This window comes from Bradyrhizobium sp. SRL28 (genome assembly GCF_018596315.1).
GTDB lineage: Bacteria > Pseudomonadota > Alphaproteobacteria > Rhizobiales > Xanthobacteraceae > Bradyrhizobium.
This window is the reverse complement of record NZ_JAHEAG010000013.1, coordinates 22501-79517: the sequence shown is the minus strand read 5'-3', so window position 1 is coordinate 79517 and position 57017 is coordinate 22501. Positions and strand designations below refer to the sequence as shown.

At 61.9% G+C, this 57017-nt stretch carries 51 protein-coding genes and 1 tRNA gene; 31 read left to right on the top strand and 21 right to left on the bottom strand.

Annotated elements, in window-relative coordinates; genetic code table 11:
* Positions 1–263 precede the first annotated feature (263 nt).
* The 7 genes from KIP88_RS23950 to KIP88_RS23920 are packed head-to-tail and all read left to right on the top strand — an operon-like array spanning position 264 to position 10077.
* Positions 264–1691 (top strand): outer membrane beta-barrel protein, encoded by a 1428-nt coding sequence (locus KIP88_RS23950; RefSeq protein ID WP_214490455.1) that lies wholly within the window; start codon positions 264–266, stop codon positions 1689–1691.
* Complete coding sequence (locus KIP88_RS23945; RefSeq protein ID WP_214490454.1) at positions 1672–3984, top strand: AAA family ATPase; 2313 nt, start codon at positions 1672–1674, stop codon at positions 3982–3984. The genes KIP88_RS23950 and KIP88_RS23945 overlap by 20 nt, the downstream gene beginning before the upstream one ends.
* A 2-nt stretch (positions 3985–3986) precedes the next feature.
* The gene (locus KIP88_RS23940; RefSeq protein WP_249790978.1) at positions 3987–5381 is read left to right on the top strand and encodes a VpsF family polysaccharide biosynthesis protein; all 1395 of its coding nucleotides are present in this window, start codon (positions 3987–3989) and stop codon (positions 5379–5381) included.
* A gap of 18 nt (positions 5382–5399) precedes the next feature.
* Positions 5400–6434: a glycosyltransferase gene (locus KIP88_RS23935; RefSeq protein WP_214490453.1), complete on the top strand. Its 1035-nt coding sequence runs from the start codon at positions 5400–5402 to the stop codon at positions 6432–6434.
* A gap of 41 nt (positions 6435–6475) precedes the next feature.
* Positions 6476–7582: an acyltransferase gene (locus KIP88_RS23930; protein ID WP_214490452.1), complete on the top strand. Its 1107-nt coding sequence runs from the start codon at positions 6476–6478 to the stop codon at positions 7580–7582.
* Positions 7579–8634, top strand: coding sequence for an acyltransferase (locus KIP88_RS23925; protein ID WP_249790977.1), 1056 nt, complete (start codon positions 7579–7581; stop codon positions 8632–8634). The genes KIP88_RS23930 and KIP88_RS23925 overlap by 4 nt, the downstream gene beginning before the upstream one ends.
* Before the next feature lie 3 nt (positions 8635–8637).
* Positions 8638–10077, top strand: a complete 1440-nt coding sequence (locus KIP88_RS23920; RefSeq protein WP_214490451.1) for a lipopolysaccharide biosynthesis protein — start codon at positions 8638–8640, stop codon at positions 10075–10077.
* 16 nt (positions 10078–10093) lie between these two features.
* Here KIP88_RS23920 and KIP88_RS23915 read toward each other — a convergent pair whose 3' ends face one another.
* Positions 10094–11194 (bottom strand): endo-1,4-beta-xylanase, encoded by a 1101-nt coding sequence (locus KIP88_RS23915; RefSeq protein ID WP_214490450.1) that lies wholly within the window; start codon positions 11192–11194, stop codon positions 10094–10096.
* A gap of 204 nt (positions 11195–11398) precedes the next feature.
* On the opposite strand from KIP88_RS23915, the gene KIP88_RS23910 reads away from it, so the two are divergent.
* The 4 genes from KIP88_RS23910 to KIP88_RS23895 are packed head-to-tail and all read left to right on the top strand — an operon-like array spanning position 11399 to position 15069.
* Positions 11399–12193, top strand: coding sequence for a WecB/TagA/CpsF family glycosyltransferase (locus KIP88_RS23910; protein ID WP_214490449.1), 795 nt, complete (start codon positions 11399–11401; stop codon positions 12191–12193).
* Positions 12190–13467, top strand: a complete 1278-nt coding sequence (locus KIP88_RS23905; protein WP_214490448.1) for a glycosyltransferase — start codon at positions 12190–12192, stop codon at positions 13465–13467. The genes KIP88_RS23910 and KIP88_RS23905 overlap by 4 nt, the downstream gene beginning before the upstream one ends.
* Positions 13430–14659 carry a glycosyltransferase family 4 protein gene (locus KIP88_RS23900; RefSeq protein WP_249790976.1) on the top strand — a complete coding sequence of 410 codons (1230 nt, stop codon included), beginning with the start codon at positions 13430–13432 and terminating at the stop codon, positions 14657–14659. Before KIP88_RS23905 ends, KIP88_RS23900 begins: the two co-directional genes overlap by 38 nt.
* A complete protein-coding gene (locus tag KIP88_RS23895; RefSeq protein ID WP_214490447.1) occupies positions 14656–15069 on the top strand; it encodes a hypothetical protein in 414 nt (137 codons plus the stop codon). The genes KIP88_RS23900 and KIP88_RS23895 overlap by 4 nt, the downstream gene beginning before the upstream one ends.
* A gap of 23 nt (positions 15070–15092) precedes the next feature.
* Here KIP88_RS23895 and KIP88_RS23890 read toward each other — a convergent pair whose 3' ends face one another.
* Positions 15093–15857: a class I SAM-dependent methyltransferase gene (locus KIP88_RS23890; protein ID WP_214490446.1), complete on the bottom strand. Its 765-nt coding sequence runs from the start codon at positions 15855–15857 to the stop codon at positions 15093–15095.
* A 610-nt stretch (positions 15858–16467) separates the two neighbouring features.
* Here KIP88_RS23890 and KIP88_RS23885 point away from each other — a divergent pair.
* Positions 16468–16818 carry a hypothetical protein gene (locus KIP88_RS23885; protein WP_214490445.1) on the top strand — a complete coding sequence of 117 codons (351 nt, stop codon included), beginning with the start codon at positions 16468–16470 and terminating at the stop codon, positions 16816–16818.
* Between the two features lie 50 nt (positions 16819–16868).
* On the opposite strand, the gene KIP88_RS23880 is transcribed toward KIP88_RS23885, so the two are convergent.
* The gene (locus KIP88_RS23880) at positions 16869–18947 is read right to left on the bottom strand and encodes a bifunctional diguanylate cyclase/phosphodiesterase (RefSeq protein ID WP_214490444.1); all 2079 of its coding nucleotides are present in this window, start codon (positions 18945–18947) and stop codon (positions 16869–16871) included.
* Positions 18948–18988: 41 nt separating this feature from the next.
* On the bottom strand, positions 18989–20656 hold the full coding sequence (locus KIP88_RS23875) for a PAS domain-containing methyl-accepting chemotaxis protein (RefSeq protein ID WP_214490443.1): 1668 nt from the start codon (positions 20654–20656) through the stop codon (positions 18989–18991).
* Between the two features lie 149 nt (positions 20657–20805).
* Between KIP88_RS23875 and KIP88_RS23870 the strand changes: the two genes are divergently transcribed.
* Positions 20806–20979, top strand: coding sequence for a hypothetical protein (locus tag KIP88_RS23870; RefSeq protein ID WP_214490442.1), 174 nt, complete (start codon positions 20806–20808; stop codon positions 20977–20979).
* On the opposite strand, the gene KIP88_RS23865 is transcribed toward KIP88_RS23870, so the two are convergent.
* On the bottom strand, positions 20966–21874 hold the full coding sequence (locus KIP88_RS23865; protein WP_214490441.1) for a PAS domain-containing protein: 909 nt from the start codon (positions 21872–21874) through the stop codon (positions 20966–20968). The two genes, KIP88_RS23870 and KIP88_RS23865, sit on opposite strands and share 14 nt — an antisense overlap.
* Before the next feature lie 276 nt (positions 21875–22150).
* On the opposite strand from KIP88_RS23865, the gene KIP88_RS23860 reads away from it, so the two are divergent.
* Positions 22151–23191, top strand: coding sequence for an AraC family transcriptional regulator (locus KIP88_RS23860; protein ID WP_214490440.1), 1041 nt, complete (start codon positions 22151–22153; stop codon positions 23189–23191).
* Between the two features lie 291 nt (positions 23192–23482).
* Here the strand turns inward: KIP88_RS23860 and KIP88_RS23855 are convergent, their stop codons facing one another.
* The 7 genes from KIP88_RS23855 to KIP88_RS23825 form a co-directional block, all read right to left on the bottom strand.
* Positions 23483–24337 (bottom strand): ABC transporter ATP-binding protein, encoded by an 855-nt coding sequence (locus KIP88_RS23855; RefSeq protein ID WP_214490439.1) that lies wholly within the window; start codon positions 24335–24337, stop codon positions 23483–23485.
* An 84-nt stretch (positions 24338–24421) separates the two neighbouring features.
* Positions 24422–25771 carry an ABC transporter substrate-binding protein gene (locus KIP88_RS23850; RefSeq protein ID WP_214490438.1) on the bottom strand — a complete coding sequence of 450 codons (1350 nt, stop codon included), beginning with the start codon at positions 25769–25771 and terminating at the stop codon, positions 24422–24424.
* A 57-nt stretch (positions 25772–25828) separates the two neighbouring features.
* Positions 25829–26893 carry a branched-chain amino acid ABC transporter permease gene (locus KIP88_RS23845; RefSeq protein WP_214490437.1) on the bottom strand — a complete coding sequence of 355 codons (1065 nt, stop codon included), beginning with the start codon at positions 26891–26893 and terminating at the stop codon, positions 25829–25831.
* Between the two features lie 27 nt (positions 26894–26920).
* Positions 26921–27823, bottom strand: coding sequence for a branched-chain amino acid ABC transporter permease (locus KIP88_RS23840; protein ID WP_214490436.1), 903 nt, complete (start codon positions 27821–27823; stop codon positions 26921–26923).
* 9 nt (positions 27824–27832) lie between these two features.
* A complete protein-coding gene (locus KIP88_RS23835; RefSeq protein ID WP_214490557.1) occupies positions 27833–28633 on the bottom strand; it encodes an ABC transporter ATP-binding protein in 801 nt (266 codons plus the stop codon).
* A gap of 11 nt (positions 28634–28644) precedes the next feature.
* Positions 28645–30519 carry an AMP-binding protein gene (locus KIP88_RS23830; RefSeq protein WP_214490435.1) on the bottom strand — a complete coding sequence of 625 codons (1875 nt, stop codon included), beginning with the start codon at positions 30517–30519 and terminating at the stop codon, positions 28645–28647.
* 1034 nt (positions 30520–31553) lie between these two features.
* A complete protein-coding gene (locus KIP88_RS23825) occupies positions 31554–32141 on the bottom strand; it encodes a TetR/AcrR family transcriptional regulator (protein ID WP_214490434.1) in 588 nt (195 codons plus the stop codon).
* Between the two features lie 167 nt (positions 32142–32308).
* On the opposite strand from KIP88_RS23825, the gene KIP88_RS23820 reads away from it, so the two are divergent.
* Complete coding sequence (locus tag KIP88_RS23820) at positions 32309–32707, top strand: RidA family protein (RefSeq protein WP_214490433.1); 399 nt, start codon at positions 32309–32311, stop codon at positions 32705–32707.
* Between the two features lie 657 nt (positions 32708–33364).
* Here the strand turns inward: KIP88_RS23820 and KIP88_RS23815 are convergent.
* Positions 33365–33441, bottom strand: a tRNA-Met gene (locus tag KIP88_RS23815).
* Positions 33442–33766: 325 nt separating this feature from the next.
* On the opposite strand from KIP88_RS23815, the gene KIP88_RS23810 reads away from it, so the two are divergent.
* The 3 genes from KIP88_RS23810 to KIP88_RS23800 all read left to right on the top strand — a co-directional run bounded on the left by KIP88_RS23810 (position 33767) and on the right by KIP88_RS23800 (position 37378).
* Entirely contained in the window at positions 33767–35374 is a 1608-nt protein-coding gene (locus KIP88_RS23810) for a GMC family oxidoreductase (RefSeq protein WP_214490432.1), read from the top strand.
* Positions 35375–35609: 235 nt separating this feature from the next.
* Positions 35610–36392 (top strand): SDR family oxidoreductase, encoded by a 783-nt coding sequence (locus KIP88_RS23805; RefSeq protein WP_214490431.1) that lies wholly within the window; start codon positions 35610–35612, stop codon positions 36390–36392.
* The gene (locus tag KIP88_RS23800) at positions 36389–37378 is read left to right on the top strand and encodes an NADPH:quinone reductase (protein ID WP_214490430.1); all 990 of its coding nucleotides are present in this window, start codon (positions 36389–36391) and stop codon (positions 37376–37378) included. The genes KIP88_RS23805 and KIP88_RS23800 overlap by 4 nt, the downstream gene beginning before the upstream one ends.
* A gap of 10 nt (positions 37379–37388) precedes the next feature.
* Here the strand turns inward: KIP88_RS23800 and KIP88_RS23795 are convergent, their stop codons facing one another.
* Positions 37389–37805, bottom strand: coding sequence for a DUF3775 domain-containing protein (locus KIP88_RS23795; protein WP_214490429.1), 417 nt, complete (start codon positions 37803–37805; stop codon positions 37389–37391).
* Positions 37806–37922: 117 nt separating this feature from the next.
* Between KIP88_RS23795 and KIP88_RS23790 the strand changes: the two genes are divergently transcribed.
* The 6 genes from KIP88_RS23790 to KIP88_RS23765 all read left to right on the top strand — a co-directional run bounded on the left by KIP88_RS23790 (position 37923) and on the right by KIP88_RS23765 (position 43461).
* Positions 37923–38768 carry an MBL fold metallo-hydrolase gene (locus KIP88_RS23790; protein ID WP_214490428.1) on the top strand — a complete coding sequence of 282 codons (846 nt, stop codon included), beginning with the start codon at positions 37923–37925 and terminating at the stop codon, positions 38766–38768.
* A gap of 187 nt (positions 38769–38955) precedes the next feature.
* Positions 38956–39798, top strand: coding sequence for a fumarylacetoacetate hydrolase family protein (locus KIP88_RS23785; RefSeq protein WP_214490427.1), 843 nt, complete (start codon positions 38956–38958; stop codon positions 39796–39798).
* A 143-nt stretch (positions 39799–39941) separates the two neighbouring features.
* Complete coding sequence (locus KIP88_RS23780; protein ID WP_214490426.1) at positions 39942–40556, top strand: glutathione S-transferase family protein; 615 nt, start codon at positions 39942–39944, stop codon at positions 40554–40556.
* Positions 40557–40578: 22 nt separating this feature from the next.
* Entirely contained in the window at positions 40579–41775 is a 1197-nt protein-coding gene (locus KIP88_RS23775) for a serine hydrolase (protein ID WP_214490425.1), read from the top strand.
* Positions 41776–41791: 16 nt separating this feature from the next.
* Positions 41792–42661: an MBL fold metallo-hydrolase gene (locus KIP88_RS23770; protein WP_214490424.1), complete on the top strand. Its 870-nt coding sequence runs from the start codon at positions 41792–41794 to the stop codon at positions 42659–42661.
* Entirely contained in the window at positions 42658–43461 is an 804-nt protein-coding gene (locus KIP88_RS23765) for an enoyl-CoA hydratase/isomerase family protein (protein WP_214490423.1), read from the top strand. The genes KIP88_RS23770 and KIP88_RS23765 overlap by 4 nt, the downstream gene beginning before the upstream one ends.
* A 6-nt stretch (positions 43462–43467) precedes the next feature.
* On the opposite strand, the gene KIP88_RS23760 is transcribed toward KIP88_RS23765, so the two are convergent.
* Positions 43468–44010 (bottom strand): methylated-DNA--[protein]-cysteine S-methyltransferase, encoded by a 543-nt coding sequence (locus tag KIP88_RS23760; protein ID WP_214490422.1) that lies wholly within the window; start codon positions 44008–44010, stop codon positions 43468–43470.
* Between the two features lie 182 nt (positions 44011–44192).
* Between KIP88_RS23760 and KIP88_RS23755 the strand changes: the two genes are divergently transcribed.
* Positions 44193–45017: an alpha/beta fold hydrolase gene (locus KIP88_RS23755; protein WP_214490421.1), complete on the top strand. Its 825-nt coding sequence runs from the start codon at positions 44193–44195 to the stop codon at positions 45015–45017.
* A 5-nt stretch (positions 45018–45022) separates the two neighbouring features.
* Positions 45023–45847 carry an alpha/beta fold hydrolase gene (locus KIP88_RS23750; RefSeq protein ID WP_214490420.1) on the top strand — a complete coding sequence of 275 codons (825 nt, stop codon included), beginning with the start codon at positions 45023–45025 and terminating at the stop codon, positions 45845–45847.
* 11 nt (positions 45848–45858) lie between these two features.
* Here the strand turns inward: KIP88_RS23750 and KIP88_RS23745 are convergent, their stop codons facing one another.
* Positions 45859–47592, bottom strand: a complete 1734-nt coding sequence (locus tag KIP88_RS23745) for an adenylate/guanylate cyclase domain-containing protein (protein ID WP_214490419.1) — start codon at positions 47590–47592, stop codon at positions 45859–45861.
* Between the two features lie 154 nt (positions 47593–47746).
* Complete coding sequence (locus tag KIP88_RS23740; RefSeq protein WP_214490556.1) at positions 47747–48202, bottom strand: carboxymuconolactone decarboxylase family protein; 456 nt, start codon at positions 48200–48202, stop codon at positions 47747–47749.
* Between the two features lie 115 nt (positions 48203–48317).
* Here KIP88_RS23740 and KIP88_RS23735 point away from each other — a divergent pair, with 115 nt between their 5' ends.
* Positions 48318–49175, top strand: coding sequence for a sigma-70 family RNA polymerase sigma factor (locus tag KIP88_RS23735; RefSeq protein ID WP_214490418.1), 858 nt, complete (start codon positions 48318–48320; stop codon positions 49173–49175).
* Between the two features lie 6 nt (positions 49176–49181).
* Here the strand turns inward: KIP88_RS23735 and KIP88_RS23730 are convergent, their stop codons facing one another.
* Positions 49182–49991, bottom strand: a complete 810-nt coding sequence (locus KIP88_RS23730; RefSeq protein WP_214490417.1) for a class I SAM-dependent methyltransferase — start codon at positions 49989–49991, stop codon at positions 49182–49184.
* A 138-nt stretch (positions 49992–50129) separates the two neighbouring features.
* On the opposite strand from KIP88_RS23730, the gene KIP88_RS23725 reads away from it, so the two are divergent.
* From KIP88_RS23725 to KIP88_RS23715, 3 genes are all read left to right on the top strand, one after another.
* Complete coding sequence (locus tag KIP88_RS23725; RefSeq protein WP_214490416.1) at positions 50130–50807, top strand: GntR family transcriptional regulator; 678 nt, start codon at positions 50130–50132, stop codon at positions 50805–50807.
* 33 nt (positions 50808–50840) lie between these two features.
* Positions 50841–51641 carry a phytanoyl-CoA dioxygenase family protein gene (locus KIP88_RS23720; RefSeq protein ID WP_214490415.1) on the top strand — a complete coding sequence of 267 codons (801 nt, stop codon included), beginning with the start codon at positions 50841–50843 and terminating at the stop codon, positions 51639–51641.
* 183 nt (positions 51642–51824) lie between these two features.
* Positions 51825–53138, top strand: a complete 1314-nt coding sequence (locus KIP88_RS23715) for an NAD(P)H-dependent oxidoreductase (protein ID WP_214490414.1) — start codon at positions 51825–51827, stop codon at positions 53136–53138.
* A gap of 21 nt (positions 53139–53159) precedes the next feature.
* Here the strand turns inward: KIP88_RS23715 and KIP88_RS23710 are convergent, their stop codons facing one another.
* Positions 53160–54245 carry an SDR family oxidoreductase gene (locus tag KIP88_RS23710; protein ID WP_214490413.1) on the bottom strand — a complete coding sequence of 362 codons (1086 nt, stop codon included), beginning with the start codon at positions 54243–54245 and terminating at the stop codon, positions 53160–53162.
* A 68-nt stretch (positions 54246–54313) separates the two neighbouring features.
* Entirely contained in the window at positions 54314–54544 is a 231-nt protein-coding gene (locus KIP88_RS23705) for a hypothetical protein (protein ID WP_214490412.1), read from the bottom strand.
* A gap of 50 nt (positions 54545–54594) precedes the next feature.
* Between KIP88_RS23705 and KIP88_RS23700 the strand changes: the two genes are divergently transcribed.
* A complete protein-coding gene (locus KIP88_RS23700) occupies positions 54595–55683 on the top strand; it encodes a TRAP transporter substrate-binding protein (protein ID WP_214490411.1) in 1089 nt (362 codons plus the stop codon).
* A gap of 260 nt (positions 55684–55943) precedes the next feature.
* Here the strand turns inward: KIP88_RS23700 and KIP88_RS23695 are convergent, their stop codons facing one another.
* Entirely contained in the window at positions 55944–56552 is a 609-nt protein-coding gene (locus tag KIP88_RS23695) for a hypothetical protein (protein ID WP_214490410.1), read from the bottom strand.
* Between the last annotated feature and the right edge of the window lie 465 nt (positions 56553–57017).

The following is a 57017-nucleotide window of genomic DNA, read 5'->3' as shown; positions in this document are numbered from 1 at the left end:
GAGCGGATGACGACGTGCGTGCTGCGTTGTTGTCACAATCCGCGTTTTGCAATGCGAAATATTTTTGCGGCGCGAGGAAAACTTTTTCCGGCAAGGCGCGTTGCAGGCGAGCGCATCACTTCAATCTCACAACTCAAACACCTTGCGCCCGCGTACCGAGTATGAGGCATGCCTTTCTTATGCGCAGTCGACGATCATTTTCTGAGCGATGGGCTTCACCCGTCAAATGTTCGTCGCGTTCAAGTTCCCGCAAGGGATGGGTGATGGGATTCGAATTTGCACTTTCATGGTGGAACGCGTCTGGAAGAAGCGGGGAGCGATGCCGCTTCATACGCGCGCCCGGCCGATGCCGCTTCAACCTGTTGCCCGTGCCGGCGGCTGCCATCCTGCTCGGTCTTGGATCGTCGGCGAATGCACAGGCCATTCCATGGACCAACGGAGAATTCGCTTCGCCATGGAACGCGCAGAAGATCTTTGAGCCGTCATCGCTGCCGGATCGAACCGATCCGGCGACCCGCGAAGAGATACCGCCCGAGGATATGCCGGTGAAGAAACGACAACAGCCTGGCTATGAGCCCGTCGGGATTCGCTCCGGCTCCTGGATGTTCAACCCGTCGCTGACCGCCGGCACTTTTTACGACAGCAACGTCTTTGCGTCGAACACCGCGCCGCGTTCCGATATCGCGGCCGTGATCGAGCCGACGCTGCGCGCGCACTCGTTATGGGGGCGGCATGGCGTCGATCTGAAGCTGGATGCGCAGTCGACGGCCTATAGCCAGTTTTCGAGCCTGAACCAGACCAATGCCAGCCTGAAGGGCAACGGCTGGCTGGATATCACAAACGACACGATGCTCCTCGGCAGCTTTCAGATCGCGCATCTGAACGAAGGCGTCGGCACGCTCACTTCCCCCGCCAACGCGATATCGCCGACGCCGTACAATCTGATGTCCGGCGACGTAACCCTGCGCAAGGAGTTCAACCGGCTGACGACCTCGGTCGGCCTCCGCACCGATTCCTACGATTTCGGATCGACGCGCGCGCAGGACGGCACCGTCATCAACCAGGACGCCCGCGACGGGCAGATCTACGCGCTGCACAGCCGGATAGACTATGCGATCTCTTCCACTCTCGGCTGGTTCGGCGGCGTGGAAGGCAATCAGCGCGACATCAGGGGAACGCCGGGCCATACCTTGGACTCGCAAGGGTATCGCGCACTATCCGGCATCACGGTCGGCTTAAGCAACCTCGTGACCGGCGAATTCGGCGCCGGCTATGTCCAGCAGCGCTTCGACGATCCGTCGATCGGCAACATCGAAGGTCCTTCCTACCGCGCGCGGCTGACATGGCGGCCAACGCGCCTGCTCGACGTGCACTTCAATGCCGAGCAGCTCATCACGCAGACCACCGACACCAGTGCCACCGGCGTGCTCGCGAATGCGGTGCAGCTCGGCCTCGATTACGAACTTCGCCGCAACATCATCGTGTCGCTCGCCGGCGGCTACGAGAACGATAAGTTCTTTGGTCAGTTCCGCAAGGACAACGTGCTGACGTCGGACACGCGCGTCAAATATCTCGTCAATCGCTTCGGCGCCGTTTCCGCCTACTACCGCTACACCAAGCGCGACAGCGACGTCCCCGTCTTCAGCTTCGACAAACACCTGGTAGGCATGAATGTTACAGCGCAATTCTGACCTGCCCTATGTAATCCCCGACGAGCCTGTCAGCCGCCCGGCCGAAGGATGGCAGTATCCGACCGTCGATCTGCGCGAGATGGGCCGCATCCTGCGCCGTCGCTACAAGATGGCGGTGCTGCCGGCCTTCGCCCTGCTTGGGCTCGCGGTGATCTATTTGTTGCTCACCACCACTCTCTATACGGCGACGTCGACCGTGCTGGTCGATCCGCGCCGCGCCAATGTCGTCGAGAGCAACCAGTCCGTGCTGTCGAACTTCGGCACCGACGATGCGACCATCGAAAGCCAGACGCTGCTGATTCAGTCGGTTGCGATACTGATGCGCGTCGTCAGCAAGCTGAAGCTGACGGAGGATACGGAGTTCACGCCAAAGCCAGGCCTGCTCGATCCGATCAAAGCGTTGTTCCGCAGCAGCGGACCGAGCGACGGCGCCAGCCCCGAGGACGCCGCCAAGTCGCGATCCGTCGATATCCTTCAGAAGCGGATGAAGGTGACGCGGCAGGGCACGACCTTCCTGGTCGACATCGCCGTCAGTTCACAATCGCCGCAGAAGGCCGCCACCATCGCCAACGCGATTGCGGACGCGTATTTCGACGAGCAGGTTCGCGCCAAATACGACGCCACGCGCATCGCCGCCAATTGGCTCAACGGCCAGATCGACGATTTGAAGTCGAGGGTCGTCGCCTCCGAAAAGGCGGTCGAGGATTATCGTTCCGCCAATAACTTGATGGTGTCCCAGGGCGTAACCCTCAACGACCAGCAGCTCACCGACCTCAACAACAAGCTGATCGCCGCGCGGGTTCAAACCGCGGAGGCGCGCGCCAAGTATGAGCAGGTCCAGGACATCGCGAAATCGGGCGGCGACCCCGGCGGCATCAACGCGGCCATTTCCTCGGAAATGATCACGAAACTGCGGACTCAATATGCCGACATCGCCAAGAACGAAGCCGACCTCTCGAGCAAATATGGCGCGCGTCATCCCCTCGTCGCCAACGTCCGGGCGCAGCGGCGCGACACCCAGAGGCTGATCAACGAGGAAATCAAGCGAATACTGGAGAGCACCAAGCACGATTACGACGTCGCGCGCTCCCGCGAAGCGTCGCTGACGCAAAGCCTCGACAAGCTTCAGGGCGTGTCCACCTCCTCCGGCCAGGCGCAGGTGCGCTTGCGCGAACTGCAGCGCGAGGCCGAAGCCAACCGCACGCAGTATGAATCCTATCTGGCACGCTCCAAGGAAACGACGGCGCAGGAGAGCCTGGAGATGCCGGATTCCCGGATCGTGACCAAGGCCAGCACTCCGATCAGGCCGTCATCTCCCAAGACCATGCTGATCCTGGGTCTTGCCGTGATGCTCGGCCTCGGCGCCGGCACCGTGCTGGCGTTCCTTGCCGACTATCTCGACGGCCGCGTCAAGACGATCGAACAGGCCGAAGCCATTGCGGGCGTTCCCGCGCTGGCCGCTGTTCCATTGATCGGCGCGCGCGAGTTGGCCCGTCTCGCCCGGCGCGGACGCAACGCGCTCGGCCGCTATGATCCGAAAGCAAGAGGGCTATTGCCGCCCGCGCTGCAGCCGCCCCTGACCCGCTACGCGATCGACGAGCCCGGCACGTTTTTCGCGGAAGCGATCCGCTCCGTTCGCCTTGCGCTGCAACGGACGATGCGATCACAGCCGGTGAAGGTCGTGCAGGTCACCTCCGCGCTCGACAGCGAGGGCAAAACCACGCTTGCGATCAATCTGGCGCAGTCGCTGGCCATGCTCGGCATCCGCACGCTCCTCATCGATGGCGACCTCCGCAATCCGCAAGTGACCCGTGCCCTCTGTCCGCGCGCCGATGCCGGGCTGCTGGAAGTCGCGATCGGCCAGGCCGCGCCGGAACGCGCCATTCTGGTGGATCCCAGCACCGGGCTTTCGATTCTGCCGTCCACGCCGATCAAGGAAGTCGAGTTCATCACGGAGCTGATGTTCTCCGACCGGATCGTCGACGTTCTCGATTACTTCCGCCACCGCTACGAATTGATCGTGATCGACTCGCCGCCGCTGGTGCCCCTGGTCGATGGCCGCGCGCTCGCCGAACTGGCCGATCGCATCATTCTGGCACTGGCCTGGGACCAGACCCCGGGCGAGGTGCTGTCCCATGCCATGGACCTCTTGTCCCCCGTCCGCGATCGGGTCATGGGAACGGTACTGACCCGCGTCGATCTCAGCCGCCTGCAATTCTATGACTATTACCGCAGCTCGGCCTATCTCAAGCCATACGGCGCTGCGAGCCTGCATGCCGGAGCGGCGCGGTGAGAATGCGCGGACCGTTGAACGGATCGACCGGCATCGCGCAGGCGCGACGTCACCCCCTCGCGTTGCCGACGCCGCGGCCGGCTTCCTATGCGCATGGGCGCGCTAGGAATGCCGACGCCTTCATCGAACAGATCGCGGCCGGGCTGATGCTGCTGGCCGTGATGGCAACGTTCACGGCTTCGTCGTCCGTACTGACCAACTTCAAAATCCATTACATGACGGCGGGCGGAAACTTTTACGAAAAGCTGCACCCGGCGACCTATTTCACGTTGCTTGCATTCTCTCTCCTGCTGATCCGCAGCCGCGGCCCGGTCGGCGAGATCAACCGGATGCTTTCCGAATCGAAGCTGCTGCTGGCCTATCTGCTCTGCTGGCTGTTTCTCCTGATACAGGTGATCGTGCTCGAACGCCCGTTCACGGTCATCATCGACACGTTTCTGCTGCCGATCCTGATCGCGATGGTGATGTGGCAGTTGTCGCCATCGCAAAAACGCCCGCTGGCATGGGCCATCCATTTCACGATCCTGCTGAACGTCGTGCTCGGATACTATGAGTATTTCTCCGGCCACCGGCTGATCCCGTTGACGCTCGGCGACGTCGTGGTGATGGGCGAATGGCGTTCCGCGGCGCTGCTGGGCCATCCGCTCACGGCATCCGGCATCGTCGGTGCTTACGTGCTGGCGCTGGTGCTTCGTCCGGCGATTTGTCCGCCGCTCTTGGTGCGGCTGCCGCTGATCGCATTCAGCCTGGGATCGCTGATGGCCTTTGGCGGCCGAACGTCGCTGGTCACGGTGCTGGCGATGATCGGGCTGGTCGGGCTATTCGAGGCGGTTCGCCTGATGCGGGGAAGGCGAATGCCGCTTCCCGCGGCAATTCTCGCCATCTGCGTGCTGTTTGCGGCAGGCGCCATCATATTCGCCGCGCTCGACCTCGGCATTTTCGACAAGATGCTGCTGCGCTTCTCGTCTGACAAGGGCAGCACGCTGGCGCGCTTCGCCACCTTCAGCCTGCTCTCGCATTTCGATTGGCATGAACTGATCCTCGGCCCGAACCCGGTTCGGGTGAATGCGCTGCAATCGCAGCTCGGCCTCAACTACGGCATCGAAAACTTCTGGATTGCCTCCGTCGTCCAGTTCGGCCTCGTCCACACCGTCCTGCTGACGATCGGACTGGTGTGCTTTTTCGTCGAATTGCTGCGCCGCTCAAATCGGGCGGTGTGGGCCATCATGGTGCTGATCGTCGTCATCGCCGCCAGTTCGGTGAGCTTCTCCTCGAAGAACATTCAGCTCGCGCAGTTCGTGATCCTCATCTCGGTCTTGCTGCCGCGCGAGCCGCGGCGCGTCGCCGCGCCCGCACCAGTCCGCCCGCCTGTCAGCTACCGGTCCGTTCCGGCATAACTCGGGAATCTCCTTCGTATGACTATCTATGTCGACAACACCCATCTCGGACGTCACGTCACCGGTCTCGAACGCATCACGCTGGAGCTGTTCTCCGAAGCCGCGCTCGCGCCGCTCGATGTCGTGCCGGTGAAGGCGCGGGGTCTTCGCCAGATGCTGACGACGCAGACCCTGGGTTTGCCGATGCGGCTTGCGGCTTCGTCCTCGATCCTGCTGTGTCCCGGCTTTCCACCAAGCCCGCTGCTGCGGCCGTTCGCATCGCGGGTGCTGCCCTATATCCACGATGATTTTCTGATCACGCGGCGCGCCGAGCTCAATATGCGGGCGCGACTGTACATGGCCGGACCCTTCAAGCTCGCCTTGCGCCACTACCCGCGCTTTCTTGCAAACTCCGGCGATACAAAGCGCAAACTTGCCGCGCATTGCCGGCACGACGCGGAAGTGACGCTCTATCGGCCTTCGGTCCGCAACGTGTTTGGCCTCGACCCCGGACAACGCGGCGAACGCAGCGCGCAGCCGCGACCGCTTCGGCTGATCGCGCTGGGCACGGTGGAGCCGCGCAAGAATTTCAGGGCGGCGGCAAAAATCCTCGACGCGTTGCGCATGCAGGGATTTCCGGAAGCGACGTTGGACATCCTCGGCAGGCCGGGGTGGGGCGACGACTGGCAAGCGCTTGAGAGCCAACCCGGCGTTACGCTGCACGGATATCAGTCCGCCGACCGGGTCAATGAATTGCTTGACGCCGCGGACCTGTTCATCTGCACCTCGCATGACGAAGGCCTGGGATTGCCGCTGCTGGAAGCGCAATACGCCGGCCTGCCGATCATCGCACCCGATGCCGCCATTTTCCGCGAGGTGCTGGGCGAATCCGGCATCCACGTCGACACCGCCGATCCGGCTTCCGCGGCCGCGCGGATCGCGGCTGCTCTATCGAACGAGGATTGGCGCACCCGGTATGTGGCGCTGGCGGTTCGGAATCTGGCGCGCTGGAACGAGCTGGCGCGCGGCGACCGCGACACGGTCATCAGCCTGATCGTCCGTCTTGCCAACTGACACTGGCGTTCCAGGAATTTCGGGTCCGGAGTACCGCAGCCTTGCATGACATCAGCACCACAAGGCATCAGGATGGGTTGCGGATCATTGCGGCCGGCGCCGTGGTGATCCTGCACTATTCCGATTACTTCAAGGACGTGGCGATCGGCCGTTTCATGGTCGCGCACACCTGGCATTTCAATCTGTTCGTCGACCTGTTCTTTGTGGTCTCCGGCTTTGTCATTGTCCGGCAATATGTCGGCCGCGTCGATGATGCCGCATCGATCGGCCGCTTCCTCTGGCGTCGCTTCGCCCGCATCTATCCGCTGCATCTCGCCACGCTTGCCTTCTATATAGCGCTTGCCGGCGCGCTTCATTTCGGCGCCGCCAGGACCGACAACCCCGCCCGCTATCCGCTTTCCGACCTGCCCGCACAATTCCTGCTGCTTCACGCCTTCGTCGGCGAGCGCCTGACATTCAACTTCCCGAGCTGGTCGCTGTCGGCGGAGATGTTCTGCTATCTTCTGTTTCCGCTCGTCGCGTTGATCGCGCAGCGCCGCAAGGAAGCGGTCATTGCGCTCGTGGCCCTCACCGCGCTCGCCAACTCGCTTTGGGTATGGGCAGCAGGAACGACGCCGTGGGCCGACTGGATCAACCAGGGCGGCGCCTTCAGGGCGCTGCCCGCGTTCAACCTCGGCATGGCTTGCTACCTGTTCCGCGACCGGATCGCGCGCTGGCCTGTGATTCCCGGTGCGCTGGCCGCATCGCTCGTGGCGTTTATCGTGCTCGGCTCGTGGCTGCCGACAATGACTGCCCTGGTGGCGATCTACGTCATCGCGATGCTTGCCGTTCAAGCAGACTGCGCGGGGCGTGAAACGCTGCTGTCGCGGTTCCGTTTCGATCGCTGGTCGCCACTGACCTACTCCTGTTACATGCTGCATATCCCGGTTGCGACCGTCATCATTACCTTCGGATCACGGCTGCTTTCGCTGTCGCCGAATGAGCGGCTGTTCCTGGCGCCGGTGGCGATAACAGTCCTTGCCTTCGCGAGCGTCGTCTCACTGCGCACGTTCGAAACGCCGCTGCGGCGATATCTGACCGAGGCCTACGACCGCCGCGCTATCCGGCCCGTCCCGTCTCCCGCCATCTCGCGGCAGGAGAGCACATGATGACGGTCGTCGAGCGCATAGCGGCAGATCCGCCATCCCTAAGCGTCGCGCATGTGACGACCCGAAGCCGCGATGGCGTCATCGACGCGATGCGCGGCATCGCCATCCTGATGGTGATCGGAATCCATTCGCTTCCGCAGCCGCTCGATGCTGTCTGGGAAAAATCCTTCGACGCGGCGCTGCGGCCCTGCGTGCCAATCTTCCTGTTCGTATCAGGATATCTGACGGCGCTTTCCGGCCGCGTGCCGCTGGCGAAGCGGTTAAGGGCCGCTTTGATCCCTTACGCGATCGCGTTCGCCGCCGCCTATGCCTACATGGCGCTGCACAATCCGGCGATGGACCATCGCATCGGCACAACGCTCGCCCGGTTCGGGTTGGGATACGTGTTCGTCTACTATTACGTCTTCGTCTATGTCTGGTGCATGCTCGGCCTGTGGCTTGTCTTTGCGGTTGGCGGTGCCGGTAAACCGGGTGCAGAAAAGCGGATCGCTCTTCTCCTTGCTCTCTCGATCGGCTGCGGTCTGCTTGCCGGCAGTTATCTCGACCCGGCCATATCAAGGCTCGGCGCCTCGGATGCATTGCTCGACGAAATCCGGATGCGCGACATTCCGTTCTGGTTCTCGTTTGTCGCGCTCGGCGCGCTGATCGCGACGTTCGCGGACCTACGCGACCAGGGCACGCGCCGCGCGCTGCTTGGCGCCATGCTGGCGGCCTACATGCTCTATGCCGCCGTGCGTATTCTCGGCCTTGGCGACGCCGCCACCTACGATTCGTCGGCGTTCTTTTTCTACGCCGCCCTGTTCTGCATTTCACTATTCGCCATTCAGCCGGGTTCGCCGCTGCTTGGCTGGATCGGGTCGGGCAGCTACTTCATCTATCTCTGGCACATCTTTATCGTCATGGCGCTGCGCGATCACACCTCGCTGCACCAGCTTGGCGGCATCGCCGGCTTTGCTGTTTGCTGCGGCTTGACCGTCCTCCTCTCTACCGCCGCGTTGCTGGCGGTCCGGCAACTCGCCTCCCCCCGACTCTGCCGCTGGCTGGGGGCCTGAGCGATGCTCCTGAAACACACCCTGCTCTATCTTCCCGCGCAATTCGTCGGACCACTGTTCCAGCTTCTGGCGATGATCGTATGGACGCACGTCGTCGACGAGCACACGCTCGGCGTCATCACGTTGATCACGGCCACGCACGAATTGCTGCAGATCGGCTTTCTCGCATGGTGGTCGCAATATGCGCTGCGCTTCCTCGGACGCTACCAGGACGCCAACGACGCGCCTCGCTTCTACCGCACCGAAAACGCCGTCCTGCTGGCATCCCTTGCGTTGCAAAGCGCGGCCGTCGTCGGAATTCTGCTTCTGGTCATCGCGCCCGGCGCCAGAACGGGCCTTCTTCTCGCCGCCGTCGCCTATGTGATGACCCGATCCCTCAACGTCTATATCGGCGAGCGCGCCCGCGCGCAGCAGCAGATCCGGGTCTATACGATCCAGCAAGTATTCGGGCCGTCGGTCGGATTCATCACCGGTCTGGTGTTGATCAGATGGTTCGGCCAATCGGCGGAGTGGCCGCTTGCGGGATACTCTGCGGCGCAACTGACCGCGGCGCTGATCGTGATACCCACACTCCGCCGTGGCTATCGCCTTTGGCCCATCGACCGGGAGATCGTCGTGCACGCGCTGCGCTACGGCATTCCGCTGATCGTCGGCGGCGCGCTCGGCTGGGTTGGCCTCAATGCGTCGCGATTCATCGTCAACGAAATGTCCGGCGTTGCCGCAGCCGGGCTGTTCGCGGTGGGTTACGGCCTCGGCCAACGCGCCGCGGCGGTCGCAGCCATGCTGGTGACAGCCGCTGCGTTCCCCCTTGCGGTAAAGAGCATGGAACAGGAGGGCAGCCAGGCCGGCATGCGCCAGCTTGCCGCCAACAGCGCGCTGCTGGTCGCGATCCTGGCGCCAAGCCTCGCCGGCATATTCATGCTGAGAACGGAGATCGTGCACCTTTTGATCGCAGCGCCGTTTCAAGCGGTGACGCTCGCCGTCCTGCCGCTTTCCACCCTCGCCGGCGCGATCCGCAACCTGCGCGCCCATTTCGGCGATCAGGTGTTTCTGCTGCAGAACCGCACACGCTGGATGATGGCCATTGCAGCGATCGACGCATCGACGACCGTGGTGCTGAGCGCCCTGTTCCTGCCGCGCTGGGGCCTCACCGGTGTTGCCGGCGCCACCGTGCTGGCGGCGCTGGCCGCGGCAAGCGTCAGTTTCTCGATCGGGTTTACCCGGTTTGGCCTGCGCCTTCCGGTCGGCCATCTCGTGCGCATCGCATTGGCCACGATTGCGATGGCGGCACTGCTGCGGATCTTCCCGGAAGCCCGCACCATTGCTGTGTTGGCAGCACATGTCGCGGCAGGCGCCGCCGTCTATTTCGGAACGCTCGCCCTGCTCTACGCGCCATCGCTGGTGCGGATGCTGCGCCCACGCCCCCAGCATTCGGGGGCATGAGCGATACGATTCGTGCCTACGATTTTCTGGTGTTCTCGAACGCCCGCGCCATCGCGAACCAGAGTGGCTTCTTCTGCATCGATGAATCGAACGGCAGCGGCCGGGGCAGCCGTTGCGCGAGGGGGTCCTTCTTCTTTGCCGCATCGGTATAGAACGAGTAGTTGTCGGCAAGTTCCCATGCGATGACCACCTTGACCGCCGGAACGCGCAGCGCGTTGTTCAGGTACTTCTCCGCCGTCTCGGCGATCATGGCATCGCGCGCGGCGATGTCGTCCGGAAACGTGTCGTCGCGCACGTCGAACTCGGTCAGATAGATATCGACGCCACGATCGGCGAGCGCGTGAAGGAATTCGGAGAAACGTCCGGGATCGTGCGGATACCGCGGCTGCAGGTGGCTTTGCAGTCCGACAGCATGCAGCGGCACGCCGGCATGTTTCAATTCATCGACCAGTTGCAACAGGCCGCGGCGAACCGCGAGGCCGACCTCATCGTCGCGCTCGCTCTGCGCTTCGTTGAGAACCAGTTTTGTCTTGCGGTCGACCATCGCCACGCGCTCGAAGGCGCGGCGCACATACCCCGTGCCGAACGTGTCGTACCATGGACCGAGCCTGTAACCACCGGGCGCCTTGTGCCCGGGCCAGAACGGTTCGTTAACGACATCCCAGGAATGCAGCTTGCCGACATAACGGGCAGCCACTTCCTCGACATAGGAATCGAAGAATTTTTCACGCTCGGCGCCGCTCATGTTCCTGATCCATTGCGGAACCCATTCGTTCCAGATCAGGCAATGGCCGCGCATCGGAATGTTGTTGCTTGCACAGAATTGCAGCAGTCGGTCCGCGCTCTCGAATCGCTTCGGCCCGGGTTGCGGCGCGATGGTTCCCATCTTCATCGCAATATCTGTCGTAACGATACGAGTGTGCGTCTGATAGAGCTCGCGATAGGCACGATCCTTGTCGATGACAGGACCTGCGGCTGCGCCGAACACGATTCCGTTGCGAGCTGCGATGGCGCCGAGACTTTGCGCGGGCTGCGCGGCGAATGCTCTCTGCTCGTAAGAAGCAACACTTGCTCCTGCGATGAGAGCGAACGCATTTCGCCTCGACCACTGCTGCATAGCTGATCTCCATCATGTGAATGAATCAACGCGACGTGTTGTCGTTCGCGCTGCGACATCGCCATCGTTGCGTCGCATTAGTTCGATTTCGTGACGAAGCCGATCGAGAATCTTTTCGGCTGATAGTTCCCGTCGCGAAGCACGGGCATGTTGATCGTCCAGCGTGAACGCGTCTCTCAATCAAATCATCGTCAGGAGGTCGACATGGCGGAACCGCCAATATCGTTGCAGCCCAGCCTCACGGTCGACGGCGTCACCATCAATGTTCCCTCGCTTCCGGAAGCGGTTTCGTCGATCGTGTCGGCCGCGCAACGTGGCGACAACTTCAGCGTCTGCACACTCAACCTCGATCACGTTGTTCAGTTGCAGCAACACGCGAACTTTCGCGCCGCCTATCGCCGCGCCCGGTTTGTCACAGCCGACGGGTTCCCGATCGTCATGCTGAGCCGTCTCATGGGAACGCGAATCGAACGCACGACCGGCGCCGATCTCGTCGAACCGGTCTGCGCGGAAGCGCGAAAGAAGGGCCTTTCGGTTTTTCTGTTGGGCGCGAACGATCTCACGCTGAAGGTGACGGCGCGGCGTTTGTCGGAACGATTCAGGGGATTGCAAATCGCAGGATGCCTTGCCCCGGGACCGGGGTTTGATCCCTATTCCAGCGAAGCCGATGCTGCGATCGAAACTATTCGCGACTCGGGCGCAAAGCTCTGTTTCGTTGCGCTGGGCGCGCCACGGCAGGAACTGTTCGCCGCGCGGTGCCTCGACGAGTTGAACGGAACCGGCGTGTTATGCATCGGGGCCGCGCTCGATTTCATCGCCGGCACGCAGAGCCGCGCGCCGTCCATCGCGCGCAGAACCGGCATGGAGTGGGCGTGGCGCATGCTGCGCGAGCCGCGGCGGCTCGGTCCCCGCTATGTCAAATGCATGAGCGTGGTTCCGCGTCTCGTTGCGCGAACCATTCCGCAAATTGTCCGGGCACGCATGAGGAAAGCCGCATGACTTCAACATTGACCCTGGCGCTGCGGGCGCGAAACACCAGCCGTATCAAGCCGCGCTATCAGATCTGCCTGATCCATCCGTTCGACCCGCGCGGCGAGAAGGTCGGCGGCCTCGAGACCTACATCCGCGACTTCATTACCTTCCATCCGACCGACACCGATATCCTCTTTATCGGCGTGGACTCGACGGGCGACCTGGAGCTGGGAAAGCTTCACAGGCTGATATTCCGCGGCCGCGGCTTCGACTTCCTGCCCATCCTGCATTATTCTGACCAGCAGGCGCGCGAAGCGGCCCGTAGCATCCGCACGTCGCTGACCGGGCAATTCTTCATGGCGCTGCTCCGCCACTTCGGCCCGATCGCAAGATTGATCCGCGCCAGGCGATGCTCGGTCGATCTGCGGCGCGTTGAATTTTCGTGGTTGCCGGCAGTCCTGCGACTTCCGTTCGTGCAGATGCTTCACGGCGAGGGCGCGCCGAAATTGCAGATGGATTCGCTGCTGCGGAAATACGCCTTCGTCCACAACACCGGCGAGCGGTTCGCCGTCGCCATGAGCGAAAAATTCCTTTGCGTCAATCCGTTCATCACCGAGCGGCTGCAGCAGACCTATCCGCGCCGCAAGGACAAGATCGACACGCTCTGGACATGGGTCAATACGGATATCTTCAAGCCGCAACTCTGGCCGTTGAACTCTTCGCCATTCCAGATCGTGTTCGCGGGCCGGCTCGACGAGTTCAAGGACCCGCCGCTGATGTTTCGCACGATCGATCGCCTGCGGCAGCGATTGAACGGCGATCTTAGATTTCACTACATCGGCACCAGCGACCCCCACCGGTTCGAGGAATTCGCTGCCATTGACGACATCACCGTGCGTCATGGCTTCAAGGATGCCGCGGGCATGGCGGAGACGCTGGCCAGCGCCCATGCCGGCATCCTGACATCCGAGTTCGAAGGCATGCCGCGTTGCGTGCTCGAGACCCTGGCGGTGGGCCGTCCCGTCGTCGCCATGCACCTGCCGCAGCTCGAACCCGTGATCCGCCCTGGCGTCAGCGGCTATCTGGTGGCGCGGGACGGCAGTCGCGACGACATGGTGGATACGCTCGTCCAGCGGTTCATCGATATCAGGACTGCCATCAAGGCGGGCGTGATGAATCCGGTGCAGATCGCCGACAGCATCAGATCGTTCACCCCTGGCACCCAGCTCGCGCGGGTGTTCCGCTATCATCAGGAAATTCAGGATGCGCGCGGACTTGCCGCCGCGGCGCCTACCTATTGAGGGCGCCGGGTTGAACATCCTCCTGTTGACCAGCGAATTCGCTCCCGCGATGGGAGGCATTGGGACCTACGCCCGCGAAATCGCGGCAGCTGCCAGCCGGCTCGGCGCGAAGGTCACCGTGGTGGCGCCGGACTACGCGCGGCAGACGGACGAGGACGACCGGTCGCTGCCCTTCGAAGTCGTTCGGTTTCGTGGCGGTCTCCACTCCATGCGCGACATGCCGGCCAAGATCATGCTGGCGCGCCGCGGCGTCCGCGGCGATCGATACGATGTGGTCCATGCCGCCGATTGGCCGTTCTTCATTCCGCTCGCGCTTTCCAGATGGCTAACGCCCGCGCGGGTCTTGATGACGGTGCATGGCACCGAGATCAACGAAACGCAGACGCGGCTGAAACGCATGGCGATCCGCGGCGCCGGCGTGTTCGGGCCGCGGACGGAGGTCGTCGCCAACAGCCGCTTTACCGAGACGCTGTTCCGCGAGCGGTTTGCCGTCGACCCCGGCAGGATCAGCGCGATCAATCTCGGCGTATCGGAATTCTGGTTCGGCGCGCAACGGAAACGCCGCGAGGTACGCCTGGCCTATCGTCTGCCGGAAGATCGGCTGGTGATGATCACGGTCGCGCGGATCACGCGCCGCAAGGGGCATCATCTGACGCTCGCTGCACTGTCGCGGCTTCCGGACGAGCTGCGCCGTCGCATCACGTGGCTCGTGATCGGCCCGGACGGCGAAGCCGACTATGTCGGAGAGTTGCGACGGAATGCCGGTCAGGTGGCTTGCGACATTCGTTTCCTCGGCCCGCAGCCGAACGAGGCCATCCGAGATCTCTACGCCGCTTCGGACTTCTTCTGTCTCACCGGACTGCCCGACACGACCGGCCGGGTGGAGGGATTTGGACTGGTCTATCTCGAGGCCGGAGCCGCCGGCCTGCCCAGCGTCGCGAGCGAGGTCGGCGGGGTGCCTGACGCCGTACTCGCCGACGAGACTGGAATTCTCGTGCCACCGTCGGTGGAAAGCATATCGCAGGCGATCGCGGAGCTGGTCGCGGATCGGGGCCTGCGTGCCATTCTCGCGGCAGGCGCCTCCGCTCATGCCCGCGCTCTTTCATGGGAGCGCTGCGCGGCGACGACCTATGGCCTGGCCTATGCCGGCAAGCTGATTTCCGCGGACCGCAGCATCGGAATAACGGCATGAAGCTGCTGGTCGCGACTGCGGTGCTGCTGGCGTTCGCGACTGGTGCGGCGCGGGCGGATAGCGAGAACTGCCGCAAGAGCCGCGAATATCTCCTAGGAACACCCGGCGGCGATCTGGCCCTGACGCCGCAGGCCTACAACGACCTGTTCAAGGTCTGCATCGCGACATCATCCATGCCCAACGTGAAGGATGCGTACATGCTGAGGGATGGCGGCATCGCCGTGATCCCCAAGCAGGACAGCATCTCGGCAACCGCCGCCACGCTGGCGCAATTCTGCGACGCTCATCCGCACGGCGTGCTGCGCTTCATCACGGCTAAGGAAAAGCTTTCCATTCGCTCCGTAACCGACGTCGCACGGAGGTCGTCGACCGCGTCGACACCATGCAAGAAGATCAAGGGCATTTCGTAAGGCCCGCGCAGCGCGTCGAAACCTCACTTTTGCCGGTTGTAGTATTCCGGCATGGCGTGCGGATCCATCGCCTGCTCGGCCCGGCGGCCGAGAAAGAAGAAGCCGCTGGCCGCGTCGGCTGCGGCCCGGCCGCGCCCGAATGCATCGAGATATCTGATCCAGAAGAACGGCAGCACGATCAGGCGTGACAGCTTGTTGCCCGCGCCGAGCGCGCGCGAGAAATAGCGGATCGACCACGCCAGCGCCACGCCGGCGCCGCCGACCGGCCCGGCGCTGATCTCGGAAAATCGCTTGAACAGCCAGCGGTGACCGCTCTGCGTAAAACGCGAGAAATCATAGGCCCGCTCATGCACCTGCTGCATGAACGGCGTCTCCGCATAGACCAGGCCCTCCTGCCGCAGCACGCGATGCAGTTCGGCGACGACAGTTGCGGGTTCCAGTACATGTTCCAGCACCGCCTGCACCCAGACACCGTCGAACACGCCGTCTTCGAACGGCAGTCTGTGAGCGTCGGCCACCAGCACGGTATGCGGCGAGGCGTAGACGTCGGTGCCGACAAGCTCGATGGAATCGTCCTGGTAGAGTTCGTCTGCGCCCGAACCGATCGTGCCTCCACCGACCACGAGCACGACAGGCCGCCGCGACTCCTGCTTCAGCAAATTGATGAATTTCGTGCTGTTGGAGACCGCGACCGGGTTACCGCCGAAGGTAAAGCGATGCAGCCGCGACCCGATGGAACGGCGGCTGACGTCCCGCTGCAGCACCGAGCCGTTGTCGGCGTCGTACATTCGGCGCTCGAAAATGCTGGCTGCAAAATCGATCAGCACCGGTTGCGCGCCGATCGTGGGAAACCCGGCCCTGCTATAATCGCAGGCACGGTTCGAACAGGACGGTCGTGACCACGCGTTCCGCAGTGCCGACGAACAGCGAGGGCAGCGAAGACGCTTTTTCCAGTGCGTGGGTTCCGTATTCGCTACCGAGCGATCGACGGCAGAAAGCTGCAAAGAAGGGCCTCGTATGTCATTTCTTCTGCCCTGCCGCACCTCGATCGCAATGGATGCTATTTCGAATGCACTGACAGCGCAACAATGCGGACCGGGGAACAATTCCGATGGTCGCAATCTGGATGTCGCAGGAAGCCGCAGCCCGACGTTAGCGGAAGGACTTGCGGGGATGCAACGCACGAACCCGCCCCGTTGTTTCGAACAAATTTCCAGGATTTCCCGAAATGCCTACCAACCCGGCCTGCCTGGCGCCGCCGACCGGGCGACATCGACCTCAGCTGGCGTAACCCGGCATTCACGACGCAACAATTGTGGATTTGACAATTCCCGATCCTGAGCAAATCTTGATCTGTCGGCCCGGCTTGCCACCTGAGTGATCGAGGAGTTGTTTGGCGTGTCAGCCAGCGAACCATCGCAGCGAGCGGACGGATCCGGTTCGCTTCAGGTTTTTGTCCTCGACATCGACCGGAAGCCGACGCTCGCCTTTGAAGCAACCGGCCTTGCAGCCGCGCAGGAAATCTGTCGTGACGCCGACCTGTGGACCGATCTGGCCGCGCTCACATCGGACGGCGTCCCGGTCTGCGGGCCAAACTCAGCGCTCAGCCTGCGGATAGCAGCGCAAGAGGAGATCGCAGCGTTTCAGCATGCGGTCGAACGCGCTCCGGCATCAGACCAACCCACCATGACATTCCTGATCAAGATCGACGGCGTCATGGTGGTAACCGTCGGCCCCGAACGGGCTTGACACGCTACAAATTAGTGCCCTGCGACGGCTTGCCTGCACAACGGCGAGCCCTATTCGGCCGCCCCTGCGGCCAGGACACTTTGTGGCGGCCGATGCGAATAGGTGGAATGGAACGGTCTTGGCTCGCTGACCGCGTAACCTTGCGCGTAGTCGACGCCGATTTCACGCACCGCCTCGATGAGAGATGGGCTCCCGGCAAACTCCGCAACCGTTCTCATTTTCATGATTTTTCCGATCCGGTCGATCATCTCCACAATGGCGCGATCGACCGGGTTCGTGAGCATATCCTTCACGAAAGAACCGTCGATTTTCAGGTAGTCGACCGGCAGATTCTTCAGATAAGTGAACGAGGACATGCCGCTCCCAAAATCGTCCAATGCAAACCGGCAACCGGACTGCCGCAAAGCCAGAATGAAGCGCCGTGCGCTTTCCAGATTGGCAATCGCGCTCGTCTCCGTTATCTCAAAGCAGATCATTGCACCCGGGATCTTGTGGATATCCAGTTGCGCCCTCACGAACCCGACAAAGGCGTCGTCGCTGAACGTCTGGCCGCAGAGGTTGATGCAGCATCGCGCAATCGGAATGGCGTGAGGCTTGGCCAGCTGAGCCGCCAACTCCTTGAAGGCGCGGCGCACGACCCAACGATCAATTAGCGGCATCAGTCCATATCGCTCGGCGGGCGGAATGAATTCCGCCGGCGGGATGATTTTTCCGGAAGCTTCCTTCAGCCGAACCAATAGTTCGAAGTGGCGACCGGCTGGGTTATTTTCCTGCAGCGGCAGGATTTCTTGCGCATAGAGGCAGAAGCGCTGATTTTCGAGAGCCTCCTGAATGCGATGCACCCATCTCATCTCGTCCACGCGCTGTTGAAGCTCGGCATCGTCGGCGTGATAGACCTGGACACGATTTCGGCCCTTTTCCTTCGCACCGTAGCAAGCGATATCCGCTTGACGCAGCGCTTGCTCGACGGAGACGCCGGCTTCGGAGATGCAGGCGGTGCCGATGCTGGCGGTTACGGCAAAAGACCGCTCACCCCAGCGGAAACCAAACTCCTCTACGGCAGCTCTTAAACGCTCCGCGATTCCCGCGGCATGTTGGGCCTGGCAACATGGCAGCAGGAGGCCAAATTCGTCGCCACCCAGTCGGGCAAGCACATCGCCGGGACGAATCTCCCGACTGAGAACGCTTGATATCTCTCGTAGCAGCCGGTCGCCGGCGAGGTGACCGCAGGTGTCGTTGACGATCTTGAACTGGTCAAGATCCAGAAAGATGAGCACGTGAGGTGCATCGTCGACCTCAAAACAGCGGAGTGCCTCCTCAAGCCTCGCTTCAAACTCTCGCCTGTTCGCAAGCTCGGTCAGAGGGTCATGCGCGGCTTGCCAGGCAAGCCGCCGCTTCTCGTCGTGTAATGCCGCTTCAAACGACTCACGTTGAAGTACCAACCGACGCGTATGCCATACGATAAGCAATACCAGACCGGTCGCGGTGGTCAGATTGACGATGGTCAGGAGGTTCTTGACAGCTCTGGCTCCCTCGCCAAGAACCTCCGAGAACGTATTGGCGCGCTCGGTGAGTTGACCGTTCAATTCGTAAAGTCGCGACGAGAGGAATTGAATGCGCGCCTTGTCCGCCGGGAGATCTCGCTCCATCTCGAACTTTATCGCCTCTCCGAATATTGCCAGCTCCAGCAGCATCCCGTCGGTCGCCGCCCATTGCTGTATGGCGACGTCCAGATACTTGATCTGCCTGAAATGGCGAAACAGCCATATCATGCCCGGGATGTCGTCGGGATGATTCTTTCCCTGAAGAAACCCGGCCTCTGCAATTTCGACGGCAGGTTGATCTTGCTCCAACGCCAGACGCGCAGCTTGATCCCCAAGCGGAACAGCGAGGGCAGCCTGGTATTGCTCGAAGAACAGCTGCTTGCCCGAATGCAAATATAGATTCAGGAAATAGACGGCGTTCTTTTGAGCCCTGGACCAATGTGCCTCTCCCGCAACATATCCCCTGACCGCCGAAAGAACATCAAGACTAAGTCCAGCAACAAACGCTTGAAGCAAAACGACCGCTATGAACGGAGAAACGAGCCTTAACAATCGATAATGAGAGTACTGTTTTAACCAACGCATCTGACATACCCAATCAAGCGTGCTATGCCGACCTCGCGCTATCAAGCCAAGGCGGCTGCCGCACGCTGCATATTGATGGACATGTCGTTCGTCACAGTGCTCTGTTCGTCGACGGCAGCCGCAGTACTCGTGACGTATTCGCTGACATGGCTGATCGCCGATCTGATTGCACCGAGCGCACCCACTACATCCGCAGACACGCCGTTGAGCGCCTCGATCTCCGATGTAATCCTGTCGGTTGCTTGCTTCGCCTGGTTGGCCAGGCTCTTCACCTCGGACGCCACGACCGCAAATCCTCTGCCGGCCTCTCCCGCCCTGGCCGATTCGATCGTCGCGTTGAGGGCGAGCAGATTGATCTGACTCGTGATGTTGCCGATCAGCTCGATGATTCCGCTCATGGAATCCGCTGCAGCGCTGAGGCGGGTGGCCTGCGCGCCGGCGGACCCGACCTGGTCCACGGCGGCAACGACGACCTCCCGGGACTTGACCATCGTTTGCGAAATCTCGCGAATCGAAGCGCTCATCTCTTCGCTGCCAGCGGCGACCGATTCAATCAGCGCTCGGGCCTCTTCGGCTTTCATCCTGGCAACGGCTTTCGCCGTCACGTCGGTCGCGTATTTGACGACCTTGATCGGCTTCCCATTCGGATCAAGGATCGGGTTGTAAGATGCTTCTATCCAGATCTCGCGACCGCCTTTTGCGATCCGCTTGTACTCACCCGCCTGATATTCGCCGCGGTTGAGAGCTTGCCAGAACTGAACGTACTGCGGCGACGTGCGCTCTGCCACTTCGACGAACATGCCATGGTGCTTGCCTTCGATCTCCCCGAGCGCGTAGCCGACCGCACCCAGAAAATTGGGATTGGCCCATTTGATCGTTCCGTCCATCTGGAATTCGATCACGGCCTGTGATTTCTTGATCGCGTCGAGCTGGCCCTTGGTGTCGGCGGCAAGCAGCTTCCGTTCCGTGACATCAGAGGCAAACTTGACAACCTTGAATGGTCGCCCGGTGTCGTCCAGAATCGGGTTATAGGACGCGAGTATCCAGATCTCCTTGCCGTTCTTGCCAAGGCGCTTGAACTCTCCGGAAAGCAACTCTCCCCGGTTGAGCTTCGCCCACGAGTCCTGATAGGCCGCGCTGCTGCGGACCTCGGCTTCAACGAACATGCTGTGATGCCTGCCTTTGATCTCCTCCAGCGCGTATCCCATTGTCTTCAGAAAATTTTCGTTCGCAGTGATGATCGCGCCATCCAGGTTGAATTCAATGACTGCCTGGGCCCGGTCGATCGCAGCGATCTTGCCTGCATCCTCCAGGGCCATCCTTTTCTGCGATGTAATGTCGGTCGCAAATTTGATCACCTTGCTGGGTTTTCCGGCGCGGTCCAGCACAGGGTTGTAGGAGGCTTGAATCCAGATCGGACTACCGCCTTTTCGGATGCGCTCGTATTGAGCGGCTTGAAACTCGCCTCGGTTCAACGCCGCCCAGAACTCCCGGTATGGGGCGAGATCGCGCTCACCCGGCGGCAGGAACAGGCTGTGATGCTTGCCCTGAATTTCATCCAGCGAGTAGCCAAGCGCATTCAGAAAATTGTCGTTGGCGGTTATGATCGTGCCATCCAGATTGAACTCGATGACCGCCTGCGATCTGCGGATCGCCTGCGATTGAGCCATTGCATTTTCAAAAAGATTTTTGCCATTGCGTCCAAACATGAAATTTTCCCCGCTCAAAATGATATGAAGTCACCAGAACGTCGTCGGTCGCCTCTCGCGAAAATTCGAGGAAATTTCAGTGCCGACTTGCACACGATTAGATCGCGTCAAACTCTGTAAAGAATTAAGCGCATTTGCCTGAAATCTTCATGCAATCGAACGCCGATCCGCAAAATCTGCTGTTCGCACAGCGTTGCATTCGTCCGCGTCCACAAAATTTGCGCTTCAACCGGAGCGCATCTCATTCCCAGCGCAAATTTGCTGGAAGCCTCTATCGCCTGGAAATTTTGGGGGTGGCAGGAACGAACTCTATCGAAGCGTGACCGTGGGCTTCAGCCCTTTTGGAAACAGGAACGTAACGCCCTGCGTTTCGAGTTCGGCCCGCAGACGCCGGCATTCCTCGACACCGCACATGGACACGCCGTCAAGCTCTTCGAGCCTGCGGATTACGGCGATCGAGACGCCCGTCAACTCGCTCAGCTTCTGCACCGATATCCGGAGCAGGCCGCGCGCCGCCCGAAGTTGCGCTCCCGTCACAGGCCGACCCAGATCCTGCCATGCCCGGCCGGTTCGATCGTCGTCTATGTCAAAGCTCAATGCGAGCCATTCGACGATCTTGCCTTCTGGCGAAGATATGGGTGCCGCTCTGGTTTGCCGCCAGCTCTCTGAGCCGTCAGGAAAGCAGACTCTTACTTCGGACTCGAACTCCTCGCCTCGCTGGGATGCCTCCCGCCAGCGCTTCAGAAGTCCGTCCCGGTCGTCAGGTTTCGCCCATTCCATCCAGCGTGTTCCAAGCATCTTCACATCTTTGCTGAACGACTGCCGGTAGATCACATTGGTTATTCTGCCGTCTGGCGTTGCCGTGGTCACGGTGGCCCCGGACAGTTTTGCAACCGCGTCCAGATATTTCGTTTTGGTATGCAGTAGGTCCCGCTGGCCCTGTTCAGCTGTTACGTCCACCATCAGGACGAGAAGCACGTCGGCATGACCGTCCTCGTTGAACAGAAATTCGCCGCAGGCGCGCAACCAGCGAATGCGTCGATCCCTGAGAATGACGCGGAACCTGTTATCGAACGATATACGCCGTTGCAGCGCAACATTGACCGCCTCCCGATCCTGCCGGTCAGCAGGGTGCATCCTTTGATGGAAGGCATCGCGCGAGGGCCGAACGCTGCGGTCGTGATCGAACAGATCATAGATGCCGTCGGACCAGATCATCTGCCTGTCGGAGAGATTGACCCGACAGAGGCCGATGCGCAGGCGCTGCTCCAGAAAGCCGAGATGATCGCTAAGCTTCTCAGTCACTTTGGTGAAGACCGTCCTGCTGCGCGCGCCCTGTCCCTGGATCGGGAGGGGAGGGGAGGGAAATAATTGATCCATTTAGGGAGCAGCCTCCGCAATATCTTGCTATATTACGCCAACAATTTGGGACTTTGTGCCAGAAGGCCTCGACGAACCGCCATCCGGGAGATTGGCAATACGAGGTATCCTCCCATGGGCGCGCCCAGCTTTTCGCCGCTATGTTCGATTCCGAGCACAAGTGGAGCAGCCGCGAGGCTTGCCTGCGCGAAGCTGCTAGCAGCCGGGATACCACTCGCTCCTCTGTTGTCGCGAGCGGGATTGAAGGCCGAGCAGATTGATGACCCGGTGGCTCGCATCGAGGTCAAGGCGCAGGTCCAACTTCTCGATATCGCCGCCGAACAACTCAAGGATGACCTTTTCGGATTCCGAATGGCAACGGATTTCGAACTTCGTAAAATCGGCCTTCCCTATTACATATTCTCGACCTCCAACACACTTGCCGACGCCCTGAGCGATGCCGAACGGTATACCCGGCTTGCCAACGACGGCATCCAGCTCCGCATCAGCCTGGACCGCGCAATTGCAATCGCTCTCGATTGCGTCGGCGTAGAATTGGGATCGAGCCCGCATCAAATGGAGTTTTGGCTGTTTGCGGTGGTCCGGATATGCCGACAACTCACCGAAACCCGATTGGCGCCGCTTCAACTGAAGGTCAGACATCGCCGAGGTGCACCGCCTCCCGAGTTTCGAACCTTCCTGGGATGCGATGTCGAGTTTGCGTCGGATGCAAACGAGATCATTTTTCCGAAATCCGTCAGCTCGCTTCCGATTTCAGGCGCCGATTGTTATCTTCACGAGCTGCTCGTGAGATACGCCGAGGACACGCTCGCCGATCAAGCACCGGCCAAGGCGAGTGTGCGCTCAAGGGCCGAGAAAGCGATTGCACCGCTGCTTCCCCACGGAAAAGCATCCGTCGCGACAATTGCCCGTGAACTTGGCATGAGCCGTCGTACACTTGCGCGCGCGCTTGCAGCCGAGGGGCTGACCTTCTCGGCACTGCTGGATCAATATCGAGTGAACCTTGCCAAGGCATACCTTACACATGGCGACCTGGCGATTTCACAGATTGCATGGCTTCTGGGATATCGGGAAGTGAGCGCGTTTACGCACGCTTTCAAGCGCTGGACAGGAATAACCCCGCGGCAATCGCGCGCCGGCGCGCATTCCGGCTAGCAAGCGCCATCCCGGATTAGTCGCCGGCGCCCCGATAGGCCCCTGCTCGAGGGAGCACGCCCGCTCGACGCGCGGCTTTTCGAGTGCCCCTAAGGATCTGCGCGCGGCTCCCATCGCCAACCCGGCATTGATCCGTACCGTGTCCATCGTGACCTTGAACGGCCAGTCCTTATCGCCTGCCGGCCGTGCGCTGACAGACGCAATTCGGAAATGTCTCAAACGGCAAACATAGATGGGAGTGATTCGAACCGGCAAACCAAACCATATCGTCGTGGTCGAACGGCAAGCGCCTCAAACCCAGCGCTTGCGGCGACGATATGACTTTATGTCGCGAAAGCTCTTGCGGCCCTCCGACGACATCCCGAGATAGAACTCCTTGACGTCCTTGTTATCAGCCAGGGCCTTGGCCGGCCCGTCCATCATGATGCGGCCGCTTTCCAGGATGTAGCCGTAGTCGGCGAATTTCAGGGCCACGTTGGTGTTCTGCTCGGCCAGCAGGATGCTGACGCCTTCCTTCTGGTTGAGGTCGCGAACGATTTCAAAAATCTCGGCCACGATCTGCGGCGCCAGGCCCATCGATGGCTCATCGAGCAACAGCATGTTCGGCTTCGCCATCATGGCGCGGCCGATGGCGATCATCTGCTGTTCGCCGCCCGACGTGTAGCCCGCCAGGCTGCTGCGCCGCACTTTCAGCCGCGGGAAATAAGCGTAGATCCGGTCAAGCTCCTCGCGCAGTTGCGACCTGCTGATGGAACGCGCGTAGGCGCCGGTGATCAGATTTTCCTCGGCTGTCAGATGCCCGAAGCAATGTCTTCCCTCCATCACCTGCACCAGGCCCATGCCGACCAGTTCGCCCGGCGTGAGCTGATCGGTCCGCTGCCCGCGGAATTCGATCGATCCCTTGGTCACGGCGCCTCGCTCCGAACCCAGCAATGTCGAGATCGATTTCAGCGTCGTGCTCTTGCCGGCGCCGTTGCCGCCAAGCAGCGCGACGATCTTGCCTTGCGGCACTTCAAGAGAAACGCCGCGAAGCACGAGGATCACATGATTGTAGATCACCTCGATATTCTTCACCGCCAGGACGGGCTGCACCGCAGCTTCGACCGCTGCGGTCCGTTCAACAGCCGATGCAACAGAAACAGTCATGGCAGTCCCCTTGATTCAAATCTGTCTGAGGGACGGCGTCACCCCATCCCCCAGACATCGCGTGAGATGCGCGTGCAGTGTCGATCAGGAGCACTTGCGCGGCGTGATGTTATTCTCGGCGGCGTACTTCGCGGCCGAGTCTTCGATCAGCTTGCGAATGAAAGCCGGATCGGGCGCCGGCACCCAGTCCGTCAATATCTGGAACTTCTTGCCGTCCCATTGCATCATCTTGAAGCGCTCGGAGCCGTCATGCTTCGCGCACGACATCTTGAACGGCGCCGACATGCCGAGAATGCCGATCTCCTTGAGCTTCTCGTCTGTGATGTCGAGCGCCTCGTAGCCATCGCGGAACTCGTCACCGTTGACCGTCTTGCCGACCTTGTTGTGGATCTTCTGGGCGTTCTTGAGGGCTTCAATCCACATCGCCGCAGCACCTACGCCGCGATTGTAGTAGACCGTACCGACCCGCTCCGGGTTCTGCATGTTGCCCTTGCCGGCGCCGTAGACCACCTTCAGGATGTCGGCAATCAGTGGATAGTCTCTGCCCGGCGCGGCGTTGGCGGCAACATAAGTGCCTTTCGCCGCGTCGCCGGCCGGAATCATGTCCTCCTCGGCACCGCCGAAGGTGACGTAAAACATCTTCTCGCGCGGGAAGCCCACACGAGCGGCGGTGGTGATTGCGGTTGAGTTCATGCCGGAGCCCGCGCCCCAGAACGTGACCCAGTCGGCTTTCTCGCGACGAATTTGCAGCCACTGCGACTGCTGTTCCAGACCCGGAGGCGGCACAGCGATCTCGATCAGCTTGAAGTCCCATTCCTTGGCGATCTGGCGCATCGCCGGAATCGGCTCACGGCCATAGGCAGTGTCGATGTGCAGATGCACGATCGTCTTGCCCTTCATCTTGTCGACGCCGCCTTCCTTCTGGGCGATATAGTTCATCTTGACCGCGATCTGCCCCCAGTAGTGGCCTGCGGCATTGAACACCCACGGCCAGACGCGTCCGTCGGCGGCATCGGTTCGCCCATAGCCGTACTGGGCCAGCACGACGTGGTCCTGCGCCATGCGGCCGATCACGGCATAGGCGCCGGGCGTGCCGAGCGTATCGAACACGACCATCTTCTGATCGCCCTTGTTGAGCAGGCGCTGGTAACACTCAACGGTACGCGCGGCGTTGTACTCGGTCTCGCACTCATCATAGGTCAGCTTCACGCCATTGACGCCGCCCTTCATGTTTACGTAATTCAGATAGTCGATGATGCCGCCGTAGTAGCCTGTACCCATGGCAGAGTACGGTCCGACGCGGCTGCTCGGAATTCCGAAATACTGCTCCTGGGCCTCCTGAGCCATCGCAGTCGTCGATGCGGCTGCAATCGCGATGAAAGTGGCGGCGGAGATAGCGGGAACGATTCGGCGAAGCATCTTGTCGATCAACATTAAAGGTCTCCCCTAGTTGCGTTTATTGGACGTGCCGGCTTCTTCTGAATGCTTTCCTCAGTGCTTGAACGGCCATAGCCGCAGCCGTTCCTTGGTCAGTTGCCAGAGCCGCGCCAGCCCGAGCGGCTCGAAGATCAGGAACATGATGATCATCACGCCGAAAATGACCTGCTCGAGCGCCGACGTGATGGTGGCGTCGACGGATTTGCCGAAAACGGTGTGGAAGAAGATGTTCAGGAAGATCGGCATCAGCAGGATGAAACCTGCGCCCAGGAACGAGCCCATGATGGTACCGAGGCCGCCGATGATAACCATGAAGAGAATTCGGAACGACAGATCGATGCCGAAGGCCGATGGCTCCACTGTCTGCAGGTAAGCGAACGCGAACAGCGCACCGCCGACGCCGCAATAGAACGAGCTAATCGCAAAAGCCTGCAGCTTGGTGCGCAGCAGAGAAAAACCCATCACTTCGGCCGCGACATCCATGTCACGCACCGCCATCCAGCCGCGCCCGATGCTGCCGCGCGCCATGTTCTTGGCGAGAAGCGCAAGGACTGCGACGATCGCAAGCACCACCCAGTATTTCTCACGGGGAGTTGCGAAGTTGTGGCCGAACATGACGATCGGCTGCGCGGTGATCACGCCTGCCGGGTCGTAGTTCTTGAACCAGCCGAACTTGTCCAATGCCCAGACGATGAAGAACTGCGATGCGAGCGTCGCAACCGCGAGATAAAGTCCGCGGATACGCAGGCTCGGCAGACCGAAGACGATGCCGACCAAAGCTGCGCAGACACCGGAAAGCGCAACCGCGACCACAAACGGAATGCCATCGATGCGCAGGATCAGGTTGTAACAGGCGAAAGCCCCGACAGCCATGAAGCCGGCCGATCCAAGCGAAAGCTGGCCGGCATAGCCCATCAGGATGTTTTGCCCGAGCGCCACCAGGGAAAGTACGAGCCATGGAATGAGGATCGCGCTCAGCCAGTAGCTGTTGGCGACGAACGGGAGCATCACCGCCGCGATCAGCATGATGATGATACCGACGCGATCCTGACGCAGCGGAAAGATCTGCGAGTCCTGCGCGTAACTGGTGCGGAACTGTCCGGCTTCTCTGTAGAACATGAAACGGAATCCTGGGGTTGCGGGACGTCAGACGCGCCGGATGATCTTTTCGCCGAACAGGCCCTCAGGCCGGATCAGCAGAAAAAGGACTGCAAGCATGTACGGGGCCCACCCTTCGATGCCGCCGCCGAAGAACGGGCCGATGAAGACCTCGCCGAGCTTTTCAACCGCGCCCACGATCAGGCCGGCGAGGATGACGCCCGGCACCGAGGTGAAGCCGCCGATGATCAGCACCGGCAACGCCTTGAGCGCGACCCATACCAGCGCGAACTGAACGCCGCTGCGCGCGCCCCACAGCATGCCCGCGACCAGAGCTACGACGCCCGCCGTGGCCCATACCAGCATCCAGATGTGTTTCAAGGGAATGCCGATCGACAGCGCCGCGGCATGGTCGTCCGCGACCGCGCGCAACCCGCGACCGACCTTGGTGTGCGAGAACAGCAATGCCAGTGCAGCCACCATGATGCCGGCGACCGCCGCCGCCGTGACGTCGAGCTGGCTGACGAGCATGCCCGTCTTGTCCATCACCCAGTTGATCGGCTCGTCCCGAATGCCGAGATCCAGGCGCCGCACGTCCACGCCCCACGCAAGTTGCGCCACGCCTTCGATGACGAAAGCGAGACCGATCGTGGCCATCAGCAGCGTGTCCTCGCTCTGATTCACCAGCGGACGCAGAACGAAGCGTTCAGTGCCCATGCCGACAAGGATCATCAGGCCGACAGTGACAGGCAGCGCCGCCCAGAACGGCAGCCCGAGTTCCATGAAGCCGACAAAGGACAGCACCGCGAAGAACACCATCGCGCCTTGCGCGAAGTTGAACACCGACGAGGCCTTGTAGATGAGCACGAAACCGAGCGCGACCAGCGCATACATCGTTCCCGAAAGCAGGCCACCGACCAGAACCTCGAGAAAAAACCAAAAGTCCAGCATTGCCTGTCCTTAGTGTGGGACGCCGAGATAGGCATCGATGACGTTCTGATCTGACCGCACTTCTTCGGGTGTGCCGTCGCCGATCTTCTTGCCGTAATCGAGCACGACGACGCGGTCGGAAATGTCCATCACCACGCCCATGTCGTGCTCGATCAGCACGATCGTCGTGCCGTAGTGATCGTTGACGTCGAGGATGAAGCGGCACATGTCCTGCTTCTCCTCGATGTTCATGCCGGCCATGGGTTCGTCGAGCAGAAGTATCTTCGGCTCGGCAGCGAGCGCGCGGCCCAGCTCGACGCGCTTTTGCAGCCCGTAGGGCAAACGCGACACGGGGGTCTTGCGGATGTGCTCGATCTCGAGAAACTCGATGATTTCCTCGACCGCTTCACGGCTCTCGGCTTCCTCCCGCCGGGCGCGGGGCAGTTGCAGGGCGACTTCGAGAAAGCTGGCGTGCATGCGCAAATTGCGGCCCGCCATGATGTTGTCCAGCACCGACATGCCCTTGAACAAGGCGATGTTCTGAAAAGTCCGGGCGATGCCGAGCTTGGCGGCATCCGTCGGCTTCATGCCCGCCAGGCGTTCGCCTCGAAGGGTGATGCTCCCTTCCTGGGGGACGTAGACGCCATTGATGACGTTGAGCATCGAGCTCTTGCCGGCGCCGTTCGGGCCGATAATCGCCCGCACCTCGTGCTCGAGCACATTGAAGCTGATGTTGGTCAGCGCCTTGACGCCGCCGAACCGCAGCGAAATCGAGTCGAGCTCGAGAATGGGCGCACCGACGGGAAAGGCTCGTTGCGACGATTGCAGAATGGCCGAAATGTTCAAGCTGCGCTCCTGATTTGCCGATGCCCAATGATCTCAGCGTCGCGGACCTTGATGTCTGCATGACCGGCCTCGACGTCGATGCGCACCTCCTTGGCCCCGCCGTACATGGCGTCCACGAGCGCCCGATAACGCTCTGCAATCACGCCGCGGCGCAGTTTGCCGGTGCGCGTCAGCACGCCGTCATCGGGACTGAGCTCGCCGTGCAGGATGACAAAGCGATGGATCTGCGATTTCGCCAGCGCCGGCTCCTGCGCCAGATCGGCGTTGACCTTGGCGATGCCCTCGGCGATCAGCTCATACACCTCGTCCTGCGAGGCGAGATCGGCGTGGCCCGTATAGGAGATGCTCCGCTTGTCGGCCCATCTGCCGACCGCGGCCATGTCGATGTCGATGAGCGCGCAGACCATGTCCCGGCCATCGCCGAAGGCGACGGCTTCCTTGATGTAGGGAATGAACTTGAGCTTGTTCTCGAGCAGCTTGGGCGAATGGGCTGTGCCGTCGTTCAGGGCGCCTACATACTTGATGCGATCGATGATTCGCAGATGCCCGTCATCGCCGAGATAGCCGGCGTCGCCGGTGTGGAACCAGCCGTCGGCATTCCTCGCCTGCGCGGTGGTTTCCGGATCGCGGTGATACTCCTTGAACATGCCGGGTGAACGCACCAGAATTTCACGCTGCTCCGTGAATTTCAGTTCAACGCCGTCGGCCACCGGCCCCACCGTGTCCGGCTTGACCTGGCCGTCGCGCTGCATGGCGACGAAGAAGCCGGTCTCGGTCGAGCCATAGAGCTGCTTCAGGTTGATGCCGAGAGCGCGAAAGAATGTCACCAGAGCGGGAGCGGCAGCGTCGCCGGCGGTGAAAGCCACGCGCACATTGCTCATCCCAAGGACGTCGCGCAGCGGACCGTAAATCAGGAGGCTGCACGCGGCCGCGGTGATGCGGTCGCTCAGCGAGACCGTCTTGCCCGCATCGATGCGATGGGCCGCGGCCATGCCGGCCCGGTACAGGCGTTGATTGAACCCACCCGTATCCTCCATGCGCATCGTGACCTGGGTGAGCAGCGCCTCCAGCACCCGAGGCGTCGCCAGGAAATAGGTCGGCCCCATCTCCCGCATATCGGCGAGCATGGTCTCGGACGATTCGGGACAGCAAACGCAATAGCCGACGACCATGGGCTGAACGTAACTGAAAAGATTCTGGCCGATCCAGCCCGGCGGCAAGTAGGCCATGGCCACGTCTGTGTCTTTCAGACTCTCCGTCGCCGCGGCCACGCGCGCGCGATCGATCAGCGAGGCATGGGTGAGAACGACGCCCTTGGCCGGGCCGGTCGTGCCCGATGTGAAGAACACGAATGCCGAGTCCTGGCCGGTGCCGCGCGCGGCCTCGGCTTGCAGGAAGTCACGCTTTTCGGCGGCGAGTTGGCGGCCCTGCTGTAGCAGGGAGGCGTAGCTGACAAGCTCCGGCTGCTTGTAGTGGCGCATGCCGCGGTCCTTGTCGTAGACGATGCATCGAACCGTGGGACAGCGCGGCAATATTTCGAGCAGCTTGTCGACCTGCTCCTGGTTTTCGGCAAAGACGTGGGTAACTTTCGCGCTCTCGATCGACGACGCAATCTCGTCAGCCGTCGCATCCTGATAGAGCGGCACCACGATGGCGCCGAGCCACTGTGCCGCGCACATCGCCGCATACAGACGCGGCCGGTTGTCGCCCAGCAAGGCGACATGCGCGCCGCGTTGCAGGCCTCGCGCCGACGCGGCAGCCGCAAGCGCGGCGGCTTCTTCGGCCAGCTCGCGCCAGGTTACGGTGCGCCAGATGCCGCGGCTCTTTTCGCGGATGGCCGGACGTTCACCCCGTTCTCCGGAGTGATGCATGAGCAGCTTCGGAAAAGTATCTAGACTCAAATTCCCAGTCGTCATTTGCCGCGTTCCCCAATGCCCCCACAATCGCCATGGCGCGCGAAGCGCGCCTGGCGAAACCACCCACAGAATGTCGGAATGCAGTGATCCGGTGCGCCGCGATCGGCGTGCACCCATATGCAAACCCATGAGCTACGCGCGGCGCGAGCCGACACAGCGCACGATGTTCGCAACCATATCGTCCGGCGCAACGATCGACTCGATGCCTGGTCCTTGTCGATGACGATGTCCCTTCGTCATCGACGATCAGAATCGAAGCGCACGCAAACCACGACCCGAACTGAGGGGCGCCTCGCGCTACCAGATTCCTTCGCCCCGTTTCCGCCCGCATATGTTTCCTCTGGTCCATGCTTACACACAGACCGCACCAGTCGGGAGTTGTGCCAACATGCAGTATCAATCATGTGAAGTCGATTTCAGATTGGATTTATTCCAAATGTGTGCGCACTCGAATGACGTGAGCGAATGACATAGGCTAAGCCTATGGGCGCAAGAATTCTCACGTCGATTGATTGCGATTCCCGATCGCATGATTTGAACAATTGATTGAGCATCGAACTTTGGTCCGACTCATTCATTTGAATGACGCGCGGCCGAACGACATCGATGTGAATGATGGTGAGGATGAGGCGCTGTGGTGAAGCGGTTGTGTCCCACGGGATATAACGTCGCCACGAACAGATTCCGATAACCTCCCGATCCCGGAAGTCAGCGACGTTTGCAGCACGACGCTCGCCGACGTCCGTCGGCATTGCGGGCTGGCGGCTTGACGGGGTTACCCCAAAACGAAAACCCCAGCCGCGAGGGCTGGGGTTTTCCATTGTAGTTGGTTGCGGGGAGGCGCAACCACCGACACCGACATTGGCTGGTGGTGGCCGTCTGAAGTGGACGCTCTGCGTCCCCAACACCTAAATCATTGATACTTCTGGCAGTGACAGGGGCCGCCACGGTTTGTTCAAGATGATTCAATGAGCCTTGGCGCGTTTGATTCACTTCGCCAGCAAGCCTGTCGCCAGGAGTTGAAACACCTCAATGGCTTTTGGCAAAACCGCTTGCGGTTCTTCGCTCGCCGCGACCCACAAGGCTGCATTCAGCGCAGCACCATTGAGAAGACGGGCTGCAGCTTCGACATCAACGGGCTGGAGAATACCTTCCGAGATCAGCGTTGTGATCGCCTCCTTTGTCACTTGCAGACAAGTGTTCTGGCTTGGCCATTGCGATGGATCGCCAAGAAACGCAGGCCCGTCCAACAAGACGATCCGCCGTACCTCGGGGTCGAGCGCCATCTCGATATAGGCCGTCCCCTCGGCAAGTAGCCCCTCCCAAACGCTCCGTTTTCTGGCCCCGGCTTCCTGAGCACGCTTTGCCATCTCGCCATCGATCTGCGCTACTACGGCCGCCAGCAACCCCTTCTTGTCGCCGAAGTTGTGATAGAGCGCCCCGCGTGTAAGTCCGACATCCGCGGTCAGTTCGTCCATTGAGGCTTCTGAAAACCCCCTTGCTGCGAAGGCCTTACGCGCGGCCGAGATCAGCTTGGCACGGTTCTCCTCCATCGTTTCGGCGCGGTTTGCAGCCATGCCTCACCTCCATTTCAGATACGGCCCGTATCTGGATTGACATCCGGGCAGTTTTTGAATTATCTCACATACGCAACGTATATGAATGTAGTTGCGAGTTGTGAAGTCGCAGTCGCTGAGGGCGAGACGCACTGGGTGCGGAAACACGTGAATCGAAGGATCATGATATGACGCAGCGCGAAGCTGTCTTCCCCGCAAACCGCCATGCTCTCTATGAGGCGCATGGCTATTCAGCCGCTATTCGCTCCGGCGATCTGCTATTTGTTTCCGGTCAGGTGGGCAGCCGGCCCGACGGCTCGCCGGAACCGGACTTTGCTGGTCAAGTCGGGCTGGCCTTCGCCAATCTCAAAGCAACCCTCGCGGCTGGCGGATGCACCTTCGATGACATCGTCGATGTGACCACTTTCCACACTGATCCCGAAAATCAGTTTAAGACCATCATGGCGGTGAAGACCGAAGTATTTCCGCGAGCGCCTTATCCGAACTGGACTGCGATCGGTGTAAATTGGCTTGCCGGCTTCGACTTCGAAATCAAAGTCATCGCGCGCATTCCTGACAATGCGTAACCTGCCGCGGCAGAGACGCCTTCGACGGACGCCGGCTGCTCGCGTCGATCGGCTCCCGCACCCGATGCAAGCGTCGTCAGGCGGCAGTTTCGCTGGGCGATTCACCGCCCACGTAGATCCGGTCTTCGCTGGCGATCTTCGAGTATCTCGAGAAACTCTATCCGTCGCCTAATACGATCGGCCTCACGCCGGAGCGAGGGCCAGACGCGGGTTCTGATCAGCGTCATCGACGAGGCGGCAACAGGGCAGTCCGAGAAGCGTATCATGGACGCCTCCGCAAGCACTCGCCGGCGAGGAGGCGAACTGCGTCGCAAATGGCGACCTTGCAGTTCGCCGAAGGCTTCGACAGCATTCCCCTGTCGCAGGACTGCCCGAACCTGAAGCGCTGGTACACGATCTCCGCCCGTCCCAGCGCGCTGGCTCCGAATACCCGGCGTACATCGTTGAAGGAGCGATGCGACCGGCAGGGGCGTCGCGGGGCCGTAATTGTGACGCCGGCAGAACCACCTCGCTGCGCCTTGGAGGGGCTTGGGATACCCCAGAGTTACATGCATAAGTTACATGCATAATCGCAACGAGCGCGAGGCGCTGGAATCCTGACGGTCGCTCTCAAAACGAAAACCCCAGCCACTAGGGCTGGGGTTTCGCAATTTGAGTTGGTTGCGGGGATAGGATTTGAACCTATGACCTTCAGGTTATGAGCCTGACGAGCTACCGGGCTGCTCCACCCCGCGTTAAACCGTTGCGATGCCTTCGAAAAGCCGGTGCCGAAACGATCCCGGTGAACGCCAGATGGCGCCGATCGATCCCGTCCGGAGGCTTCCTGAGAAGGCAACCCGGGCAAAGCCATCGGGTGCGAGGGGTATGTATCAACGTCCCCCTGCTTTGGAAAGGGGCAAGACCCCCCTTTTACAGATTTTATGACAGCAAAAACGAGGGGTTGGAGCGCCAAAACCGCCTCGTGGAACCGCTCTTGCCATAAACGCCGCAAAAGCGGAGTTTTGGCCCCCCAAAGCGTGGCCGTGCGGGCCTGCCAGAACAAAAAACGGGGGGATGCGCATGACGGATACATTCGACTTCGTGGTGGTGGGCGGCGGCTCCGGCGGCTGCACGGTGGCGGGGCGGCTGTCGGAGGATCCGAACATTTCGGTGGCGCTGCTGGACGCCGGCGGCAGGAACGACAATTGGGTGGTCACGACGCCGTTCGCACTCGTGCTGATGGTCGCAGGCAACGTCAACAACTGGGCCTTCAACACCGTCCCGCAAAAGGGCCTCAACGGCCGCATCGGCTATCAACCCCGCGGCAAGGGGCTCGGCGGGTCATCGGCGATCAACGCGATGGTCTATATCCGCGGCCACCGCGCCGACTACGATCAATGGGCCGCGCTCGGCAATGCCGGCTGGTCGTTTGCCGACGTGCTGCCCTACTTCAAGCGCGCGGAAAACAATTCCGATTTCGACGGCGAGTATCACGGCAAGGGCGGGCCGCTCGCCGTCAACAAGTCGCGCAGCGGCAATCCGGTGCAGCAGATATTCCTGCAGGCCGCACAGGAAGCGCAGTTCCGCCTGCGCGAGGATTTTAATGCCGACGAGCATGAGGGCCTCGGCATCTATCAATTGACGCAGAAGAACGGCGAGCGCTGCAGCGCCGCGCGCGCCTATATCCACCCGCACATGGGAAACCGCGCCAATCTGCGCGTCGAGACCCATGCCCACGCCACCCGCATCCTGTTCGAAGGCAAGCGCGCGGTCGGGGTCGAATACCGGCAGGGCAAGGAAGTGAAGCAGATCCGCGCCCGGCGCGAGGTGATCGTGTCGTCCGGTGCGTTCCAGACTCCGCAGCTTCTGATGCTCTCCGGCATCGGCGACAGCGCAGCACTTGGCAAGTACGGCATCGCCACCGTGCATCATTTGCCCGGCGTCGGACAGAACCTGCAGGATCACCCGGACTTCGTGTTCGGCTACATGTCCGACAATCCCAACTTCAACGGCATTTCGCTTAAAGCGCTGCCGCGGCTGCTGCGGGCGATCCGCCAGTATCGCCGCGAACGCACCGGACCGATGACGTCCAACTTCGCCGAATGCGGCGGCTTTCTGAAAACAAGGCCCGATCTCGACATCCCCGATATCCAGCTCCATTTCGGCATGGCGCTGGCCGACGACCACGGCCGCAAGCGCCACCGCGGCACTGGCTTTACCTGCCACGTCTGCCTGCTGCGGCCGAAGAGCCGCGGCGAGGTCACGATCGGCAGCGCCGATCCGCTGGCCGCTCCGGTGATCGATCCGAACTTCTTCGGCGAGGCGGACGATCTGGAAACCATGGTCGCGGGCTTCAAGACCACGCGGCGGCTGATGGAGACGCCGGCGCTGCGCGCGTTGCAGAAGAAGGAAATGTTCACGGAAGGCGTGCATAGCGACGACGACATCCGCAACGTCTTGCGCGCCCGTGTCGACACCGTCTATCACCCGGTCGGCACCGCCAAGATGGGCGTCAACGATCCACTCGCCGTCGTCGATCCGAAGCTGAAAGTCTACGGCGTCGAGGGACTGCGCGTGGTCGATGCCTCGATCATGCCGACGCTGATCGGCGGCAACACCAATGCACCGACCATCATGATCGGAGAGAAGGCCGCCGATATGATAAGAGCGGAGATGCGGGCGAATTGATCGCCCGGTGCGTAGTGCGTAGGGTGGGCAAAGCGCAGCGTGCCCACCAACTCATCGCATTGATGCGGATAGATGGTGGGCACGGCGCAAGTGCGCCTTTGCCCACCCTACATTTCTCGCCGGTTTCCGGGATCGTATTATGCGTTATCGGCGGACCTCGTCAACGGCACGCGACTTGGCTAGAGTGGCCGCATCGGACTACAACAACATCACCTGACACAACGGGAGAGAAACAGTGGATCTTGGGATCAAAGGCCGCCGCGCCATCGTCTGCGCATCGAGCAAGGGCCTGGGGCGCGCCTGCGCCATGGCGCTGGCTGACGCAGGCGTGCATGTCACGCTGACCGCGCGCGGCGCAGAGGCACTGAAAAAGACCGCCGATGAAATCCGCAAAGCCAATCCCGGCGTCACCGTCGCCGAGATTGCAGGCGACATCACCACACCGGCCGGCCGCGAGGCCGTGCTGAAGGCCTGTCCCGAACCGGATATCCTGATCAACAATGCCGGCGGCCCGCCGCCCGGCGATTTTCGCAACTGGACCCGCGACGACTGGATCAAGGCGATCGACGCCAACATGCTGACGCCGATCGAGCTGATCAAGGCGACGGTGGACGGCATGATGGCGCGGAAATTCGGCCGCATCGTCAACATCACTTCGGCCGCCGTGAAGGCGCCGATCGACATATTGGGCCTCTCCAACGGCGCGCGCGCCGGCCTCACCGGCTTCATCGCCGGACTTTCGCGCAAGACCGTGATCAACAACGTCACCATCAACGGCCTGTTGCCGGGTCCGTTCGTCACCGATCGCCTGACCGGAACGGCCAAGCCGGAAGCGGAGAAGCGCGGCATCACGGTGGACCAGGTGCTCGCCGAGCGCGCCAAGCTCAATCCGGCCGGACGCTTTGGCGACCCGGAAGAGTTCGGCTATGCCTGCGCGTTCCTGTGCGGCGCCAAGGCCGGCTTCATCACCGGCCAGAACATCCTGCTCGACGGCGGCGCGTTCCCGGGCACGCTATGAAAGCAGCCTGGTACGAGCGAACGGGCCCCGCGCCCGAGGTGCTGACCTATGGCGAAATGCCGACGCCCATCGTCGGCCCGGGCGAAGTCCGGGTGCGGCTGGAGGCGTCCGGCGTCAATCCCGCCGATGTCGGCCGCCGCGGTGGCGGCTACCGGCCGATGGAATATCCGCGCGTCATTCCAAACAGCGACGGTGCGGGGATTGTCGACCAGGTCGGCGACGGCGTCACGCGGCTCAAGGCCGGCCAGCGGGTCTGGCTGTTCAACGGCCAGCGCAACGGCCGCGCGTTCGGCACGGCGGCTGAATACATTGCGCTCGCCGAACATCTGGTGACCCCCCTGCCGGATAATCTGTCGTTCGCGGAAGGCGCCACCCTCGGCATCCCCGGCATGACGGCGTGGACCTGCCTCTATTGCGACGGCCCGATCGTGGGACAGACGGTGCTCGTCACCGGTGGCGCAGGCGCCGTCGGTCACTATGCCGTGCAACTCGCCAAATGGGGCGGCGCCAAGGTAATCGCGACCGTCAGTTCAGCGGCCAAGGCCGAACAGGCACGGCTTGCCGGCGCCGACCTCGTCGTGAACTACAAGAGCGAGGACGTCGTCGCCAAAGCGATGGCCTTCACCGGAGGGCGCGGCGTCGACCGCGTCGTCGATGTCGATTTCGGCGGCAACATCGATACCACGCTGAAACTGATGGGCATGAATTCGACGATCGCGGTCTACGCCACCAACGGCAACCGCACGCCTGTGGTGCCGATGCGCGAACTGATGGAAAAATGCATCGCGCTTCGCGCGCTGGTGCTGTTCGCGCTGCCCCAGCCGTTATTGGCGGCAGCGCAGGCGGACATCACGAAATGGCTGGTGGCAGGTCCACGCATTCACAATGTCGCCGCGCAGTTTGCGCTCTCCGACACCGCGCAGGCGCATCTTGCAGTGGAGAAAGGCGACAAGCTCGGCACCGTCATCGTGGACTGCGCCAAGTAGCTACAGATAGCTACTGGATCGGCGTGGTCCGCTCCTCCGTCCAGGAGAGACCGAACTCGCCGAGACCTTCGGCGAGAAAATCGCCAAGCATCGGCTCGCCCAGCAGATAGCGCGCGGTTGGACCACCACTGCGTCCTTCCGCGGCCTGCTGCCGCAAGTCTTTCCATTCCTCGATGGTTCCGTCGCCGCGACCGAGCCGCATCAGCGCGACGAGGTCGATCTGCTCGTCCTCACTCAACGCATCGATGAAGCCGGCGATCTCGCGCGCGACAGGGTCGCGCCCGTCGTCCTCGAGCACATCGATCATGTCGTCATCGGCGGCGCTGGATCCGGAGTCCGGATCGGATGCGGCTTCCTTGACGTCGAACTGCCGGGCCTTCTCGATCAGGAAGCCGACTTTCTCGGGCGAAATCGCGAGTTCTGGCATCGCATGTTCCTCGTACGGGCTATGCGATAACGTCGAACGCGGTCAGATGATCCATTGCACCGGAACATGGAAACCCGCATCCTTGCCGGAACAATAGAGCCGATGAGGAAACGCCGGATGCACTGGAACGTGGGCAGGGTCAAAATCACGAGGGCCATCGAAATGGAGACGGTCGGCAGCACCCGTTTCATCCTGCCGCTCGCGACCAACGAGGAAATTCAGAAATTGCCCTGGCTCATTCCGCATTTTGCGACCGAGGAAGGCCGGCTGAAAATGTCGATCCATTCGTTCCTGATCGAGACGCCCACGCGCCGGATCATCGTCGACACCGGGCTCGGCAACGACAAGCAGGGCCGCAACGTGCCGACGTGGAACCATCGCCAGGATCCGTTCCTCGACAAATTGACGGCGGCGGGCTTCCCGCCTGAGCGCGTCGATACCGTGCTGTGCACGCACCTGCATGTCGACCATGTCGGATGGAATACCCGCCTCGTCGATGACAAATGGGTGCCCACCTTTGCCAATGCCCGATACGTGTTCGGCAAGATCGAATTCGAGCACTGGCGTGACCACAGCGATGCGCCGGACAAGGCGGCCGTGTTCGCCGATTCCGTGAAGCCGATCGCCGAGGCCGGCAAGGCCGATCTCGTCGCCAGCGACGCCAGGCTCGCCGACGAGATCACCCTGATCCCGACGCCCGGCCATAGCCCCGGCCATATGAGCATCCATATCAAGTCGGACGGCGAGGAAGCGCTGCTGACGGGGGACGTTGCCCATCATCCCTGCCAGATGGCCCATCTCGACTGGTCGTCGACCGCGGATTCCGATCCCGAGCAGTCGGTGGTAACGCGGAGGGAGCTGTTCTCGCGCTTTGCCGACACGCCGACGCTGGTGATCGGCGGGCACTTCAGTGCCGGTCACATCAAGCGCGACGGCGATGCCTTCCGGTTCGTGGCGCTGTAGGGCGGGCAAAGCGTAGCGTGCCCACCATCGCGCGCGACACACCGACTGGTGGGCACCGCGCAAGGGCGCCTTTGCCCACCCTACCCTGCGCTTTCGGCAGTTGAATTTCCTCGCCCGCTGTTCCAAGAAGCGTCTGAAGGGCCGAAAATCCCTACAAATTCCAAAGAACCCCGCAGGGAGTGACAAAATGAAGCTTGTTCGTTACGGCGCCAGGGGCGCGGAAAAGCCCGGCCTGATCGATAAATCCGGCCAGTTGCGCGATCTTTCGGCACAGGTCAGGGATCTCGACGGCGAGGCCTATTCGCCGGCCGGGCTTGCCAAGCTTGCCGCGCTGGATGCCTCCAAACTTCCCGCTGTCGACGGCAACCAGCGCTTCGGCGCGCCGGTCACAGGTATCTCGAAATTCGTCGCCATCGGCTTGAATTACAGCGACCACGCCAAGGAGACAGGATCTCCGATCCCGACCGAGCCGATCTTCTTCATCAAGGCCAACACCTCGCTGTCGGGCCCGAACGACGCTGTCGAAAAGCCGCGTGGGTCCACCAAGCTTGACTGGGAAGTCGAGATCGCCGCCATCATCGGAACCCGCGCCAAGTATGTCTCGGAAGCCGACGCGCTGAACCACATCGCCGGCTATTGCGTCTGCAACGACGTCTCCGAGCGCAATTTTCAGCAGGAGCGCGGCGGCCAGTGGACCAAGGGCAAGTCGCACGACACCTTCGGGCCGGTCGGCCCGTGGTTGGTGACCAAAGACGAAATCCCTGACGTGCAGAAGCTCGGCATGTGGCTCGATGTCAACGGCCAGCGCCGCCAGACCGGCAACACCTCGACCATGATCTTCTCGATGGCGAAGTGCATTTCCTATGTTTCGCAATTCATGACGCTGCTGCCCGGCGACATCGTCACGACAGGCACCCCGCCCGGCGTCGGCCTCGGCATGAAGCCGCCGACCTTCCTCAATGTAGGCGACGTCGTTACGCTTGGCATCGACGGTCTCGGCGAGCAGCGCCAGGAAATCATTGCGGCGTGAGGTTCGGGCTGCGGCCGCTTGCGCCGTCGTCATGCCCGGCCTTGTGCCGGGCATCCACGTCTTGACTCTCTTGCCGCAAGTAAGACGTGGATGGCCGGGACAAGCCCGGCCATGACGGAGGAAATAACCAAGGAAACAAAAAAATGAAACTCACCTTCTCCCCCGCCTCGCCTTTCGCCCGAAAAGTCCGCATCGCCGCGATCGAGACCGGCCTGATCGACAAGATCGAATTCACTCCCGCGACCGTCGCGCCGGGTCAGGCTAACGAGGAATATTCGAAGATCACGCCGCTGAAGAAGCTGCCGGTGCTGATCCTCGACAATGGCGACGTGATCCTCGATTCCTACGTCATCGTCGAATATCTCGACGAGCTCGCCGGCGGCGGCAAACTGATCCCCGCCTCCGGTCCCGAACGATGGAAGGTGAAGAGCGACCATTCGCTGCTGCAGGGCATGCTCGATTCCATGCTGCTGTGCCGCTACGAGGGCATGGTGCGGCCGGAGCCGCTGCGGTGGAAGGCGTGGTCCGACGATCACTGGAACCGCGCGTGGACCGGCATGGCGCGCTTCGAGAACAAGCCCGAGGTGCTGTCCGGACCGTTCAACGTCGTCCAGATCGGCCTTGTTTGCGTGCTCGGCTATGCCGATTTCCGCTTCGCCGATTGCGGCTGGCGCAAGGCCTTTCCGAAGCTCGACGCCTTCCACCAGAAAATGCTGGAGCGGCCGTCGGTGAAAATCTCAGTCCCGCCGCCGGCGTAACAACGGAAACGGAGACGGCAGCATGCGCGAGGGTGGCAAACGATTGCGGCGCCTCGGCCTTGCCGCCCTCTTCACGCTCGCGGCATCCGCTGCTGCCGCGCAGACCCAGCAATTCTCGACCGACCAGCGCAATCTCGCCTGCGGAAGCCCGACATCACTCAACAATGGCTGGCCGACCGCGACACCGGAGAGCGTCAGCCTCGATGGCCCACGCCTGTGCGGCATCGCGGCACGGCTCGCGGCCACCAATGCCAACGTGCATGCCGTGCTGATCGCGCGCCATGGCAAGCTGGTGTTCGAGCAATACTTCACTGGCCCTGACGAGCTCTGGGGAACGGACAGGGGACCGTTCGAGTTCGACGCTACCATTAAGCACGACATGCGGTCGATTTCGAAAAGCGTGACTTCGCTGCTGATGGGGATTGCGATCGATCGCGAACTGATCAAGAGCGTGGACGAGCCCGTCGTCAAATTCTTTCCGGACTACTCGGCGGTGAAAACGGCGGGCTGGGACAACATCACCCTCCGTCACCTCCTGACCATGTCGTCGGGCATGCAGTGGGATCAGAGCCGCCCTTGGGCCGATCCGCGAAATGACGAACGGCAACTCAGCACCGAGGCCGACCCGTTCCGCTATGTCCTGTCGAAGCCGATCGCAGCACCTCCGGATACCGTCTGGAATTACAATAGCGGTGGAACGGACCTGCTCGGTGAAGTCATCGAGCGTGTATCGGGCAAGTCACTGGAGGCGTTCGCGCGTGAGGCGCTGTTCGCTCCCCTCGGCATCTCGGACTGGGAATGGATGAAGTACCGTAACGAGCATATTTCGTCGGCCGCGGGTCTTCGCCTGCGCCCGCGCGACGCCGCAAAGATCGGCCAGCTCGTGCTCAACAAAGGCGCGTGGGCCGGCCGGGAAATTGTCTCGGCGAAATGGATCGAGCAATCGGTCACGCCGCGCTTCCAGGCGATCGGTTATTTCGGCGGGCTGTTCTATTACGGTCAGCAATGGTGGATGGGTCGCACGCTATCCGGCGACAAGGACGTGAAATGGATTGCGGCCCAGGGCCTCGGCGGCCAGCGCATATTCATCATCCCCGAACTCGACCTTGTGATGGTGACGACTTCAGGGCTTTATGGCAGCCCCAGGCAAGGAAGTGCGGCGCTCGACATCCTCGCCAACTTCATCATCCCGTATGTTCGGGACAACAACGCGCGCTAATCAAGCCGAGAAAATCATGAGCCTGAAATTCACCGTCGGCGATCTCACCATTCATCGCATCATCGAGCAGGAAACTACTTTTGTGCCGGCACTGGAAATGCTGCCGGGCCTGACGCCGGAGCTGCTGACGGAGAACCGCGCGTGGATGCAAAAGGCCGGCGCGCTCGACGACAAGGACGTGCTGATCCTGTGCTTCCAGTCATATGTCGTGAAGACGCCGCATCACACCATCCTGATCGATAGCTGTATCGGCAACGACAAGCCGCGACCGCAGCGGCCGAAATGGAACATGAAGGCCGACGATACCTATGCGCGCGCGTTGGCCGCCGCCGGGATTTCCGTCGGCGACATCGACTATGTCATGTGCACGCATCTGCATGTCGACCATGTCGGCTGGAACACGCGGCTCGACAATGGCCGCTGGGTGCCGACCTTTCCCAAGGCGCGCTACGTGTTCGACAAGACCGAGTTCGACTACTGGACCGAGACGCACGCGAGAACGCCTGTGCCGCCGTTTGCTGACAGCGTGCTGCCGGTCGTCGAAGCAAAACAGGCGGACATTGTCCGCAGCGACTTCGCAATCGGCGATCACACACGCATCTTGCCGACGCCGGGCCACACGCCCGGGCATGTCGCCTTCACCTTCGGCCGCGGCAAGGATGACGCCGTGTTCTCGGGCGACCTGATGCATTCGCCGCTGCAGACGCGCTATCCGGAACTATCCGTCAAGTTCGACGTCGATCAGGCGCAGGCAGCGACCACGCGGCGCAATTTCATGGAGCGCTACTGCGACACCGACACGCTGTGCTGCACCGCGCATTTCCCCTCGCCTTCGGTCGGAAAGATTCGACGCCGCGGCAACGGATTTTCCTGTGAGGCGATATGAGCGCGAATTCACCCACCTTCGAGACGCTTACGGTCGAGCCGATCGATGAGCATGTGGCGATCATCAGGCTCAACCGGCCGGACGCATCCAATGCACTCAACACTCAGATGGGACGCGACCTCGTGCGCTACTTCGAGGATGTATCGCTTGATCCGAAGAGCCTGCGCTGCATCGTCCTGACCGGTGCCGGCGACAAGGCCTTCTGCGCAGGCGGCGATTTGAAGGAGCGTCGCGGCATGACGGACGAGGCGTGGACGCGCCAGCACGTCATTTTCGAGCGCATGGTGCGGGCGCTGATCGACTGCCCGGTCCCGATCATCGGTGCCGTCAACGGCGCGGCCTATGGCGGCGGCTGCGAGATCGCCGGCTGCTGCGATTTTCTCTACGCGGCGGAGAGCGCACGCTTTGCGCTGACCGAGGTGACGCTTGGCATCATGCCCGGCGGCGGCGGCACACAGACCCTGCCGCGGGCCGTCGGCGAGCGCCGCGCCAAGGAATTGATCCTGACCGGCAAGCCGTTTACCGCGGCCGAGGCCCACGCTTGGGGTCTCGTGAACGAAGTGTTTCCGCTATCCGAACTGTTGCCGGCGGCGCTGGCGACCGCGTCACGCATCGCCCGCAATGCGCCGATCTCCGTCCGCCAGGCAAAGCTATCGATCCATCGCGGCCTGCAACTGTCGCTGCGGGACGGCCTCGCGCTGGAGATCGAGGCCTACAACCGAATGGTTCCGACCGAGGACCGCCGCGAGGGCGTGCTGGCTTTCAACGAGAAGCGGACACCCAATTTCAAGGGGCGTTGAAAACGCTCAATCGAACAGGCTCGGCGTGTGGTTCACGGCCGCGCCTTCGATCGCCAGCATCTTCAGTTTCGTCACCACCCCGCCATTGGCGGAGAAACCGCCGGGCTTGTTGCCGGCCGCCAGCACGCGGTGGCACGGCACCACGATCGGACAGGGATTGCGACCCAGCGCCTGGCCGACGTCGCGCGATAGCTCGACACCGCCAAGACGCTTGGCGATATCGCCATAGGTCATGGTCTGGCCCGGCGGAATGGTGCGCGCGATGTCATAGACGCCGCGGTTGAATTCGGGCACGCCGTCGAGATCGAGCACGACATCGGCGAGGTCGTTCGGCTTGCCTTCGAGCAGCTCTTTGATCCCTTCGATCGCGGCCTGCACCTTCGCAGGCGGCTCCGCCTCGATGAGGTCGCCATGGCGCTGCTGCAGGCGGGTGCGGGTCTTCTTTTCATCACCCATCGGCAGTTGCACCGAGGTGATGCCGCGCTCGCCCCACACGATGCCGCAGCGGCCGATCGCGGTGTCGAATATCGTAAAATGGTGCCCGGTCATGGCTGGCTCCATATTCTCCTGTTCAATGCCACCCAGCTTCCTTCTTCGCCCAAATCTAGGCTTGGAGATTATTGCTATCCACCCGAATCCCGGGGAACTTGACGGCATGAACAACTTCCGCTGATCTGGGGACGCTGCGACGCCGTTCAATGGCCTGTGGCCCCCCCTAACTCACGAGTCCCATGCAAACCATACACGTCAACGGCTATGACATGGCCTATCTCGATGTCGGCCAAAGCGCCGGCAATGGCCCGCCGCTGGTCTGCGTGCACGGCTCGCTGTGCGACTTCCGGATCTGGTCGTCGGTGCTGGGACCGCTGACGCGCCAACACCGCGTGATCGCGCCGTCGCTGCGGCATTTCTTCCCCGACCATTGGGACGGCGTCGGCGACACCTATTCGATCGCGCAGCATGTTGACGACGTGATCGGCTTCGTCGAGAAGCTCGATACCAGGCCGGTCAACCTGATGGGCCATTCCCGCGGCGGCCACATCTGCTTTCGCGTCGCGCAGCGGCGGCCGGATCTCTTGCGCAAGTTGATTCTGGCCGAGCCCGGCGGCGAACTCGACGCCACGCTCGATCCCGCCTACAAGCCCGGCCCCTCGCCGCTGGCCGGCATGATTGCGGCTTCCGCCGAGCTGATCGCCGGGGGCGACATCGATGGCGGCCTGCAGATCTTCATGGACGCGCTGGAGGGGCCCGGCGCGTGGAAGCGCCTGCCGGCGACGCCCAAACAGCTTTTGCGCGACAATGCCACGACGCTGATTGGCCAGAAGCGCGACCAGCGGCCGCCATTCTCCAAAGCGGATGCGGAGTCAATCAAGACGCCGACATTGTTCATCGGCGGCGCCCTCACCAAGGGCACGCCGCCGAAGGTGTTGCATGCTCTCGCTACGAACGTGAAGGGGTCGCGCACCGAGATGATCCCGAACACCACACATCCGATGTTCGAGCAGGCGCCGCAGAAATATTGCGAGATCGTTTTGACATATCTCGCAGAGGGTTGATCGCCATGCAGACACTGACCGTCAACGGCTATGACATCGCTTATCTCGATGTTGGCCGAGGTGCCGACAACAGCCCGCCACTGATTCTCGTGCATGGCACACTCGGCGACTTCCGTACCTGGAACGCCGTGCTCGGGCCGTTGTCGAAGAAGCACCCCGTGATTTCGCTCAGCCTGCGCCGCTTCTTTCCGGAGCATTGGGACGGGGTAGGCAGCGACTATCTGATGGCGCAGCACGTCGACGACGTGATCGGCTTCATCGAAAAGCTGAATGTCGGGCCGGTCGATCTGATGGGGCATTCCCGCGGCGGCCATATCGGATTCCGGGTGGCGCAGGCGCGGCCGGATCTGTTGCGCAGGGCCATTCTTGCTGAACCCGGCGGCGATCTCGAACCTGCGCTGCAGCCAACCACCCCGCCTCCCGGCCCCGTGCCGCTGGGTCCGCGCGTTCCGGTCGCGGCCGAGATGGTGCGAAACGGCGACATCGACGGTGCGCTCGCACTCTTCGTCGACGGCATCGATGGTGAAGGCGCGTGGGCACGGTGGCCCGCGGCGCCGCGGCAGCAATTGCGCGACAACATCTATACGCTGCTTGGTCAGGTCGGCGAGAACCGCAGGCCGTTTTTAAGAAGCGAAGCGGAATCGATCAAGACGCCGACGCTGTTGATCGGAGGCGGCGACACCAAGGGCGGGCTGGCCGTGAACTGGCGCGTGCTGGCTGAGCATATTCCGGGTGCCAAGACGGCGATCATCCCGGGTACGCGCCACTGGATGTTCGAACAGGCGCCGCAGGAATTTTGCAACGTGGTGCTGGATTTTCTGAAGGCGTGAACGCGCCCGCGTTACTTCTGGTCGAGGCGCCACGCGCCATCCCAATCGGCGGGGGGCGGGTTGGCCTGAAAATTCTCGACGCGCTGGGCCAGCGCCATCGACGGCCCGTCGCCGGGGACCGCTTCGAGACAGGCCTTGAATGCCCGGCGAGCGTCATCCCAACGCCGCGCACGATAGGCGGCGAGCCCTTCGGCATATCGCTCCCGCAGTGCAAGCTGCTTCTCGCCAAGCTCGCCCTTGCGCCCCAAGATCTCGAACACCGCTTCGGGACGGGTCTGGCCCGCGACCACCAAGCGGTCGATCTCGCGCGCTTCGATCGCATCGCCGGCCGCAGTGATCGCAGGCTCTGACGCCAGCGAGTGGCTGCCATAGATCTTGTTGGCATTCTCGAGGCGTGAGGCCAGATTCACCGCGTCGCCCATCACCGTGTAGCTCATCATGAATTCCGAGCCGATGCTGCCGACGAGGACCTCGCCGGTGGCGATGCCGATGCGCACTTCGCAGTCGCTCGGCACCGTGCGCACGCCCAGCAGTTCGGGCAACTCGGTCCGCAGCGCCGTACCACGATCCGCCATTTCGACGGCGGCAAGACAGGCCAGCCGCGCCTGTTCGCTATGCTCGGTGAACGGAGGCCCCCAATAGGCCATGATCGCGTCGCCGATATATTTGTCGATGATGCCGCGATGGCTGCGGATCGGCCCCGACATCGTCGAGAGATAGTGGTTCATCACCTTGACGAGGCCCTGCGGCGTCGTGCCTTCGCTGAGGCTGGTAAAGCCCTTCATGTCGCAGAACAGCACCGTCATCACCCGCCGCTCGCCATTGCTCGCGGTCAGCGCTTGCGGGTCGATCAGTCCTTCCACGACGCGCGGATCCATGTAGCGGCCGAAAGTCTCGCGCAGGTGCTCCTTGTGGCGCAATTGCTCGACCATGTTGTTGAAGGCCGTCGTGAGCTGGCCGATCTCGTCGCGCGTGGTGACGTCGATCGACCCGTCGAGTCGGCCGGCTTCCACCGCACGGGTACCTTCCAGCAAGCGCCGGACCGGTCCGGTAATGCCGGTGCTGATGAAAAGTGAAAACATCAGTCCGAGGATACCCGCAAGCAGGGTCAGGACAACGGAGATGACAATGGCCGTCTTCTGGTCGCGCATCGTCATCACGGCATCGCTGCGGACCTGTCCAAGCATGTCCGTGCGGATACCTTCGATCCTTTGGTTGAATTCGTCGCGCAGCGTGTCGGTCCGGGCCAGGCTGGCCCTGGCCTCCGCGAAATTCCCGGCGTCGAGCAGCGACAACAGCCGCTTGTATTCCTCACCGAGATAGCGGCGGAGATCGTTGGTCACGTGCTCGATTCGATCGTCGATCCGGCCGAGCCGCGCGTTATCGGATTCGGTGGAGACATCGTCGATGATCGCGTTGATCAGGGCGCGCGCGGCCTGCGCCTCCTGCTCGATTTCCTGTCCCTTCGCTTCATAGATTTTTCGCTGATCTGCAGAGAATGCCATGTCGGGCGGCGACTGCATCCTGCTGATCACGATCCGGCGCAGCGCCAGAGCCTGCTCCAGCGAACGGATATTCATCCGCGCCAGATGCCCATAGGCCTCGACATATTTGCCGCTGAACTCGTCGAGCTGATGGGCAATCTTGCGCGTCATCACCGTCGACAGCGCCGACGTGATCGCCATCAGGAAGATCAAGCCGAGGGCGATGCCGAGAATTCGCTTTCGGATGGTCGGCCGCAGCATGGCTGTTTTTTCTAAAAGGACGGGCATGATCGTGAATCGGGATGAAGCAACAAAAGCGAAAGCCCGGCCGAGCCGGCCGGGCTTGTTGTTTAGCGCGCGCCGCTGAATTAAGCACGTTCCGGCGCGTCAAAATTGACCGCAATTGGGTCGCAGGTTACCCCTTCCAAGCGCCGACCGGCTGGCGCACGGCGACGTTAAGCCTGTTCCAGACATTGATATTGGCGATCGCCAGAATCAGCGCTGCGAGCTCCGCCTCGTCGAAATGCTTGTCGGCCTCGTCCCAGACCTCGTCCGGCACCGGATCGGCGCGGTCACTGATCCGGGTCAGCGCTTCCGTCAGCGCCAGGGCCGCGCGCTCCCCTTCGGTGAAATAGGGGGTGTCGCGCCAGGCCGCCACCGCGAACAGGCGCTCGTCGGTCTCGCCGGCCTTCTTGGCGAGCTTTGGGTGCATGTCGACGCAAACGCTGCAGCCGTTGATCTGGCTGGCGCGCAGATGCACCAGTTCGAGCAGCTTTTCCGACAGGCTGTTTTTGGTCAATTCGCCCAGCGCCTGCAGCGCCTTCATGGCATCGGGAACGACCATGACCGGGTGATTCATACGGGCGTGCATCATTTCTACTCTCCATGAGTTGTTCCGTTTTGACGCGGCCGCGCCGATTTGCTGTCACATCGGCGCGGTTTCGTTCGTCATAGCCATGACGGAACACGACATGGGAATGTGACCGATGGACGAGAAAAAGTTTCTGGCTGAGAAATTCGAGGCCAACCGCGCCCGTCTGCGGGCGGTGGCCTACCGCATGCTGGGCTCGACCGGCGAAGTCGATGACGCCGTGCAGGAAACCTGGCTGCGGCTGAGCCGTTCCGACACCCGTGCGGTCGAAAACCTCGGCGGCTGGCTCACCACGGTCGTCGCCCGTGTCTGCCTAGACATGCTGCGGTCGCGTAAATCGCGGCGCGAGGACCCGATGGGCCCGCATGTTCCGGAACCTGTCGTTGACGATGCGCATGGGCGCGACGCCGAGATGGCCGACTCGGTGGGTGCGGCACTACTGGTAGTGCTGGAGACGCTGGCACCGGCCGAACGGCTTGCCTTCGTGCTGCACGACATGTTCGCCGTCCCCTTCGAGGAGATCGCCCCGATCGTCGGCCGCACGCCCACTGCGGCGCGACAATTGGCCAGCCGCGCCCGCCGGCGGGTGCAGGGCTCGCCGCCGCCGGACGCCGATTTCGGCCGGCAGAAAAACATCGTCGATGCTTTCCTCAAGGCCTCACGCGAGGGCGACTTCGAGGGGCTGCTCGCGGTGCTGGATCCCGACGTGGTGTTCCGCGCCGATGCTGCCGCACAGCGACTGGGCTCGCTCGCGGAAATCCGTGGCGCCGCAGCCGTGGCCGAGACCTTCAAGGGACGCGCGCAGGCCGCCAAACCGGCGCTGGTCGACGGCACGCTGGCGGTCGCCGTCAACATCGGCGGGCAGTTGCGTATTGTGCTGCGCCTTACCCTGAGCGGGGAGCGGATATCGGCGGTCGAGGCGGTGGCGGACGCCGAACGGCTCGATTCGTTCGACGTAACCGTGCTTGCGTGAACGGGGTCATCTTTTCGCGGCAGAGAATACGATGGCCTGGATCGGCATCCTGCCGGGATCGCCGAACTCCCGGCCAAATTCCTGCGCCAGCGCCTCAACGATCCTTTCCGGATCGACGCCGCCGCGCGTCCGGATCTGATCGATCAGCGGATTACCAAAAACCGCCGCACGCGCGAAGTGCGCGACGTCAGGGAGCTCCCGCTCCTGCCCGATCACAACAATGCCGATATCAGCGAAGCCTGCCGCCATCAGCAGCTCCTTGATCGGATCGATCTGGTGGCAGGAGAACGGCACGCTGTAGAACTGCGGCGGATCGGCTGGGAAGAAGCGCGCCGCCACCTCATGCGCGAGACGGCCAAACGGATTGTAGCGATGTGAATCCCAGACGCTGAGCAGATAGCGGCCGCCCGGGACGAGAACGCGACACGCCTCCGAAAAGGATTTTGCCTTGTCGGGAAAGAACATCACGCCGAACTGACAGACGATGGCGTCGAAGCTTTGATCGGCAAAGGGAAGCGCGATTGCATCGGCAGGCTGGAAGCCGACCTGCTCGCCGTGCCGAAACTTGGCGCGCGCAATCTCGAGCATCGGCGGATTGAGATCGGTCGCGGTCAACTGCGTGTCACCAGGCAATGCGTCACGCAATTTCCGCGTGACGATCCCCGTGCCGGCGGCGGTTTCGAGCACTCGCGCCGGACGGCCGGCGGCGGTGCGTCTTGCGATATCAGCGGCATATTCGGCGAAGATGATCGGGCCGAGGCCCTGATCGTAATGCTGCGGGATATTACCAACGAAGCCGGTTGCGTCGCTGCTCATTGCAGACCTCCGGTCGCCCCTGGCGAAGCATATCCCCACGCGCCCGCCGCGACACCCCCGGTCCTAGGCCCCTTGACGGAGGCCGAGTCTGTCGGTAGCCTCGGAATTCGGAATTCCGTATTCCAAATGGACCCCGGCATGATCCCGCTAGACCCGCTCCCCAACCTGATCGACCAGGTCTATGCCCGGATCTTGGAGGCGATCACCGACCGTTCACTGCCACCCGGGCATCGCATCCGGCAGAACGAACTTGCGGAAAAGCTCGGCGTATCGCGCCAGCCGGTCTCCCACGCCCTGCATCTGCTGCACCGGCAGGGGCTCGTCGCCGAAAGCGGCCGCCGCGGCTTTGAAGTCACCCGGCTCGACCCGGAGCGCATCCGCCAGCTCTACGAGGTGCGCGGCGCCATCGACGCGCTGGCAGCAAAGCTCGCGGCCGGACGGGCCAAGTCCGATGCATCGGGACGCACGCAGCTCGAGGCGGCGCTGCAGGCCGGACGGACCATCGACAGAAACACGCCGCTGGCGCGACTGATCGCACTCGACGTCGATTTTCACAGTGCGGTCTATCGCCTCGCGGGCAATCCCGCGATCGAGGAAATGATCACGCCGCAATGGCCGCATATGCGCCGCTCGATGGCGACCGTGCTGGCCGAACTCGATTACCGCGAAAGTGCCTGGACCGAACACGAGGCGATCGCCGCGCACATTTTCGCCGGCAACGCCAAGGCGGCGGAAGCCGCGGCGCTGGCGCATGCGCAGACCGCCGGACGAATGACCGAGGAGAGACTGAGAGCGACGGACGACAAGGCGGCTTAACCGCCGACAATTAAAACAACAGGAGAGAACGCCATGAAACTGACTCAGCAGCAGATCGAATTCTTCAATCGCGAAGGCTGGCTGTTCCTGCCCGAACTGTTCAGCCAGGAGGAAGTGGATTATCTCGCACGCGAGGCCGTCAGCATCTACGACGCCAGCCGCCCCGAGGTGTGGCGCGAGAAGAGCGGCGCGCCGCGCACCGCGTTTGCCGCGCATCTCTACAACGAAGCGTTCGGCGCCCTCGGCGCCCATCCTCGCATGATCGAGCCGATCGAGCAGATTTTTGGCGAAAAACTCTACATGCACCAGTTCAAGATCAACGCCAAAGCCGCCTTCACGGGCGATGTCTGGCAATGGCACCAGGATTACGGCACCTGGAAGCGCGACGACGGCATGCCCGAGCCGCGCGCAATGAACATCGCAATCTTCCTCGACGAGGTGATGCCGATCAACGGTCCTCTGATGCTGGTGCCGAAGAGCCAGACCGCCGGCGACCTCAAGGCCTCGCATGACCTCGAGACCACCTCCTATCCGCTGTGGACGCTGGATGAAGAGACCGTCACGCGGCTGGTGCAGGAAGGCGGCATCGTCGCCCCCACCGGCAAGGCCGGCGGCATGCTGATGTTCCACGGCAATCTGGTGCACGGATCAAGCGGCAACATCACGCCCTATCCGCGCAAGATCGTCTATCTGACGCTGAACGCGGTCTCGAACTACATCCGCACGCCGACGCGGCCGGAATACATCGCCCATCGCGATTTTACGCCGATCCAGCCCGTGGAGGATGACGCGCTGCTGCGGCTTGCGCGTGCGCATCGCCAGGCAGCGGAGTAGCGATTGATCGCCGTGCCCCGGACGCAGCGCAACGTGCAACGTTGCACTGCTGAGCCGGGGCCCACACTCGTGTATAGCTGTGCATAGGTCCCGGCTCTGCGGAGCAGCACTTCCGGACGATGCTACGCATCGCCTAGGCTGCACCGCGTCCGGGACACGCTTCAAGCCGATCGGATCGCTTCCATGAACCTTCACCATCTCCTCAACGCCCGCCTTGCGGCCGGCAAGCCGGTTCGCGTCGCGCTGATCGGCGCCGGAAAATTCGGCTCGATGTTCCTGTCGCAGGTGCCGCACACGCCGGGACTCGAAGTGTCCGTCATCATCGACCTCGATCGCGACCGCGCCCGCGAAGCGTGCCGCACCGTCGGCTGGGACGCAGAGCGGATCGCGCGAACGGCCTTCACCGATGACGGCATCCGCGCAATTGCCGGCGGCGCGATGGACGTCGTGGTAGAGGCAACCGGCAATCCCGCCGTCGGCATCAGGCATGCCCGCGCGGCGATTGCGGCGGGCAAGCATGTCGTCATGGTCAATGTCGAAGCCGACGTGCTGGCCGGACCGCTGCTGGCCGAGGAAGCACGCAAGGCCGGCGTGGTCTATTCGCTGGCCTATGGCGACCAGCCGGCACTGACCGCCGAGATGGTGGACTGGGCGCGCGCCACGGGCTTTCGCGTCGTCGCCGCCGGCAAGGGCACCAAATATCTGCCTGCCTATCACGACGTGACGCCGGATGGCGTCTGGGGCCATTACGGACTGACGGCCGGCGAAGCGCAATCGGCCGGCATGAACCCGCAAATGTTCAACTCGTTTCTGGACGGCACCAAATCCGCGATCGAAATGGCGGCGATCGCGAACGCCTGCGGACTCGACGTGCCGTCGGATGGTTTGCTGTTTCCGCCCTGCGGCGTCGACGATCTGCCGCATGTGATGCGGCCGCGCGACAAAGGCGGTGTGCTGGAGAAGGCCGGCCTTGCAGAGGTCGTTTCGTCGCTCGAACGCGACGGCCGTCCTGTGTTCCGCGACCTGCGCTGGGGCGTCTACGTCGTGCTGGAAGCGCCGAACGACTACGCCGCCGATTGCTTCAAGCAATATGGGCTGAAGACCGACGCCTCAGGCCGGTATGCGGCGATGTACAAGCCGTATCATCTGATCGGACTCGAGCTGAACATCTCGATCCTGTCGGCTGCGCTGCGCAACGAGCCGACCGGGCAGCCGCATGATTTTCGTGGCGACGTCGCCGCGGTGGCCAAGCGCGATCTGCGCGCCGGCGAAATGCTCGATGGCGAGGGCGGCTACACGGTGTGGGGCAAGCTGATGCCGGCACGAAAAAGTCTCGCAGCCGGCGCACTGCCGATCGGACTTGCCCATCGCGTCAAGCTGAAGCGCGACGTCGCCCATGGCGCGGTGGTGCGCTGGAGCGATGTCGAGGTCGACGAAAACAACGACACCATCAAGACACGCCGGGCGATGGAAGCGGCATTCGGCGGCGCGCGATAAGCGCGTTGATGCAAGACATACTCAGGGCAGCAGCCGGCTCGCGCGCGCGTGGGTGAACCATTTGCGGAACATCAACTCGGTATCCATCATCTCGGTGAAGCCGGCCTGGTTGATCTTCACGGTTGAGACAATCGACGGCGGCCCCGGCTGCGTCTGGCCATAGCGCATGCTGTAATCGGCATATTGAAACGAGAGTCCAACGAACTCTTCGAGTCCGGGTGAAACCAGATTATACCTGCGACGAAGATCGTCCCACGGCGCAATCCATTTCGGATATTCCTTCGCCAGCGACAGCGACACGGCTCTCCCCGGCTTCATTTCAAGCGCATCCGCAATTGCCGGCCAGACATTCTCCCAGGTGAATACATCGCCGTTGGTGACGTTGAAGGCTTCGTTGCGCGCCGCGCCTGCTTCGCCCGACCACGCGATCGCACGCGCAAGCAAATCGACGTCGACCGCTTGCGATACCCGCGCCGCTCCACCGGGATAATGGAGCGGACCGCCCTGCTCGCGCAGTAACGCCGCATAGACGCCGAGCGGCGGGATCAGATCCATGGCGCCGCCCATAGCTTCGCCAACGATCAGGACCGGGCGAAGAATGCTCCAGTGCCACGCCTTGCCCCGCTGCAATTCGCGCAGAAAATTCTCCTGGGCCCAGTAGAAGTTCGGCTGCTCGTACATTTCCGAACGGCCTTCGCGCGCCGGCACAGTAAGCGGACGGACATGGACGCCATAGGCCTTGGTGCCCTGCAGCAGCGCTACGTGACGGAGCTGCAGTGCGACCGGCTCGATCGCCGCCATCAGGTTACGCAACATCAGATCGTTGGTGCGGATCTGGTTTGGATCGCGCCAACCGTCGATCAAACTCGGCGCTTCATAGAGCGCTGCGTAGACAACATGGGTTGCACCTTGCAATTCCGACGCTGTGTGCGTGCATTGCGCGGCATCGGTCAGGTCGACCTGAACATGGCGGGCGCCATGAAGTTCGCGCGGCTTGCGGCGCGATAGCGCTACAACGTCGCAGCCGCCGGCCCCGCCGAAGTGCCGCAGTGCGGCATTTCCCACCAGCCCTGTCGCGCCCGCAACCACTACTTTCTTGTTGGCCATTGACGTGCTCCAGCGAGGGAATTGCAGCTTTCACTAGCAGGCGGCCACAAGCCGCGTCAGCGGCAATCTTAGCCTTTCGTCGGGTGGAAGCAGCTCATCGCTCGATATTCAGGCAGGTCTTCGCAACTGCGGCCAAACCAGAACCCTTGATTATCAATCACCAATTCGTCATCCTGCCCGCAGGTCCATAAAGCCGGGAAATTGATTGCATTCGAAAAACCAAGAGCCTTGGTTTCAGGGCCCACATTCCTGAACAAACAGTCCAGCACCGTCCATCGGCACACCAGAGAAGACGACACCAGATCGTTGTCCCTTGGTCGGTATCGGCAAAAACATAGAGGGGAAGCAAATGAAGCGTCGTGATTTCTTGAAAGTGGGCGGCGTCGGTCTCGCCGCGACTGCGGTTGCAGCACCTGCGATTGCGCAATCGAACCCGGAGATTAAGTGGCGATATACGGCAAGCTGGCCGAAAGCACTCGATACGCTGTATGGCGGCTGCGAATATTTCGCCAAGCGCGTCGCTGAAATCACCGACAACAAATTCCAGATCCAGCCATTCGCAGCCGGTGAAATCGTGCCCGGCCTGCAAGTGCTCGACGCCGTTTCGAACGGCACCGTCGAGATGGGCAACACCGCGCTCTATTACTACTGGGGCAAGAACCCGGCCTTCACCTTCGGCACGTCGCTGCCGTTCGGCCTCAACACGCGATCGCATATTTCCTGGATGCGTTTCGGCGGCGGCATGGACATGCTCAACGATCTGCTGAAGGAATATAACACCGTCGGCGTGCCGACCGGCTCTACCGGCGCCCAGATGGGCGGCTGGTTCCGGAAAGAGATCAAGTCGATGGAGGATTTCAAAGGCTTGAAATTCCGCGTCGGCGGTTTCGCGGGCACCATCATTGCCAAGGTCGGCGGCGTGCCGCAGCAGATCGCGGGCGGCGACATCTATCCTGCGCTGGAAAAGGGCACCATCGATGCGGCCGAGTGGGTCGGTCCCTACGACGACGAGAAGCTCGGCTTCGTGAAGGTCGCAAAATACTACTACTATCCGGGCTGGTGGGAAGGCACCGGCCAGGGCCACAACATCATGAACCTCGAGAAGTGGAACGCGCTGCCGAAGCACTATCAGGCCGCGATCGAGACCGCTTCCTACGATACGTTCACCTGGGTCACCGGCAAATACGACTACGTCAATCCACCGGCGCTGAAGCGGCTGCTGGCCGCGGGCGCGATCCTACGGCCGTTCCCGCAGGAAGTTCTGGAGGCCTGCTACAATGCCGCCAATGGCATCTATGCAGATCTGTCCAAGAGCAATCCGCACTTCAACAAGATGTATACGAGCCTGTCGAACTTCCGCAACGACTCGCTGGCCTGGAATCAGGTCGCCGAATTGAGCTACGACAGCTTCATGATGCGAATGCGCACCCGCACCTAGAGCACTATCGGGTTCTGATGAATCAGAACCGAAGCTCTAGGTTCTTGTTTTGACGCGTTTTCTTCACGCGAACCGGTACCCACTTCGCTCGAAAACGCTATAAGGCGCACGATCGCGGACAAAAAAGAAGCCCCGGAGATTTCTCGGGGGCTTCTTCATTGAACGGGTCGGTCTCTATTTTTGACGCGTTTTTTTTCACGCGAACCGGTCTCCACCCTCGGATCACGTCCGAGGGCTTGCTTCGCTTGAAACGCTTCGGGTTATTCCTCGGCCTCGCCGAGCGCCTCGGCGAGCTTGTCGTAATACTTCGCCACGATATCGATGTTGCCCTTGTTCTCGATCGCCGGCGGCGGCGACTTCAGTGCCTCGTTGAGATCGGCGAGCGCCTCCTTCTTGTCCTTGGCCGGCATCTTCTTGTCGGCCTGGATCTGGGCGATCTGCGCCTTGAGGACAGCCTCGGCGCCGACGAACTTCTTGGTCGCGGGATCGAAGCCGCCGAGCACCAGGCTGATGTTGTCGACCACGGTGTTGTAGTCGTCGTAGCTGGCAAAGCCGTACTTCTTGGCAACCGCATCGAGCTGGGCGTCGATCTTAGGGTCCGGCTTGGCATCGTCGGGGATCTTGTCGGTGATCGCATCGACATCTTTTTGTGCCGCGAGCACGCCCTCGATCTGCTTCTCGGTCAGCGAAATCTGCTTGAGAGTGGGAACCTCCGCGGCTGGCGGCGGTGCGGTCTGAGCCGGCGCTGACTGCTTCGGCGGTGCCTGCTTGGCCTGCGCCAGCACCTCGCTACTGGAAACGGCCGACAACGCGAACGCGAGACAGGCCGCGCTCAAGGCGCAGACGGCGGGGCGAAAGATCTCACGCATGGCAGGCTCCTCGTTCTGGGGCAGGATCCGAATTTCGCGGGGTACAGGGCTACGGAAATCGGAATGAACGACAAATGAAGTTTTCGGAGATTTGGCCGCGAATCATGGCCGAATGATCACGACCTGTTCAAACGCTGGTGATCGCCATCTCTTCTCCGAGGTTCTTCCGAGGTCTCTTCAAGCCGCGTTTTCTCGGTCTGCCGGCGCGTTTGCGGGCGGCAAATCCGGGCTCAGGAGACCTGCGGCCACTTTACCCGGGCAAATGCTTCCTGCAGCGCGGTCTCGGCAGAGTCGTAGATGCCCGCATATGGACCGGGCGGCCCCCAGGACCTGCCCGTCGGAGAATCCGTAAGCCACTGCTGCTGGTACGAATACGCACCATCAGGACGCCGGACGATGAGGACTTGATGCTCACCATCGGGACTCGCGAGAATCTGCACAAGGTGTGCTGTCATATGATGTCCA

Excerpts from the sequence above, each read along its gene's own strand:
- KIP88_RS23950 (WP_214490455.1), top strand. The coding sequence starts at position 264 with ATGGGATTCGAATTTGCACTTTCATGGTGGAACGCGTCTGGAAGAAGC.
- KIP88_RS23945 (WP_214490454.1), top strand. The coding sequence starts at position 1,672 with ATGTTACAGCGCAATTCTGACCTGCCCTATGTAATCCCCGACGAGCCT.
- KIP88_RS23940 (WP_249790978.1), top strand. The coding sequence starts at position 3,987 with ATGCGCGGACCGTTGAACGGATCGACCGGCATCGCGCAGGCGCGACGT.
- KIP88_RS23935 (WP_214490453.1), top strand. The coding sequence starts at position 5,400 with ATGACTATCTATGTCGACAACACCCATCTCGGACGTCACGTCACCGGT.
- KIP88_RS23925 (WP_249790977.1), top strand. The coding sequence starts at position 7,579 with ATGATGACGGTCGTCGAGCGCATAGCGGCAGATCCGCCATCCCTAAGC.
- KIP88_RS23920 (WP_214490451.1), top strand. The coding sequence starts at position 8,638 with ATGCTCCTGAAACACACCCTGCTCTATCTTCCCGCGCAATTCGTCGGA.
- KIP88_RS23915 (WP_214490450.1), bottom strand. The coding sequence starts at position 11,194 with ATGCAGCAGTGGTCGAGGCGAAATGCGTTCGCTCTCATCGCAGGAGCA.
- KIP88_RS23910 (WP_214490449.1), top strand. The coding sequence starts at position 11,399 with ATGGCGGAACCGCCAATATCGTTGCAGCCCAGCCTCACGGTCGACGGC.
- KIP88_RS23905 (WP_214490448.1), top strand. The coding sequence starts at position 12,190 with ATGACTTCAACATTGACCCTGGCGCTGCGGGCGCGAAACACCAGCCGT.
- KIP88_RS23900 (WP_249790976.1), top strand. The coding sequence starts at position 13,430 with ATGCGCGCGGACTTGCCGCCGCGGCGCCTACCTATTGAGGGCGCCGGG.
- KIP88_RS23895 (WP_214490447.1), top strand. The coding sequence starts at position 14,656 with ATGAAGCTGCTGGTCGCGACTGCGGTGCTGCTGGCGTTCGCGACTGGT.
- KIP88_RS23890 (WP_214490446.1), bottom strand. The coding sequence starts at position 15,857 with ATGTACGACGCCGACAACGGCTCGGTGCTGCAGCGGGACGTCAGCCGC.
- KIP88_RS23880 (WP_214490444.1), bottom strand. The coding sequence starts at position 18,947 with ATGCGTTGGTTAAAACAGTACTCTCATTATCGATTGTTAAGGCTCGTT.
- KIP88_RS23875 (WP_214490443.1), bottom strand. The coding sequence starts at position 20,656 with ATGTTTGGACGCAATGGCAAAAATCTTTTTGAAAATGCAATGGCTCAA.
- KIP88_RS23870 (WP_214490442.1), top strand. The coding sequence starts at position 20,806 with ATGCAATCGAACGCCGATCCGCAAAATCTGCTGTTCGCACAGCGTTGC.
- KIP88_RS23865 (WP_214490441.1), bottom strand. The coding sequence starts at position 21,874 with ATGATCTGGTCCGACGGCATCTATGATCTGTTCGATCACGACCGCAGC.
- KIP88_RS23860 (WP_214490440.1), top strand. The coding sequence starts at position 22,151 with ATGGGCGCGCCCAGCTTTTCGCCGCTATGTTCGATTCCGAGCACAAGT.
- KIP88_RS23855 (WP_214490439.1), bottom strand. The coding sequence starts at position 24,337 with ATGACTGTTTCTGTTGCATCGGCTGTTGAACGGACCGCAGCGGTCGAA.
- KIP88_RS23850 (WP_214490438.1), bottom strand. The coding sequence starts at position 25,771 with ATGTTGATCGACAAGATGCTTCGCCGAATCGTTCCCGCTATCTCCGCC.
- KIP88_RS23845 (WP_214490437.1), bottom strand. The coding sequence starts at position 26,893 with ATGTTCTACAGAGAAGCCGGACAGTTCCGCACCAGTTACGCGCAGGAC.
- KIP88_RS23840 (WP_214490436.1), bottom strand. The coding sequence starts at position 27,823 with ATGCTGGACTTTTGGTTTTTTCTCGAGGTTCTGGTCGGTGGCCTGCTT.
- KIP88_RS23830 (WP_214490435.1), bottom strand. The coding sequence starts at position 30,519 with ATGCATCACTCCGGAGAACGGGGTGAACGTCCGGCCATCCGCGAAAAG.
- KIP88_RS23825 (WP_214490434.1), bottom strand. The coding sequence starts at position 32,141 with ATGGCTGCAAACCGCGCCGAAACGATGGAGGAGAACCGTGCCAAGCTG.
- KIP88_RS23820 (WP_214490433.1), top strand. The coding sequence starts at position 32,309 with ATGACGCAGCGCGAAGCTGTCTTCCCCGCAAACCGCCATGCTCTCTAT.
- KIP88_RS23810 (WP_214490432.1), top strand. The coding sequence starts at position 33,767 with ATGACGGATACATTCGACTTCGTGGTGGTGGGCGGCGGCTCCGGCGGC.
- KIP88_RS23800 (WP_214490430.1), top strand. The coding sequence starts at position 36,389 with ATGAAAGCAGCCTGGTACGAGCGAACGGGCCCCGCGCCCGAGGTGCTG.
- KIP88_RS23795 (WP_214490429.1), bottom strand. The coding sequence starts at position 37,805 with ATGCCAGAACTCGCGATTTCGCCCGAGAAAGTCGGCTTCCTGATCGAG.
- KIP88_RS23790 (WP_214490428.1), top strand. The coding sequence starts at position 37,923 with ATGCACTGGAACGTGGGCAGGGTCAAAATCACGAGGGCCATCGAAATG.
- KIP88_RS23785 (WP_214490427.1), top strand. The coding sequence starts at position 38,956 with ATGAAGCTTGTTCGTTACGGCGCCAGGGGCGCGGAAAAGCCCGGCCTG.
- KIP88_RS23780 (WP_214490426.1), top strand. The coding sequence starts at position 39,942 with ATGAAACTCACCTTCTCCCCCGCCTCGCCTTTCGCCCGAAAAGTCCGC.
- KIP88_RS23775 (WP_214490425.1), top strand. The coding sequence starts at position 40,579 with ATGCGCGAGGGTGGCAAACGATTGCGGCGCCTCGGCCTTGCCGCCCTC.
- KIP88_RS23770 (WP_214490424.1), top strand. The coding sequence starts at position 41,792 with ATGAGCCTGAAATTCACCGTCGGCGATCTCACCATTCATCGCATCATC.
- KIP88_RS23765 (WP_214490423.1), top strand. The coding sequence starts at position 42,658 with ATGAGCGCGAATTCACCCACCTTCGAGACGCTTACGGTCGAGCCGATC.
- KIP88_RS23760 (WP_214490422.1), bottom strand. The coding sequence starts at position 44,010 with ATGACCGGGCACCATTTTACGATATTCGACACCGCGATCGGCCGCTGC.
- KIP88_RS23755 (WP_214490421.1), top strand. The coding sequence starts at position 44,193 with ATGCAAACCATACACGTCAACGGCTATGACATGGCCTATCTCGATGTC.
- KIP88_RS23750 (WP_214490420.1), top strand. The coding sequence starts at position 45,023 with ATGCAGACACTGACCGTCAACGGCTATGACATCGCTTATCTCGATGTT.
- KIP88_RS23745 (WP_214490419.1), bottom strand. The coding sequence starts at position 47,592 with ATGCTGCGGCCGACCATCCGAAAGCGAATTCTCGGCATCGCCCTCGGC.
- KIP88_RS23740 (WP_214490556.1), bottom strand. The coding sequence starts at position 48,202 with ATGCACGCCCGTATGAATCACCCGGTCATGGTCGTTCCCGATGCCATG.
- KIP88_RS23735 (WP_214490418.1), top strand. The coding sequence starts at position 48,318 with ATGGACGAGAAAAAGTTTCTGGCTGAGAAATTCGAGGCCAACCGCGCC.
- KIP88_RS23730 (WP_214490417.1), bottom strand. The coding sequence starts at position 49,991 with ATGAGCAGCGACGCAACCGGCTTCGTTGGTAATATCCCGCAGCATTAC.
- KIP88_RS23725 (WP_214490416.1), top strand. The coding sequence starts at position 50,130 with ATGATCCCGCTAGACCCGCTCCCCAACCTGATCGACCAGGTCTATGCC.
- KIP88_RS23720 (WP_214490415.1), top strand. The coding sequence starts at position 50,841 with ATGAAACTGACTCAGCAGCAGATCGAATTCTTCAATCGCGAAGGCTGG.
- KIP88_RS23715 (WP_214490414.1), top strand. The coding sequence starts at position 51,825 with ATGAACCTTCACCATCTCCTCAACGCCCGCCTTGCGGCCGGCAAGCCG.
- KIP88_RS23710 (WP_214490413.1), bottom strand. The coding sequence starts at position 54,245 with ATGGCCAACAAGAAAGTAGTGGTTGCGGGCGCGACAGGGCTGGTGGGA.
- KIP88_RS23700 (WP_214490411.1), top strand. The coding sequence starts at position 54,595 with ATGAAGCGTCGTGATTTCTTGAAAGTGGGCGGCGTCGGTCTCGCCGCG.
- KIP88_RS23695 (WP_214490410.1), bottom strand. The coding sequence starts at position 56,552 with ATGCGTGAGATCTTTCGCCCCGCCGTCTGCGCCTTGAGCGCGGCCTGT.